Below are 57,671 nucleotides of genomic sequence, written 5' to 3'. Positions count from 1 at the left end.
CCGCCCGCTTGGCCTCCTCGTCCGCTTCGTCGTAACGGCCCGCCACCATGTGCACGTTGGTCAGCGAGGTGCGCGCCCGCGCTTCGGTACGGACGTCGCCGGTGGCACGGGCCGCGTCGCGCGCCGAGAGGGCCACGCTCTCGTACAGCTTGGAGTTGGCGCCGGACTCCGCCAGATCCTGTGCGGCCCACAGCAGATCCACGGCGAGGCGCAGCCGCTTACCGCTCGAGGCCTGCCGTGCGCTCGCGAGCAGGCAGTTCGCCTCCGCGTACAGCCAGTCCTGCGCGTCGTGTCCGTCCGTGAAGACCAGGCCCTCGTACTCCGTACGCGCCAGGTGGTCCACCAGCCGGTCGCCCGGACGCTCTATCGCGAACACCCGTGCGGCCGTCGACAGATAGAAGTCCAGCAGCCGGGTCAGCGCCGACTCCCGCTCCGCGGGCGTCTCTTCATCACGCTCGGCGCACGCACGCGCGTAGAGCCGTACGAGGTCGTGGTAGCGGTACCTGCCCGGCGCCGCCGACTCCAGCAGCGAGGTGTCGACAAGGGCCTCCAGCAGGTCTTCCGTCACCTGGGGCGGGAGATTCAGTACAGCCGCGGCCGCGGCGAGCGAGACGTCAGGGCCGTCGGCGAGGCCGAGGAGGCGGAAGGCGCGGGCCTGGGCCGGCTCCAGCTGGCCGTAGCCCAGTTCGAAGGTGGCCTTGACCGCGAGGTCGCCCGCCTGCAACTCGTCCAGGCGGCGGCGTTCGTCGGCGAGCTTCGCGGCCAGGACCGAGACTGTCCAGGTGCGGCGGGCCGCGAGGCGCGAGGCCGCGATACGGATCGCGAGCGGCAGGAACCCGCACGCCGCGACCACATCCAGCGCCGCCTCACGTTCGGAGGTGACCCGCTCCTCACCCACGATCTTGGTGAAGAGCTGCAGTGCCTCCTCCGGCGACATCACATCCAGGTCGACGAGGTGCGCCCCGGCCAGGTCCACCATCCGGACCCGGCTGGTGACCAGCGCCGCGCAGCCTGGCGTGCCGGGCAGCAGCGGGCGGATCTGGGCGGCGTCCCGCGCGTTGTCGAGGAGGACCAGGACGCGCAGGCCGTCCAGCGTCGAGCGGTAGAGCGCGGCCCGCTCGTCCAGCGAGTCCGGAATGGCGGAGTCCGCCGTGCCCAGGGCCCGCAGAAACGCGCCCAGGACCGTCTCCGGATCGGCGGAGCGGTTGCCCGCGCCCTGCAGGTCGACGTACAGCTGACCGTCCGGGAAGTGCGGCCGGGCCTCGTGGGCCACGTGGACGGCGAGGGTCGTTTTGCCGACCCCGCCTATGCCGGCGAGCGCCGAGACCGCCATGACGGAGCCCTCGGCGGTGGCCAGCTGGCCGCCCAGTTCGCGTACGAAGGAGGCGCGGCCGGTGAAGTCGGGCACCGTGGCGGGGAGTTGGGCGGGCCTGGTGATCTGCGGAGCCGGGGCAGGCTCCTCGCTCGGCCGGGCCAGTTCCACGTCGGCCTGCAGAATGCGCTGCTGGAGCCTGGAGAGCTCCGGGCGCGGGTCGACGCCCAGTTCCTCGGCGAGCAGCCGGCGCGTGTCGGCGTACACGGCCAGTGCCTCGGCCTGCCGTCCACTGCGGTACAGCGCCAGCATCAGCAGTTCGCGCAGCCGTTCCCGCAGCGGGTGCGCCGCGGTGAGCGCGGTCAGCTCCGAGACCGCCTCCGCATGGGCGCCGACCTCCAGGCAGAGGTCGAGCCGGGTCTCGAGCAGCTGGAGCCGCCACTCCTCCAGGCGGGCCCGCTGGTTCTCGGCGTACGGCCCGGGCACATTGGCCAGCGGCTCGCCGTCCCACAGCCCCAGCGACTTGTTCACCAGCGCGCGCGCCTGGGCGCGGTCCCCGGCGGCGCGCGCCTTCTCCGCCTCCACCGCCAGCTCCTGGGCCGCCGAGAGGTCGAGGGCATCGCGCCTCACCCGTATCGCATAGCCGCCCGACTCGCTGACCAGCGCGTCCGGGGACAGCACCTTGCGCAGTCGCGAGGCGTATGTCCGTACCGCCGCGAGCGCCTGTGAAGGAGGGTCCTCGCCCCAGATCGCGTCGATCAGCTCGGAAGCGGTCGCGGTGCGGCCGTCGCGCAGCAACAGCGCGGCCAGCAGGGCGCGCTGCTGCGGCGAGCCGGACGGCAGAGCCTCCCCGCCGCGCCAGGCACGCACCGGGCCGAGCACGCTGAAGCGCAGGTCAATGACGCCGCTCTGCTTCGGAGTCCGCTGCTCCGGTACGCGTGGCCCGCTGTCACGGTCCATAGCTGCTCCCTGCCCCCGTACTGCCGGAATCGCCCTCGACAGTCTGCCCTGTGCATGGTGGCCCCGTCAGCAGCGGGGCGTCTCCTCCTCGCCCTGCCCGCGTCGGCTTCTGCGCTAACCCCTCTTGCCGATCTACGTCTCTGTGATCTGTGCCGGTGCCTCCCGTCAGGGGCGGCCGCTGACCGGCCGCGTGCGTCATCGCACTATGCACAGCATGTATAGACGGGGTTCATGGCGAGTCAGGGGCCCGCGCCGGGGAGGCGTCCCGGGTCAGTAGCTGACGAGTCGTCAGATCGGCGCTACCGTGGGCCCATGGAGACCTTCCCCAAGATCATCTCGGTGGACGACCACACGGTTGAGCCCCCCAACGTCTGGCGGGACCGGCTCCCGTCGAAGTACCGGGAAATCGGCCCGCGCATCGTCCGGGCGCCGCTGAAGGAAATGACGTTCCTGGGTGGCAAGTTCGCCCCGGTGATGGGCGCGAAGGGCGATGACGGGCCTATCGGTGACTGGTGGGTCTATGAGGATCTGCACCGGCCGCTGACCCGTCTCGACACGGCGGTCGGATACGCCCGCGACGAGATCAGGCTCGAGGTCATCACCTACGAGCAGATGCGGCCGGGCTCCTTCGGGGTGCCGGAGCGCCTGGCCGACATGGACGTCAATCACGTCCAGTCGGCGCTCTGCTTCCCGACCTTCCCGCGCTTCTGCGGCCAGACCTTCACCGAGGCGAAGGACCGCGAACTGGGGCTGCTCGGCGTGCGCGCGTACAACGACTGGATGGTGGAGGAGTGGTGCGGCCCCGAGGCGCGCGGCCGCCTCATACCGCTGACCCTGATCCCGCTGTGGGACGCGGAGTTGGCGGCCAAGGAGGTCCGGCGCAATGCGGCGCGGGGTGTGCGGGCGGTGGCCTTCTCGGAGATTCCTCCGCACCTCGGGCTGCCGTCGGTGCACACGGACGAGTGGGATCCGTTCCTTCGGGCGTGCGACGAGACGGGGACGGTGATCGCGATGCACATCGGTTCGTCGTCGAGGATGCCGTCGACGTCCGCCGACGCGCCGCCCGCCGTCGGCTCGACGATCACCTTCGCCAACTGCTGCTTCTCGATGGTCGACTGGCTGATGAGCGGCAAGTTCGAGCGCTTCCCGGGTCTGAGGATCATGTACGCGGAGGGCCAGATCGGCTGGATCCCCTACATCCTGGAGCGCGCGAATGTGGTCTGGGAGGAGAACCGCGGCTGGGGCGGGGTGGCGGACAAGGTGCTGCGGCCGCCGTCGGAGCTGTTCGCGGAGCATGTGTACGGGTGCTTCTTCGACGACGCGTTCGGGCTGAAGAACCTGGACGCGATCGGAGTGGGGAACGTGCTGTACGAGACGGACTATCCGCACTCGGACTCGACATGGCCGAAGTCGAAGGAGGTCGGGGAGAGCCAGATGGGCCACTTGGCACCGGATGTGGTGGACCGGATCGTGCGCGGCAACGCGATTGAACTGCTGGGCCTGACTCCGGACGGGCTGTGGCCCGGCGCGTAACGCCTCCGGCGGGGGCGCGGGGTTTTGCCGCCCGGGCCTGGGGTCGTCCGGCCCTGTCCGATGCGGGTTGCCTCCGGCGGGCTGCGGGCTCTTGCCCGATGCGGGCTCCGGCGCCCCTCCGGGCTCGCTCCTCGGGGTCGGCGGCGTACGGGGTCCTGTCGCCTGACCCCGATTCGGCCGCCGATCCTTTCGGTTCGTCGGTGGAAGCTGCCCACCGACGGCCACTACCAACGCCCCCGGCCCGGCTTGACCGCGTGGCCGGGTGAGACTCGGTTCGTCGGTGGAAACCGCCCACCGACGGCCACCACCAACGCCCCCCGGCCCAGCCTGACCACGTGGCCGGACGACTGCGGGGCCGGGACACCCCCCACATGGCCGGACGACTGGCACCATCGAAGGATGACGCTCACCCCCGCCCAAGCCGACAAGATCCTCGCCGACAATTTCGCCCCCTGGGTGCTCGACCTCGGGCTCTCCGTCGTAGAGGCCGGCGAACGGCATGCGACTCTCCGACTCCCGTGGAGCGACCGCCTCGCCCGTGAGGGCGGCGCCCTGTCCGGGCAGGCGCTCATGGCCGCCGCCGACACCGCCACCGTCATCGCCGTCGCCTCCGCCCTCGGCGGCTTCGCGCCGATGACGACGGTCCAGCAGTCCAGTACGTTCCAGCGCGCGATCACCGGCACGGACGTCCTGATCGACGTCAGGATCACCAAGCTGGGCCGGCGTATGGCGTTCGCGGACATCACCATGACCGCCGATGGCTCGCAGGACGTCGCCGCACGGGCCTCCACCGTGTACGCCCTGCTCGGCTGAGGCGAAGCACCGCGGCCCGGCGCCCACTCCCCCCGGCACCCCGCACCCGCACCACCGCACCCCTTGTCTGATGAACCGTCAGGTACGACGATGACCCCGTCCGGACAGTTGACGTAGTGTCAGATCAGGCGAGGAGGCGGCGCGGTGCACGCACTGCCCCAGGGGCGGCTGTCGTACGGGATGCAGCTGCCGATCCAGTCCCAGAGCACCATCTACGCGGAGCCGTGGGAGGCCGGCGCGGGAGCCGAGGATCTCGCCGAGATCGCCAGGGCCGCCGACCGGGCCGGGTTCGCGTATCTCGCGAGCTGCGACCATGTCGCGATCCCGCGCCGGCTCGCCGGTGCCATGTCCACCGTCTGGTACGACCCCGTCGCCACGCTCTCCTACCTCGCGGGGATCACCGAGCGTGTGCTGCTGCTCAGCCATGTGGCCGTCGTCGGGCTGCGGCATCCGCTCCTGAGCGCCAAGCAGTACGCGACCCTGGACCACCTCTCCGGCGGACGGCTGATCCTCGGGGTCGGGGCCGGGCATGTGCGGGAGGAGTTCGAGGCGCTCGGCGTGGACTTCGCCGCGCGCGGGCCCGTACTCGACGAGTCGATCGACGCGCTCAGGGCCGCGCTCGGCCAGGAGGAGTACCCCGAGTTCGCCGGTGAGCGGTTCTCCTTCAGCGGGCTCGGGCAGCGGCCCAGGCCCGCTCAGCAGCGGATACCCGTCTGGGTGGGCGGCTCCTCGCCCGCCGCGGTACGCCGGGCCGCCGTGCGGGGTGACGGCTGGCTGCCCCAGGGCGACCCGCGCGACAGACTCCCGGCGCAGATCGCCACGTTGAGGGCGCTGCGCGAAAAGGCGGGCGTCACCGAACCCATCGAGATCGGGGCGATCACCGAGCCGCTGTATGTGGGGGAGGCGGACTGGGAGGTCGGACGCCGCACGCTGAGCGGCAAGCCCGACGCCCTCGCCGAGTCGCTGCGCGCCTACGCCGCGATGGGCGTGCACCAGATCCAGGTCCGGTTCCGCAGCCGGAGCCGCGCCGAACTCATCGATCAGATGGCGGCGTTCGCCGCCGACGTTGTTCCGCACCTGACCTGAGGAGAGTGGCATGGGAAAGCTCGACGGACGCGTCGTCCTCATCACCGGTGCGGCGCGCGGGCAGGGCGAGCAGGAGGCGCGGCTCCTCGCGGCGGAGGGCGCGAAGGTGGTGCTCGCGGATGTGCTGGACGACCAGGGCGAGGCCGTCGCCAAGGAGCTGGGTGAGGACACAGCCGCGTACGTCCATCTGGATGTGAGCCGGGAGGCCGACTGGATCGCCGCGGTCGCCGCGGCGAAGAACGCGTTCGGGAAGATCGACGGGCTGGTCAACAACGCGGGCATCCTGCGCTTCAACGAGTTGGTGTCCACGCCGCTGGAGGAGTTCCAGCAGATCATCCAGGTCAATCAGATCGGCTGCTTCCTGGGCATACGCAACGTCGCGCCCGAGATCGGGGCGGCGGGCGGCGGGACGATCGTCAACACCGCCTCGTACACGGCTCTGACGGGCATGGCGGGCGTGGGCGCGTACGCCGCGACCAAGCACGCGATTCTCGGCCTGACCCGGGTCGCCGCGCTGGAGCTGGCCGCCAGGAAGATCCGCGTCAACGCGGTCTGCCCGGGTGCGGTGGACACGCCGATGAGCAACCCGGGCGGCGTGGACCCGGCGGCGGTGGGCGAGCTGTACCGGAAGCTCGTACCGCTCGGCCGCGTCGGGGAGCCGGAGGAGGTGGCGAAGCTGGTGCTCTTCCTGAGCAGCGAGGACTCCTCGTACATCACCGGGCAGCCGTTCGTCATCGACGGCGGCTGGCTCGCCGGAGTGAGCCTCTTCTGACCGGACGTCGGCTATTGACGCCTCGCGAGCGCGGTGGAACAGTCGACCACATCGAAATCTGACGATGCGTCAGAAAGTAAAAGGGACGGTGAACCCCTTTGGAATTCGGGCTCTTTGTACAGGGATACGTCGGCAAGCGCGCCGAGACCGAACCGCTCGCGGAGCACAAGGCGCTGATGGAGGAGACCGAGTACGTCATCCAGGCGGACACGTCCGGCTTCAAGTACGCCTGGGCCTCCGAGCACCACTTCCTGGAGGAGTACTCGCATCTTTCGGCGAACGACGTGTACCTCGGGTACCTCGCACACGCGACGGACCGGATCCATCTGGGCTCGGGCATCTTCAACCCGCTGGCGCCCGTGAACCATCCTGTGAAGGTCGCGGAGAAGGTCGCCATGCTCGACCATCTCTCCGAAGGGCGCTTCGAGTTCGGGTCGGGCCGCGGCGCAGGCAGCCACGAGATCCTCGGCTTCATGCCAGGCATCACCGATATGAACCACACCAAGGAACTCTGGGAAGAGACCATCGCCGAGTTCCCCAAAATGTGGCTCCAGGAGGAGTACGCCGGCTTCCAGGGCAAGCACTGGTCGCTGCCGCCGCGGAAGATCCTGCCGAAGCCGTACGGGAAGTCCCACCCGGCGATGTGGTACGCGGCCGGCTCCCCGTCCTCGTACGCCATGGCGGGCCGGAAGGGCCTCGGCGTCCTGGGTTTCAGTGTGCAGAAGGTCTCCGACATGGAGTGGGTCGTCGAGTCCTACAAGACGGCCGTCAAGGAGGCGAAGGCGATCGGCGACTTCGTCAACGACAACGTGATGGTGACGTCGACGGCGATCTGCGCCCCGACGCACGAAAAGGCCGTCGAGATAGCCGTCGGTGGCGGACTGAACTATCTGCAGTCCCTGCTCTTCCGCTATCACGACACCTTCCCGAGGCCCGAGGGCATCCCCGAGTGGCCGGAGCTGCTGCCCGAGTACACCGCGGAGATCATCGAACTGCTCATCGCGGAGGAGCTGATGATCTGCGGCGACCCGGGTGAGGTGCTGCAGCAGTGCAAGCGCTGGGAGCAGGCGGGCGCGGACCAGCTGTCCTTCGGGCTCCCGATCGGGATCTCGTACGAGGACACCATCAACACGATCAAGCTGATCGGCGAGCATGTGATCCCGCAGATCGACACGGACCCGGTGCACCGGACGACCCGCTTCCGCCAGGCGGCCGGCTGAGGGTACGGGCCCAGCCCCCCGGACGGGCCGACATTTCTGCCCGGCCGGCGTTTGAGGCGCGGGGTCCGGGGCGGAGTCCCGGTCGAGCGAAGGGGCGGGCAGGGGAACCCCCGCCCCCACAGAACGGCGGCGGCCTCCCGGACCGCCGTCCCCGGGTTCCGGCCGGGTGCCCGTCGGCAGCGGCCTGCCGCACGTGCCCCCGGCCGGAACCATGAACTGATCAACATCGTGCTGAAGGGACCCGTCATGCTCGACCACCTCATTCGCTCGGCGACCGTCGTGGACGGGACCGGCGCGCCCGCATACCTCGCCGACGTCGGGATACGGGACGGGCGCATCGCCCTCATCGCCGCACCCGGGACCGTCGCCGAGGAGGCCAGGACGAGCGAGGACGCGTCCGGGCTCGTCCTCACCCCCGGCTTCGTCGACCCGCACACGCACTATGACGCCCAGCTCTTCTGGGACCCGTTCGCCACTCCCTCCATGAACCACGGAGTGACGACCGTCGCCGGCGGCAACTGCGGCTTCACCCTCGCCCCGCTCAACCCCGACCGTCCCGAGGACGCCGACTACACCCGCCGCATGATGTCCAAGGTGGAGGGCATGTCGCTGGTCGCGCTGGAAGAGGGCGCGCCGTGGAACTGGCACACCTTCGGCGAGTACCTGGACGCCCTGGAGGGCCGGATCGCCGTCAACGCGGGCTTCATGGTGGGCCATTGCGCACTGCGCCGATACGTCATGGGCCCGGACGCGGTCGGCGGCCGGCCCACGCCCGGGCAACTGGACGACATGCTGCGGCTCTTCCACGACGCGATGGACGCGGGCGCGTGGGGCCTGTCCACCACCCAGTCCTCCACGCACTCGGACGGGGACGGCCGGCCGGTCGCATCGCGGCACGCCGGGCCTGCCGAACTCCTCGCGCTGTCACGGGCCGTCGCCGAGCACGAAGGCACCCAGCTGGAGGCGATCGTCGCCGGCTGCCTGGACCAGTTCGCCGACCAGGAGATCGACCTGTTCGTCGATATGACAGCGGCCGCCGGACGGCCGCTGAACTGGAACGTCCTCACCATCGACGCGTCCGTCCCCGAGCGTGTGCCGCGCCAGCTCGAGGCGAGTGAGCGGGCGAGGAAGTCCGGTGGCCGCATCGTCGCCCTGACCATGCCGATACTCACGCCGATGAACATGTCGCTGGGCACCTTCTGCGCACTGAACCTCATCCCCGGCTGGGGTGAGGTCCTCTCCCTGCCCGTCCCCGAGCGGATCGCGAAACTCCGCGACGCGAACGTACGCGCCGAAATGCTGCGCCGCGCCGACTCCAAGGAAGCCGGAGTCTTCCGCCGGCTCGCGAACTTCGGCCGTTACGTCATCGGCGACACCTACTCCAAGGAGAACGAGGGCCTCAGCGGGCGGGTCGTGAAGGACATCGCCGCCGAGCGCGGCCAGGACGCCTTCCACTGCCTCGTCGAGGTCTGCGCCAACGACGCGCTGCGTACGGTCCTTTGGCCGATGCCCACCGACAACGACCCCGCCTCGTGGGAGCTGCGCCGGCAGACGTGGGAGCACGAGGACGTCCTGCTCGGCGGCTCCGACGCGGGGGCTCACCTGGACCGGATGTGCGGAGCGCCGTACACGACCCGCTTCCTCGGCGACTGTCTGCGCGGCCGGAAGCTCGTCGGTCTCGAGGAGGCCGTGAAGATGCTGACCGACGACCCGGCACAACTCTTCGGCCTGCGCGAACGCGGCCGTGTCCAGGAGGGCTGGCACGCCGACCTGGTGCTCTTCGATCCGGAACGGATCGAGGCGGGCCCGGCCACACTCGTCCACGACCTGCCCGGCGACAGTCCGCGCCTGGACGCGAAGGCCATCGGCATCGTGTCGGTGCGCGTCAACGGCGTCGAGACGATACGGGACGACGAGGTGACGGGTGCGGTCCCGGGCACGGTGCTCAGGTCCGGCCGTGACACAAGGACCGTGAGTACGAAGTGACGCAACGGCTGTTCATCGGCGGCGAGTGGGTCGATCCGGACGACGGTCACTACGAGGTCGTCAACCCGGCCACCGAGGAGACCGTCGGTCTCGCGCCCGAGGCGAGCCGCGAGCAGGTGAACGCCGCTGCCGCCGCTGCCCGCGAGGCCTTCACCACCTGGTCGCGTACGAAACCCGAGGAGCGTGCCCAGATCCTCGACGCGGCGGCCGATGTCATCCAGCGCGAGGCCGAGCCGTACGCCCGTCTCGCCCGGGCCGAGAGCGGCGCGACGACCGCGACGGCGCGCGGTATGCAGGTCGCCGTCGGCGCGGCCCGCTTCCGGCGGTACGCGAAGGGGGCGCTGGAGCCGGTCGAGCAGGGGCTGTCGCCGCAGGTCAACGCGGCGGGACCGATGGGGAAGGCGGGCGTGTTCGGTGCGCTCGCCGTACGCCGCCCGGTAGGCGTCGTCACCTGCATCACCTCGTACAACAACCCCTGGGCCAACCCGGCCGGCAAGGTCGCGCCCGCGCTCGCGATGGGCAACACGGTGGTCGTGAAGCCCGCCCCGCAGGACCCGCTCTCCGTCTACCGGATGGCCGAGGCACTGGCGGAGGCGGGAGCGCCGCCCGGCGTCGTGAACGTGGTGACCGGCTCCGCCCCGGCCGTCGGCGAGGCCGCCGTCGACTCCCCGGATGTCGACATGGTCAGCTTCACCGGCTCGACGGCTGTCGGGCAGCGCATCGCGGAAGTCTGCGGTCGCGGGATGAAGCGGCAACTCATGGAGCTGGGAGGCAAGGGCGCGGCGCTCGTCTTCGACGACGCGGACGTGGATTCCGCGGTACTGGGCATCGGCACCACGTTCTCCTTCTACAGCGGCCAGATCTGTACGGCGCCGACGCGCGTGATCGCGCAGCGCGGCGTCCACGACCTCCTGGTCGAGAAGCTGGCCGGATATCTGAGGTGTCTGAAGGTCGGCGATCCGGCGGAGCAGGGCACGGTGGTGGGCCCGGTGATCTCCGCGGCCCACCGGGACCGGGTCGAGTCGTACATCGAACTGGGGAGGAAGGAGGGCGCGCGCCTGGTCGCCGGCGGCGGGCGTCCCGCGTACGAGAAGGGCTTCTATGTCGCGCCCACGCTCTTCGCGGACTGCACGAACGATATGCGCGTCGTGCGCGAGGAAATCTTCGGCCCGGTGGTCGTGGTGGTGCCGTTCGACGACGAGGAGGAGGGCATCGCGCTGGCGAACGACAGCGACTACGGCCTCATCGACTACGTGTGGTCGGGGGATGTGGCGCGGGCGTTCCGGGTGGCGGGGGAGCTGCGGGCGGGCGGGGTCGGCGTGAACACGATCGGCAGGAACATGGAGGCGCCGTTCGGCGGCTTCAAGAAGAGCGGTGTGGGGCGGGACGTGGGCTCGTACGCGCTCCATGCGTACAGCGAGCTCCAGTCGGTGGTGTGGCCGGGCTGAGCCACGCCGAGCCGCCGAGCCCGGCAGAGGGAGCCCTCGGGTCGTTGGCCGGCCAGTGGCTGCCCGTAGCCCAGAACATGTGCAGCAGCCCGTCGGCGGCCGGCACGGCCGCCACAGCGGTGGCGGCACGCCGGTTCGTCTCCGTCGGGGACATCGGGACCTCCTGGGGTGAGCGAAAGCGTCACCCCAGAGAGCACCCGAACCGGCGATTCGATCCCACGGATCTGCGGCGGATGCGCGGCGGACCGGTGAGTGGATCCGCCGCACATCAGCCGGGTGTCAACTCCCGAGGAAAACCGGGTTGGTGAACGCCGCCAGGGGCCCCGGCAGCCCCGGGATCACCACCGCGTGCCGCACCTCCGCCCGTACATACGCCGCGTACGACGCCGTCGTGTGCCACTCCACCGTGCCCGCCCCCGTCGCCGGGAGCGCCGCCGTGTGCAGCACACCCTGGTCGGTGACGAAGCGGACCGAGCAGTTCGGGGCGCCGCCGACCTCCAGGCGTACCGTCACCGGGTCGTCGGCGTCGACGTGCAGCCGTTCACCGATGCCCGCGTGGCGGCCTCGGCCGCCCGCCGCCGAGAAGGACAGCGACACCGCATTCGACTCGGCGACGTACGACCGCCCCGCCCGGATGCCCTCCAGGATCGCCTCGCGCGTCAGGTCGTCGGCGAGGACCACGGTCTGCGGGGTGCCGACGGGGTCCGGGTCGCGGTGCGCGTCGCTGTTGCCCATGGCCGGGGTCCAGCGCCGTCCGCCGCGTACGGACGCGACCAGCGTGTTGTCCCAGGACTGCAGTGAGACCTCGTCGTCGGGCGTGTACGCGCCGTTCCACACCTCCACCGCGTCCGCCTCGCCGAAGCCGAACTTCCAGTTGCAGCCGATGCAGGTGGCGTGCGGATGGGCCGGTACGACCAGGCCGCCGGAGCGCCTGATCTCGCGCGCGTAGTGGCCGAAGCGATTGTCGCGGGCCCGGTAGCGCCAGTCGATGAAGGTGCCGGGATCGGTGCCGAGCGCGACCACATGGCCGTTGCGCGTGGTGACCTCCTCGCCGGTGAGGATCAGCAGGTCGTCACCCGCCTGGTCGGCCCAATGGGCGTGTGCGGCATGGGTGTTGTGCTCGGAGGTGTTGATGAAGTCGAGCCCGGCGCCGCGCGCGAGTGCGGCGATCTCGGCGGGAGTGCGCTTGCCGTCCGAGTACCAGGAGTGCAGATGGCAGTCTCCGCGGTACCAGGCACGGCCGCGGCCCTTGGCCCGCTCCGGTGGGTAGACCGGCCGGGGAGTCGTGCCGGGCGCGCCGTACCGGAGCGTGATGGTGACCTCGTACGCCAGTCCCTGTGGCGAGACGGTGTACGGGCCCAGCGCGATGTTCCAGGTGCCTGCGCGTACCGGGCCCGGGATGTAGCCCGGCGTCGCGTCGTCCGCGCGGATGAAGAACTCCGTGCGCGCCCCGCCCGACCAGCCGCGGAAACCCTTGCCGCCCAGCTCCGTGCCGCGCTCGTCGAAGATGCCGATGTCGAGGGCGTTGCCCTGGGTGCCGGGCGGCACGACGGGCCGCTCGTAGGTGTACGCCACGTGGATCTCGCGTACGCCCCGCGGGATCTCGACCGGCAGATAGACGAAGTCGGGGGCGCCCGGCGGAAGCGTCCCGCGCACGACCTGCGTGTGGTCGCCGTCGTTCGGGGCGGCGGCGCTCGGTGTGGCATTCCTGAAGCTCACGGTGCCCAACGTAAGCGCCGCGGCGGCGCCCGTCACGAGCAGTCCGCGTCTGTCCATCGCGTGTTCGTCGTTGCACATGCCGTCGGCTCCCCAGGGGTGGTGAGAGGGACAGGAGTGTCTTACTCGAACCCTGGTATTGAGCCGTGAACGGCCGTGCAAGGGAAGGGGGGTGCCGGGTTGCTCCTGGCTTTCGAGTGGGGTTCAGGCCACCGCTACGGCTCAGCCGTCACTCCGGTTGCGCCGCATCAGCAGCAGCACGATGATCACGAGCACCGCGATGCCGAGGATCAGACCGATGACCAGGCCGCCGGAGAGACCGCTCTTCTTCTTTTTCTTCTTCTTGTTCTTCTTGCGGTCCTTGGCGACGGTGCTCACGGTCGTCGACGCCCTGGTGACGGACGACCCGGCCTCGGGCGCGGCGGCGGTCTTCTGCACGGCGACGGCCGTGGTGGGTGTGTAGGCCGCCGACGCGGCGGGCGCGCCCGTAAGAAGTGCCCCGGACAGCACAAGTGCGGTGGTGGCGATGCGCAGACGCATCATGATGTGGTTCCTCCCCGTGGTTGCCGAGCTTTTGTTGCCGAGCCCTCGGCATGTGGCACCGTACGGCATACGTTTGGGCCGCCACCAGAGACGATGACGGAGGGTTCCGTATGCGGATCTCGACCACGATCTTTCTCACGGACGAGACGATCACGCCCGTGCGGCTCGCGCGCGAGCTGGAGGAGCGCGGATTCGGTGGGCTCTATCTGCCGGAACACACGCATATCCCGGTGGAGCGCACGACCCCGTACCCGGCGGGCGGCGAGCTGCCTCCGGAATACGGCCGCACCCTCGACCCGTTCGTCGCCCTCGGCCAGGCCGCGGCGGTCACGTCGCGGCTCGGTCTCGGCACGGGCATCACGCTCGTCGCCCAGCACGACCCGATCGACCTGGCCAAGCAGATCGCGACCCTCGACCATCTGTCGGGCGGGCGGTTCACCCTCGGCCTCGGCTACGGCTGGAACAAGGAGGAGGCCGCGGACCACGGTGTGGAGTGGACGACGCGGCGCGAACTCGGCCGGGACCGGATGGCGCTGATGCGGGCGCTGTGGGCGGCGGAACCGACGGCGTACCAGGGCGATTTCGGGGCCGTACGGGCGTCGCACGCCTACCCGAAGCCCGCCGGCGGCGCCCCGCGCACGCTCATCGGAGGCTCGGCGGGCCCGAAGCTCTTCTCCCACATCGCGGAGTACGCGGACGGCTGGCTCCCGATCGGCGGCCGCGGGCTTGCGGAGTCGGTTCCGGTCCTTCGCGAGGTGTGGGAGAAGTCGGGCCGCGACCCGCGTTCCTTGCAGGTGGTGCCGTACGCGGTCCAGCCGAGTGCGGGGAAGCTGGCGTACTACGCGGAGCTGGGCGTGGAGGAAGTGGTGCTGCAGCTGCCGCCGGCGGGTGAGTCGGAGGTGCTGAGGGTGCTGGACGAGTACGCGCAGTACCTGTAGCGGCGCGCTCGGAGGAGCCTCGGCCGGTCGGCGGCGGGAGTTCCGTGATCACGGTCGAAAAGGTTCAGGAAGCGACCTTGTCTGCTCCTCCCCCGCATCGGCGGCCAGTGGCCCTGGTGCCGGGTCCATATCCGGGAGGGAGCAAGTCTTCGATCTGGTCGCAACCCAGACCCAGGCCAGCCCCTCATCGATGTGGACGATTCGTCCGGGCCCAGCCAAGGGGACGAGTTCGTCCTGAGCGGGAATCTCTTCTACGGCGGCGCCGTGGTCGGCACATACGGCGAGACCTGCACGCTGACCCGAACCGCACCTGCTGATGAGTTCGACTTGCAGTGCGTGGCCGACTTTTCCCTTCCCACCTGGGGGCAGATCACCGCCCAGGGCCGTTTCACCGTCACCGCTGCCGGCCCCGGCGACATCGACTTCGCGATCACCGGCGGCACGGGGGTGTACCGCACTGCCCGGGGCACGATCCACGGCGTCAGGGTCAGCGACACGGAGACGCATCTCACCGTCCATCTCATCCGCTGACAAGAACGGAAGGGGCGCCCCCCGAGCGGCTCGGCCGTCTCGGGGGCACGTCCTCGGCGGCGTCGCAGAGACCTGCCTCGCGGTAGTCACGAGGGCGCTTGCTGGGGGCCCGCACGGTGGGCGTCCCGGCCCGCGGCCGTCCTCCGGGGAGGTGGCGGCGGAGGCAGACCGGGACGGGCCCCGCTCCGGGCGTCGGCTCAGCCGATGGGCCGCCGTACTTCGCCGCGCACCTTAAGAGCCTGTTGCGCGGTCGCGTTGAGGTCGACGGTGTCGGGGTCCTGCTTGGCGGAAGCCGGGGTGAGGAAGGCGACGTAGGCCGCCGTGTTGCCGTCGCCCCAGGCGCACACCGGGACGGTGGAGGTCCCGTCCTTGTCCGTGGAAAGCATGACCGTGCAGGTCATGTCGACGTCCGAGCCGGGCGGCGTGATGGTCTTCGGCGGGTTGGGTTCGTCCATCCCGTCGGCCTTTCTCATGCCGTCGAGCAGACTGTCGCGTGCCTGGGCCGGATCGTTGAACTGTCCGTAGATGCCGGTCAGTACGATGCCGCGAGGGGCGTCGGTGGCGGTACCGGTGTACGAGCCGATGACCGCCTTCACATTGCGGGCGTCCGGACCGGCCCCGTAACCCTTCTTCCGCGCCTCGGCGTCGGCGTCCGCCGACCCGTCCTTGATCAGCCTGTACTCATTGGCCAGGAGGGTCTTCGGGACCGTGAGCCGGTACTTGGCCTCGGGAAACGTCTTGGCGGGGCGCTCGGAGTCGCTGTCCAGGTTGCCGATGTAGGAAAGGGCGAGAACCAGGGCCATCACCCCAACGGTGATACCGACGATCAGCCAGGCGTGATTCTTGCGCGGCGGCGGCCCCGCCGGCGGGTGTCCCCACCCGCCCTGCCCCGGCTGCCCGGGGTATGCCTGTGGCCCTGGGTACCCCTGCTGCGGGTGCGGGTAGGGCTGCTGAGCGTAGGGGTTGGGCTGCGGCGGTCCGTACGGACCGGGGGACTGGTGGGGAGGTGGCATGGCCATGGCTACACGATATGTGACCTTCGGGAGCGGTCGTCCGAAGGCCTTGAGGGGGTCGTGTCGCAGCTCCCGCCGGCGGGGGAGCCGGAGGCGCTGCGGGTGCCGGACGAGTACGCGCAGCCCGTGTAGCCCCCGGGCGCCTGTACCGTCGGCGCCCCGGCCCGCGGCTGCCCGAAGACGGGAACGAGGGCTGCGGACAGGGCGGCTGTGGACAGGGCGGCGAGCAGGGTGATCCGTGCTGTCTTCATGGCACCCGAGCCTGTCGGGGGCCGGGGTCGTCACGGGAGAGACACGCGCGGGGTTAGTCCAGGGGGAGGACGCGGGCGTACGAGACGAAGGCGGCCCAGGTGACGGGGGTGAGGGCGAGCTGGGGGCCTTCGGCGGCCTTGGTCCTCGTTCACGATGACGGAGATGTTCGTCGCGGACGCGCGGTATTCGAGGAAGCCGCCTTTGTCGGTAACTTTCAGAGCTGGAGCACCCGGAACCCGTGAGAGCTCGTCCCGCAGTTCATCCCAGGCGAGGTACCGCGGGAAGTCGACCCGCATGCTCTTGCGCCACTTCTTTGTCATGGAACGGCCCGATGTCAGCCTGTGCAACTCGATGGAGCAGTTGGCCATGCCCCACTCCGGCTCAGGGTTGAAGGCGAACTCGAAGAAGCCGTAGTCCCGGCGCAGCGAGAGACCTTCTTCATCGACCACATCGACGAAGTCGGAGTGAATCGCCTGGTCAACCTCGCTCAGGGTGGAGCCGATCCCCATATTCGCGTCCGCGATTGAGCGCGAGCCGCTCCGCGCCAGGCGCTCGGTTTGACAGTCGACGGCGCGGCACTGCGCGATCGACCTCTGCCAAGAGAGCGGGAGGGCGGCCGACGCCGTTATCGGCCACGGTGAGGACACAGTCGGCCTGCTACTCCGCACGAGCGCTTCCCTGTCCGCGGCGGTGTCAGCCCGCCTCAGCGGCGTCGACGGCCAAGGGGGCGAGTTCGTACGGTAATTGCACGGGTGTACCACAGAAGCAGAGCAAGGCGCCGCCCGGTGCCTCCGGGGCGCCCAGGTCGATCGTCAGGATGGCGTGCAACTCTCTGATCACTGCGTGCGCTTGGGTGCCCCTGGCGACGAGAATAGTGACTTCGTCCGGATCCCAGACGGTGATCTCCGGCAGATCGTCGGCGACAGCAATGCGGATGCACACAGGTATCTCCCCAGGGATGCACGACGTAATGAAGTGATCCGCTCCGGGAGGTCAGCGGGTGACTGATGGTACAGCCTACTTATGCCATAGGGGTGTTCGGCATATTGAGTGGCGCTTGACGACCCTTGCTTCAAGGGGGGCCCTCGATTTCCGGGAAATCCCGTCAGCGTCAGGTCATCCGGCTGACCTGGAGCATCGCTTCGGCGTCCTGGATCAGCGCGCGCTGACGGGCCTCAGGAAGCTGCCGGTAGAGCATCAGCAGCTTGGCCTCCCGCTCGTCCCTGCTGGGACCGGGCACGGGTCGGCCGACGGCCTGGAAGAACTCCCGTGGTGTGGTCTTCAGACCCCAGCGACGGAACACGTCGACCATGGCCCGAAGCTTCTCCGGCTCGACACGGGAGGTTCCGCGGGTGCGGTTCATCCACGCGTTGAGTGTCGGGTACGAGATGCCGGCTTCCGAGGCCAAGTCCTTCTGGGTCTTCCCCGAGACCTTTGCCAGCAGGCGTTCGAGCAGAGCCGCCAGGTCCTCACCCTCGCGGACGCCGTCATCGCCGGGCCTGGGTTCAGCGGGGTGGTTCTGGTGGCTGGTCACACGTCAGAGGATCGGCCATCAGCATCTACATGCGCAAGTAGATTGCAGATCAAGGGCCTGTCTCCCGTTGCGGGGCAGAGTGCACCCCGGCGCGCGCGGTGCACCCGCACGCCCGGCCCCCTTGACGTAATCTACATCTACATGAAGAATGCAGATGACACCGCGAACGCAGACAACGGATGCCCTGCAGCGGCGAAATCTACATCTACATGAATATTGAATATGAGGGCGGTGACCGGACGAGCCCTCGTCCACCATCACCACTCCATGAGACCAAAGGAGTTCATGCCGTGCTCGAACATGCCAACTGCCCGATCGGCCCGCCGGGAGGCCCGGAACCCGCGTTAGTCACGCGGGCCCGCGCCGGTGATCGCGAGGCGTTCGCCGCTCTGTACCGCGAACACCACCGGCTCGTGTACCGCTATCTCTTCTTCCGCACACAGAATCGGCACCTGGCCGAGGACCTCGCCCAGGAAGTCTTCATCCGTGCGCTGCGCCGCATCGGCAGCTTCGCATGGCAGGGCTCGGCGTTCGCCGCCTGGCTGCTCACCATCGCCAGGAACCTGCACCTCGACGACGCACGACACAGTCGTTCCCGGCTGGAGACATTGGTCGCCGAATTCGAGGACGCGGGAGAAGGCGACCGGAGCGCCGAATCCACCGCCCTGCGGGAGCTGGAGGCGATCGAGGCCCACGAGACGGTCCGCACCGCCCTGCGCACACTCAACCCCTATCAGCGGCACTGTGTGGAGCTGCGTTTCATCTACGGACTGTCGACCGAGGAAACGGCCCATGAGATGGGCCGGACCGTCGATGCGGTCAAGACACTCACGTTCCGCGCCATGCAGAGGCTGCGCTCCACGGTTGTGACGGTGGCCGCGTGACCGGGAACTCGGCCCACGTCGTGGCCGCGACGGAGCTGGAGCGTCAAGCGCTTGCCTGGGACGCCGTGTGCCGGCGTGCCGGGCAGGTGGCCCTGGCCATCGAGCGGCGGATCGGACGTCACCCGGACTTCCAGGGCGTCCACGCCGAGGGGGACAGTGTGCGCATCGTGCTTCACGTCACGGATCCGGACCAGTGGGCGCGGTGGCGCGCGTACTTCCAGATCACGGACGACGGCCGGCACACCATGCCGTACGCCGTCACCGCGGAGGGTCGCCAGGGCGGGGCCCGGCTGTCGGTGGTGGCCTACGAGGTTCCCATCGCGCGACACGAGGCGGCGACCGAATCCGTGACGCGCCCGTTCCGGCTCGGCCGTAACGTGTACGACCTGGCATTGCCCCAGCGCGACGCCCACGGCGACATCTGGCACTTCCAGGGATACCGTGCGCACGACGGGATGCCGTTGATGTCGCTGGGCGCCCGACCGGAACGGTGCTCGCTCGCGAACGTCGCGACGCTCGTGGGCCCCCTGACTCCAGTCCGCAACGCGGCGCCGTCCGCGGATCCTCCCGCATCGACAAACGCCCGGATCGGCCGCGCCCCATGAGGCTGCCGAACGCGCCCGGATCACCGCGGTACGCGCCCCCCTCAAACGGCCCGGCCTCATCCGACGCACTGGACCTGACCACCAGGACATGGGAGCTGAGCGCCGCCTGCCGGGACGAGGACAGCGAACTGTGGTTCTCCCGCAGGACCCGGGTCAGGGCCATGGCGATCTGCACCGCCTGCCCGGTGCTGGACGACTGCCGGGCCGCCGTACTGCGACGCGAGGAAGGCCTGCCGAAGCGCGACCGTCGGGGCATCATCGCCGCCCTCACCGGCGCACAGCGACACGCCCTCGATCGCGAGCAGAAAAGGCAGCAGCAGCCCCCGCCCGACCTCAACGCGACAGATCGCGGGCCCGGCCGCCCGAGGGAGCTGGCGCCCTGCGGAACACGCGCCGCGTATCAGCGCCACGTGCGCAGGCAGGAGCCCATCGACGACGCATGCCGCGCAGCCAACAACAGTGGCGCCTGCCGCTACCGACACACCGGCACCACCGAAGGACACACAGCAGGTTCGTGACGCCCTCCGCCACGACACCATCCGCTCCGGCGCACCGCGCCCGGCAACACCGCCGGGCCGGGCCCGCTTGACTCCGGTAGGCAAGCTCGGGAGGCACGTCGGCCGGACAGCGCCCCCTGCCAGTCGACTCGGCAGGGGGCCCGTCCATGACACGGAACGTGCAGAACGAGGTCGGCACTGCCTGTGCTGGCCGCCCCACAAGGGCAATGGGAAGACGGGACGCATAAGCCGCTACCGTTGGCGTCCCCTCCGACGCCTGCTGAAGCGCTATCCAGTTACCTCGGCGACAACTGACTCGCGCTCATCCGTCCCGTGCAGACCGCAGCCGTCGCGGGGGAGTCGGGCACCTCAAGGTCGTCGATCACGAGACCGAAGCTACGGCCCATCGTGCGGCCCTGACATGCGTGGTTGTGCCCAACATGCCTGGGGGTAGGTACTCAGGACACTAACCCCCAGGCCCCTCCGCCCGAGGTCAGCTACTTCCCCTTCCCCCGCGCTCGTATGCTCGAGCCATGACGGATCACCAGCCCGTACGCCCCGGACGCCCCACCGAGAACGCCATGCGCCGCGCCCTCAAGCGAGCCAGGACCGGCGTCGCTCTCGACACCGCCGAGGCCGCCGTGCTGCTGCAGGCGCGTGGGGACGACCTCGACGACCTGTGTGCGTCCGCCGCGCGGGTGCGGGATGCCGGGCTCGAGGCCGCGGGCCGCGCCGGTGTCATCACGTACTCGAAGAGCGTCTTCATCCCGCTCACCCGGCTGTGCCGCGACAAGTGCCACTACTGCACCTTCGTCACCGTCCCCGGCAAGCTGCGGCGCGCGGGCCACGGGATGTTCATGTCGCCGGACGAGGTACTGGACATCGCCCGGCGCGGTGCCGAACTGGGCTGCAAGGAAGCGCTGATCACGCTCGGGGACAAGCCCGAGGACCGTTGGCCCGAGGCCCGCGAGTGGCTCGACGCGCATGGTTACGACGACACCATCGCGTACGTACGGGCCATGGCGATCCGCATCCTGGAGGAGACCGGGCTGCTGCCGCATCTCAACCCGGGCGTCATGACCTGGACGGACTTCCAGCGCCTGAAGCCCGTCGCGCCGAGCATGGGCATGATGCTGGAGACCACGGCGACCCGGCTGTGGAGCGAGCCGGGCGGGCCGCACCACGGGTCGCCGGACAAGGAGCCCGCCGTCCGGCTGCGGGTGCTGGAGGATGCCGGGCGCAGTTCGGTCCCGTTCACCAGCGGGCTGCTGATCGGGATCGGCGAGACGTACGAGGAGCGCGCCGATTCGCTGTTCGCGCTGCGGCGCATCGCGCGTGCGTACCACGGCATCCAGGAACTGATCATGCAGAACTTCCGCGCCAAGCCGGACACGGCCATGCGCGGCATGCCGGACGCGGAGCTGGACGAGCTGGTCGCCACCGTCGCCGTCGCCCGGCACATCATGGGGCCCTCCGCCTGCCTCCAGGCGCCGCCCAACCTCGTGGCGGGCGAGTACGCGCGGCTCATCGGCGCGGGCATCGACGACTGGGGCGGGGTTTCGCCGCTGACGCCCGACCATGTGAACCCCGAGCGTCCCTGGCCGCAGATCGACGAGCTGGCCGAGCGTTCGGCGGCGGCGGGTTTCCGGCTCGAGGAACGCCTCTGTGTGTACCCGGAGTTCGTCCAGCGCGGCGAGCCCTGGCTGGACCCGCGGCTGCTGCCGCACGTCCGCGCGCTCGCCGATCCGGAGACCGGGCTGGCCCGTGAGGACGTCACGCCGGCCGGGCTGCCCTGGCAGGAGCCCGACGAAGGGTTCACCGCGGCAGGCCGTACCGATCTGCACCGCACCATCGACACCACCGGCCGGACCTCCGACCGGCGCGACGACTTCGACGAGGTCTACGGCGACTGGGAGGCGCTGCGCGAGGCGGCCGTCCCCGGCATGGTGCCCTCCCGGATCGAGACCGACGTACGGCAAGCCCTCGAGCAAGCCGCGGACGACCCGACGAAGCTCACCGACGACGAGGCGCTCGCGCTGCTGCACGCGGACGGACCGGCGCTCGACGCGCTCACCCGTATCGCGGACGAGCTGCGCCGTGACGTGGTCGGCGACGACGTCACCTACATCGTCACCCGCAACATCAACTTCACCAACGTCTGTTACACCGGCTGCCGCTTCTGCGCCTTCGCCCAGCGTCGTACGGACGCCGACGCCTACACGCTCTCCCTCGACCAGGTCGCCGACCGCGCTGAGCAGGCGTGGGAGGTCGGCGCGGTCGAGGTGTGCATGCAGGGCGGAATCCACCCCGATCTGCCGGGCACGGCGTATTTTGACATCGCGCGCGCCGTGAAGGAGCGCGTCCCCGGCATCCATGTGCACGCCTTCTCTCCGATGGAGGTCGTCAACGGTGCGACGCGCACGGGTCTTTCCATCCGCGAATGGCTCACCGCCGCCAAGGAGGCGGGCCTCGACTCGATTCCCGGGACCGCCGCCGAGATCCTCGACGACGAGGTCCGCTGGATCCTGACCAAGGGCAAGCTGCCCGCCGCCACCTGGATCGAGGTCGTCAAGACGGCGCATGAGCTGGGCATCCGGTCGAGCTCGACCATGATGTACGGACATGTGGACCAGCCCCGGCACTGGCTCGGGCATCTCCGGACCCTCGCCCGGATCCAGCAGGAGACCGGCGGGTTCACGGAGTTCGTGACACTGCCCTTCATCCACACCAATGCGCCCGTCTATCTGGCGGGCATCGCCCGGCCGGGCCCGACCATCCGTGACAACCGCGCAGTCACCGCCATGGCCCGCCTCCTCCTCCACCCCCACATCACCAACATCCAGACCAGCTGGGTGAAGCTGGGGCAGGAGGGCGCGGCCGAGATGCTCCGCTCCGGCGCGAACGACCTCGGCGGCACACTGATGGAGGAGACCATCTCCCGGATGGCGGGCTCCAGTTACGGCTCGTACCGCTCCGTCAAGGACCTGGTCGCCATCGCGGAGGAGGCGGGCCGCCCGGCGAAGCCGCGTACGACGCTCTACGGAGAGGTGCCCGAAGAGCGCATGCGCGCCGCCACCGCATCCGACGGGCATCTGCCCGAGCTGCTTCCGGTACTGGGCGACTAAGGTCATCAGCCGGTGCGCCTCTGCCGCCCCGGCAAGGGGCGGTTCGGCGGTGAGGGCAGCTTCAACATCCCTGTCCGCGGCCGGCCGGAACGCCCGCTCGGACAGCTCCCGAAGCGTCTTCGGCTTCGTTACCGCAAGCGCCGCCTCGGTGTCGGTCTCACGAAAGGCCGAAGTACGTCTTGATCCCGCCCAGCATGAGCTGGATCCCGATCGTGGAGACGAAGAGACCGCCGAACCGCGTCAGGATGGCTGTGCCCTGTGCCGACAGGTTCACTCTGTTGGCCAGCCACAGGTGCCCCACCGGTATCAGCGCCACGGTGATACCCACGGCGATGAGCGCGGCGACCGGGCCGGACCAGCCGCCGCCGGCCGAGGCGATGGTGATGACCGAGGTGATGGCGCCCGGGCCCGCCATGAATGGAATGGCATAAGGCACCACGATCGAGTCCTCGGCAGACTTCGGCTCGGGCTCCTCATGTGCTCGGGCACCCCCCTGAGCGCGCGAGGGTTCACCGCCGAAGAGCATCTCGAATCCCATGAGGGCGAGCACCAGGCCACCCGCGAACCCGAACGCTCCCATATTGATGCCGACCAGATCGAGCAACTCCTTGCCCACCAGGGCCGCACCGCCCAGTGTGACCGCGATCGTCAGCATGATCCGGCCGACGTACTCGCGTCGCCGCTCAGGCTCGTTCTCGGTGAGCATGCGGAAGAAGATGCCGCGCATGAACGGATCGACCAGCAAGATCATTGAGATCGTCGCCTGAACCGTGAGCTCAATTGTGCTCATGACGTCTCCCGCATGATGCGGAGCAGCCGGTCTCGCCGCCTCCGCCGCCTGTGCGGTGCGTGCCTTCCTGCTCATCGTCCCCCAGGCGTAGTCCCCTCGCTACCTGGCCGGCGGCTGCGTGGTCCCGTACCCCCTCGTGAGGAGGCCCGGTCCAGCGCCGTCGCCCCAAGCGCTCCCCGCCGCCCAAGCGTTCCCGCCCCCCAAGCTCTCCCGCCCGCCCGGGGACTTCGCTCCGCAACCGGAGCGATGGACTGACAGACTGGTCCCGGACCTTGGAGGGGGACCGACCGGAGGGGGATCATGGGTTCGGCACGCCCGTCGATGCACGAGCTGATCAAGATCCGCAGGCGCGCGGGATTCGTGGGACGCCGCGGCGAAATCGCGCTGTTCCGGGAGAACTTCGACGTCTCGCCGCTGGACGTCCGGCACCGCTTCATCTTCCACATCCACGGCAACGCGGGCGTCGGCAAGTCCTCCCTCGTGCGCGAACTGGTGGAAACGGCGCGCGAGCGCCGCGCGCTCACCGCCACCATGGACGAGTCCGTGAACAGCGTGCCGGAGGCGCTGGCTGCCATCAGTGCCCAATTCGCCCAGCAGGGCCATGAGTTCAAGGCACTGGACCGGCTCCTCGCGACCTACCGTCAGCGGCGCTACGAGGCGGAGGCCCTGTCCACCGGGGTGCCGGACGGGCAGCCGCAGCCGCCCTCCGCGGGCAGCATGGCCGCGGCCCAGGCGGGCCTGGTCGCACTGGGCACGGTGCCGGGCGTCGGCGCGTTCGCCGGGGCCGTCGATCCCGCCCAACTTGCCCGGGGCGCTGATCACTTACGAGCCGCACTCAGCGCGCGCTTCGGCAAGCAGGAGGACGTACAGCTGGTCCTCGAACCGCTCAAGGCACTCACCCCCGTCCTGGTCACCGAGCTGAAACGGGTGGCGGCCGACGTCCCGTGGATCACGCTCTTCTTCGACACGTACGAACGCACCGGGCCGTTCCTCGACACCTGGCTGCGCGATCTGATGACCACCGACAGGTACGGCTCGCTGCCCGCCCAGGTCGTCTTCACGACAGCCGGGCAGCGGCCGCTCGACCCCAACTGCTGGGCCGACTGCGTCGACTTCGTGACGGAACTCCCGCTCGCACCCTTCACCGAGTCCGAGGCCCGACAGCTCCTCACCGCCAAGGGCGTCCAGGACGAGAAGGTCGTACGAGAGGTGCTGATGCTCTCCGGACGGCTACCGGTCCTGGTCTCGACGCTCGCTGCCGGCCTCGCCGAGCACGCCGGGAACCCCGGCCGTGTGGACGACCCCAGCGCCACCGCCGTGGAGCGTTTTCTGAAGTGGGAGAGCGATCCGGTCCGCAGGTCCGCGGCGCTGGCGGGTGCGCTGCCGCGCCGCCTGAACGAGGACGTCTTCCGGGCGGCCGTCGACGTCGCATCCGAAGAGGACGCGGCGGGACTCTTCGGCTGGCTGCGCGGGATGCCGTTCGTGAGCGACCGCGGCGGCCGGGCCCAGTACCACGACGTCGTACGGGAGCCGATGCTGCGTCTTCAGCGCAACAGCTCACCTCAGCGGTGGCGCACCGGCCACACCCGGCTGGCGCAGGCGTTCGCCGGATTGCGGGCGGCCGCCGGGGAGGGGCTGGAGCCGGACGAACGCTGGCGGCAGGACGCCTGGCGGGAACTGAAGCTGGAGGAGACGTACCACCTGCTGTGTGCGGAACCGCGGACGGCGCTGCCGGCGGTGCTGCGGGACGGGATCGACGCCTGCGACGCGGGGACGGTGGTGGCCCGCCGCTGGGCGCAGACCGTCGCGGACGCGGGCGGCGACGGCGACAGCGACGTACTGCGCACCTGGGGCAGGGACTGTCTCACGGCGCTCGAGGACGAACAGCACCTGAGCACGGCGGTGCTGGGGCTGCTGCTGGACCGGGGCGCACCGGACGACGAGGGGCGGGTGGCGGCCCTGGTGATCCGGGCACGGGACCACCGCAACACCGGCAGGTACGACGAGGCGCTGCGCGACTACCGGCAGGCGATCACCCTGGACGGGCAGTGCCGGCGGGCGTACTACGGGCGGGGCGAGACCTACCGCCTCATGGGGCGGTCCGAGGACGCCGTCGCCGAGTTCGACCGGGCGCTCGCCCTCGACCCCGATGACACCTGGTCGCTCTCCAGCCGGGCCCTGACCAGGCACGCGATGGGGTGCAAGGAGGAGGCGCTGGCGGATCTGGACCGGGCCCTCGGCATCAAGCCCGGTCATGTGTGGTCGCTGGTGCGGCGGGCGCAGGTGCGGCGGGCGCTCGCGGACACCGAAGGAGCGCTCGCCGACATCGACCGGGCCGGGGTACTCGATCCGGACAATCCGTGGATCGTCGGCGAGCGCGGCGAGATCCTGCGGCACGACGGGCGGTTCGAGGAGGCGGTCGCGGAGTTCGACCGGGCGTTCGCGCTCGACCCGGCCTACTCCTGGGCGCTGGGCAGCCGCGCCATGGCCAAACAGGCCCTGGGCAGGACCGAGGAGGCGCTGGCGGACCTGGGCCGTGCGGTGGAGCTGACTCCGGAGTATGTGTGGGCGCTGATCAGGCTGGCCGAGATCCACCGGGAACGCGGCGACAGCGCAGGGGAGTTCGCGGCGCTGGACCGGGCGGTCGCGAGCGCGCGGTTCAAGGAGTGGGCGCTGGCACAGCGGGGCTACGCGCACCAGCTGGCGGCGCGGTACGAGGAGGCGATCGCGGACTACGACCGGGCCCTCGCAATCGCCCCGGACTATGCCTACGCCCAAGTCGGTCGGGGCCGGGCCCACGAGCGGCTGCACCGCTACGAGAAGGCCCTGGCGGACCTGGACCGCGCGCTGGAGCTGGATTCCGACGAGACCTTCGCGCTGTCGGTACGCGCCGGGGTGCGGCGGGCGCTCGGAGATCTCGACGGTGAACTCGCCGACCTCGACAGGGCGGTTTTTCTCGCGCCGGACCACGCGGCCCATCTCACACTGCGCGGGGAGGCACACCGGCGCGCGGAGCGGTACGAGGAGGCGATCGCGGACTACGACCGCGCGGCCGTGCTGACTCCCGACGACGGCTGGGTCATCGGAAGCCGTGGCCAGGCACTGCGCGGGCTCGGCCGGTTCGACCAGGCGCTGGCGGACCTGGCGCGGGCGGCGGAACTCCAGCCGGACAAGGCATGGATCGCCGCCGAGCGCGGCGCGACCCTCCAGGACATGGAGCGGTTCGAGGAGGCGCGGACGGAGCTGGACCGGGCGATCGCGCTCGATCCCACGTACAGCTGGGCATACCCGCGCCGGGCGGCGGTGGAGTTGGTCACCGGACGGCCGCAGCAGGCCCTCGCCGATCTCGAGCGGTACCGGGAGCTGGGCGGGGACACCGCCGGGCTCGAGCCGCCGCTGCGCGGCCTCATCGAGACGCAGGATGCGGTGACATCCACCGACTGATGCGGTGACACCCGCCCTGATGCGGTGACATCCAGCGGTTGATGCGGTGACACCCACCGACCAAGGGGTCAAAACAGACCAGAAGCCCGTCTGTCCACATACCGTCTCGATCCCTATCGGGCGTCTGAAGCGATCGTTCCCGGTCGATTACAGTGCTGCGCCAGGCATACGTTCGAGGTTCGGGACTCCGGGGAGGGACGCGCGGTGAGCGCAGCAGCCACAGCCGTCTGGGGCCGTGCCGAGCAGCAGGATTTCCGTGCGCGGGTGCGCGGGGCCCTGCTCGGCGGCGCCATCGGCGACGCGCTCGGCGCGGCAGTCTCCGCGCTCACCATCGAGGAGATCCGCGAGGCCCACGGCCCGGAGGCCGTCAGCGACCTCGTGCCCGCCCACGGTCGCCGCGGAGCCGTCACCTCCGCCACCCAGCTGACTCTCTTCACCGTCGACGGGCTGATACGCGCCCAGGTGCGCCGCGACACCGGCGCCTGGCACCCGCCCACCGATGTGCACCGCGCGCATCTGAGATGGGCGGCCACCCAGCGCGACTGGGGCCCCGACGAGCGCCGCAAGGACAATGGCTGGCTCGCCCGCGAGGAGTGGCTCTACACCCGCCGCGAACCCGCGACGGCCTGTCTCACCGGGCTCGGCGACGAGAACATGGGCACCCTCGAGGCACCCAAGAACCCCTCCGCCCGCGACGCCGGCGCACTGGTGCGCTCCGCGCCGTTCGGGCTGCTCGTCGGCTGGGAGCCGCAGCTGGTGTGCCAGCTGGCGGTGGAGTGCGCGGCCCAGACCCACGGCCATCCGACCGCGTATCTCTCCGCCGGCGCGCTCGCCGTCATCGTGCACGGTCTGGCCCGCGGCGAGACCCTCGACGGCTCCGTGCAGCGCGCCCTGGCCCAGCTGGCCTCACGTCCCGGCCACCAGCCCGTCACGGACGGCCTCAAGCACGCGCTCGGCGCCGTACGTCAGGGCATACCGAGTCCGGCCAGGATCGCCTCCATCGGCGAGGGGCACAACGCCGAGGACGCCCTCGCCATCGCCGTCTACTGCGCGCTGGTCGGCGAGGACATCCGGCACGGCCTGCGCCTGGCCGTGAACCACGACGGCCCCTCGGAGACCACCGGCGCGCTGACCGGCTCACTGCTCGGCGCGCTGCACGGCGAGACCGCGCTGCCGCCCGCCTGGCTCTCCGAGCTGGAGGGCCGCTCCACCATCCTGGAGCTCGCCGACGACTTCGCGATGGAGATGACGCAGGGCCCGGCCCTGCACGGCCCCACGGTGACCGCACCCGGCTGGCTGGCCCGCTACCCGCGAACCTGATCCGCGCTACGCGGGTGGACCGGCTCACCCCTCATGGGAGCCGGGCCCACCTGCCTACCGGTGTACGTCAGCCGTCCGCGCCCTCGCGGCCCGGCACCTTCGCGTCGGCGGGCCCGGCGGGCGCCGGCACGGTCGCGGCGGCGAGCGCCGCGTCCGGACCGTCGTCGTCCGTGTTGATCCGGGCGATGACCGCGTCCCGCTCGGGGGTGTCCTCCGGCTTGAGGAAGCCGATCGCGATGTAGAGCACCAGCGAGATCGCGAGCGGTACGGAGACCTGGTACTGCAGGGCCACATCGGTCCTGGCCGTGCCGTCGATCTCGTAGTTGAGGAAGAAGAAGGCGATCAGGCCGGCCGCCCAGCTGGTGAGCGCCGCGGTCGGTCCGGACTTACGGAACGGACGCAGCAGACCCAGCATGAACGGAATCGCGATCGGGCCCATCAGCCCCGCCACCCACTTGATCACGATGGTGATGATGTCCTTGAACGTGGGCGAGTTGACCTGGGTCGCAATGGCCATCGACAGCGCCAGGAAGGAGATCGTCGACAGCCGCGCCGCGATCAGCCCGGCCCGCTCCGACCAGCTCCTGGCCTTCTTGGAGAGCACCGGTGCGATGTCCCGGGTGAAGACCGCGGAGATGGCGTTGGCGTCGGAGGAGCACATCGCCATGGTGTGGGAGAAGAAGCCGACGATGACCAGGCCCAGCAGGCCGTGTGGCAGCAGCTGCTCGGTCATGAGCGCGTACGAGTCGGAGGCGTCCGGCTTCTTCGCCTCGATGAGCAGCGGCGCGCACCACATCGGGAAGAAGAGGACCAGCGGCCAGACGAACCACAGGATGGCGGAGAGCCGCGCCGAGCGGGTGGCCTCGCGGGCGTTGGCGGTCGCCATGTAGCGCTGCGCCTGGTTCCACATGCCGCCGTTGTACTCGAAGGTCTTGATGAAGAGGAACGCCAGCAGGAACGTGACCGTGTACGGTCCGGCGGTCGCGTCGGCGTGCCCCTGCAGCTCGGGCTTGTCCCAGACGGTCCACAGTGTGCTGAAGCCGTCGAGCTTGCCCAGGACCGCGATGAGCATCGCGAGCCCGGCCAGCAACTGGATGATGAACTGCCCCAGCTCGGTCAGGGCGTCGGCCCACAGCCCGCCGATCGTGCAGTAGATGCCGGTGATGATGCCGGTGATCAGGATGCCCTGGTTGAGCGAGATGCCGGTGAAGACGGAGAGCAGGGTGGCGATGGCGGCCCACTTGGCGCCGACGTCCACGATCTTCAGCAGCAGCCCGGACCAGGCCAGGGCCTGCTGCGTCTTCAGGTTGTAACGGTTCTTCAGATATTCGAGCGGCGAGGCGACATGGAGCTTCGAACGCAGCCGGTTCAGGCGCGGTGCGAAGAGTTTGGCGCCGATGGAGATACCGATGGCGATCGGGAGGGACCAGGTCACGAAGGACGTGACACCGTACTTGTAGGCGATGCCCGCGTAGCCGGTGAACATCACCGCGCTGTAGCCGGACATGTGGTGCGAGATGCCCGAGAGCCACCACGGCATCTTGCCGCCGGCGGTGAAGAAGTCGCTGACATTGCCGACGCGCTTGTGCGACCAGAGTCCGATCGCGACCATCACACCGAAGTAGCCGATGAGCACGGTCCAGTCGAGACTGTTCATGTGCCCCCTCCTGGGGTCCGCCTTGTGAACGCCGTTCATGGTCTGTCCATGACTGCGCCCACGACAACGGCCAGATAAGTCAAGGGCAAGTAAAATTGTTCGAGTTAATGACTTCTGTTCATATCCATGACCCACGGAAGGGTGCAAAAAGGCCGCACGGCGGTGATCTGTCCGTGCGGCCGGTCGAAGGGCCCCGGGGGGAAGGGGGTTGAGCGCCGTCAGCCGCTGTCGCGCCGTCAGCGCATCAGCTCACCCGCGTTGACCAGAAGCGACTGGCCCGTGATCGCCCTGGCCCGGTCCGAGGCGAGGAAGGCCGCGGCCTCCGCCACGTCCCCGTCCGTGGCCAGTTCGGGCAGCGCCATCCGCTCGGTGAGCCGCCCGAGCACCTCGGGTTCCGGCACCCCTTCGGTGGCTGCCGTGAACCGGACGTACGCCTGCACCGGCGGCCCCCACATCCAGCCCGGCAGCACCGTGTTCACGCGGATCCGGTCCGGGCCCAGCTCGCGCGCCATCGAGTACATCGCCGAAGTGAGAGCGCCCTTGGACGCCGCGTACGCCGCTTGCCACACCTGTGTGGGCGCGGCCACCGACGACTGCGTACCGATGATGACGACCGAGCCGCCGCGCTCCTTCAGCGCCGGCAGGCATGCGCGGGTCATCCGCAGTGTGCCCAGCAGGTTCACGTCGATGACTCCGTGCCAGGTCTCGAAGTCCGCGTCCGCCAGGCCGCCGAAGCAGCTGTCCCAGGCGGCGACATGGACGACAGCGTCGATTCGCCCGAAGCGCTCGACGGCGAGGGCCGCGAGCGCGTCGCACTGCGCCTCGTCGGTGATGTCGGTGGCGCGGTACGCGGTGTGCGTGCCGCCGGGATCGATCTCCTCGGCCGACTTCACGAGGTTCGCCCCGGTGCGTGCGCCGAGGACCGCATTGCCTCCGTCCCGTACGACTGTCGCGGCGATCTGATGGCCGAGACCGGAGCCGACCCCGGAGACGATGACGGTCTTCCCCTTGAGCAACATCAACGGCCTCCCGGCTATGGCAGTTCTTCTGACGGGGCGTCAGAGTAGGTCCCTGCGTCGGCGGAAGGAAGGGGAGCGGGCATGGTGAGCGAAGACAGGCGGGGCGAAATCACACGCGGCGAAATCACGCGCGACGACATCACACGCGGCGAAATCACGCGCGACGACATCACGCGCGACGAAGGAACGCGCAGCGAGGTGTACGCGGAACTGGCGGGCGTCGGCCCTTACGGGGTACGTCCCGGCCACGCCCTGATCACCATGGTCGAACCGCATCCCGGCCATGAGTACGCGTACAACCGCTGGTACGAGGACGACCACTACTACGCGGGCGCGATGGCGATGCCCTGGATGTACGCCGGCCGGCGCTGGGTCGCCACCAGGGAGCTCCAGCGGCTGCGCTACCCGGAGAAATCGGCGGTGGCCCAGCCGGTCACCGCGGGCTGCTACATCTCCACGTACTGGATCACCGACGGCCGCTACGCGGACCATATGAAGTGGACCGTGGGCATCAACAAGCGGCTGAACCGCGACGGGCGGGTCTATCAGGACCGTACACATGTCTTCACGGCCTTCCAGGACCATGAGGCGACCGTCTACCGGGACGGGGCGGCGGGGCCGCGCGACTATCACGCGCTGGACCACCCGTACGCCGGACTGGTGGTCGAGGTGATCGACGCGGACGGGCCCGAGCAGCGGGTTGAGCTGCTGGAGTGGCTGCGTGCCAGGCATCTGCCGAAGCGGCTGGCGGGCTCTGCGGCGGCGATGGTGACCGTCTTCCGGCCGACGCCGCTGCCGGGTGACCGGATGACCTATGTGAAGCAGGTGGAGGGCGTGGACACCCGGCTGACGCTGCTGTGGTTCCTCGAGAAGGATCCGAGGGAGTGCTGGGAGTCGGCGTTCGCCGGTCTCGACGCGGCGGTCGCCGAATCGGAACTGGGGCGTGTGGAGTTGGTGGCCCCGTTCATACCGACGGTCCCGGGTACCGACCGCTACGTCGATCAACTGCGCTGAGGCGACTGCGCTGAGGCAGCCGGGCTGAGGCAATCGAGCGGTGGGGCGATCGCGCGGCGGGCAGTCGCGCGCGGTGGGGCATGGCCGAGCCCCCTCGGCCGGGACGGCGGACCAGTCGAGAGGGCTCATGTCTGTAGTGCTCTGTGGTGCGTTGTCCTGCTCGGCGTGCGCCTCGGCGCGGCTATCGGCCGAGATTGAACGCGCCCTGGCCCACTTCGTTCACGAATGCGTTCCAGGATTCGGGGACGAAGGTGATCGTCGGGCCGGCGGGCACCTTGGAGTCCCGCACGGCAATCGCCTGCACAATGGGGGACTTGACCTCTACGCATGCGCCGTTTCCCGTGGAGTACGAGGACTTCGTCCAGGTCTCCGTGGCGCCCTGAGTGATTCCCATGTTTGCTCCGCTTCAGCAAGTGGTGTGATTCGCGCCAACGTTCTTGCTGGCGTGATCGACGCTACTCGCCACGGTGGGCGTGCGAGGCAGCCATTCACTCGACCGGATGGCATATCCCATGGGACTCTTCCGCCGCGAGGTGGCGGGGTGTACCGTACGGTCCCCCTCGCCGCCGAAGCGCCTCGCGGAGCCGTTCCAGGAAGCTCAGCGGGCGTAGTCCTTGGCGATGTCCGCGATGAACTGCCGGGTCTGATCCACATTCAGGGCCTGTGCGCGCAGATGCTCGTACATGACGCTGTACTTCTGTACGTCGTTGGCCTTCTCCAGGTACAAGTCACTGGTCACGCCCTCGATATAGACGACGCTCGAGTCCGAGGCGTCGGGGAACTCGAGGATCGCGTACTGGCCGTTGATGCCGGGATGGGCGCCCATCTCGAAGGGCAGCACCTGCACGGTGACATGCGGCAGCTGGGACAGCTCCACCAGATACTCGAGCTGCTCGCGCATCAGCTGCCTGTCGCCGACGAGACGGCGCAGCGCGGCCTCGTCGACCACCACCCACAGACGCAGCGGATGCTCGGCCTCGTTGATCCTCTCCTGGCGGCGCAGCCGGACGCTGACCCGCTTCTCGATATCGGCGGTCCCGCTCTCGGGCAGGGCTCCGGCGATCAGCGCCTCGGCGTACTGCCGGGTCTGCAGAAGTCCCGGGACGACCTGGGGCTCGTAGACCCGCAGGCTCGCCGCGTCGGTCTCCAGGCCGATGTAGACGCTGTACGGGATGTCGCCGAAGGCGTGCCACCAGCCCTGCTGGCGGGAGTCCTTGGCCATCTGCATCAGCGAGTCGACGATCCGGTGGTCCTCGACCTCGTACACGCCGCACAGATCGCGGACATCGCGCTGGCTGATCGAACGGCGGCCGTTCTCCAGGCGGCTGATCTTCGACTGGGAGACGAGCAGGCGCTCCGCCACCTCTTCAGCCGTCATGCCCTTGAGTTCCCGGAGCCGGCGCAGCTCCTGTCCCAAACGGCGTCGCCTGACGGTGGGGTTGACGTTGGACGCCACGGAAACTGCACCTCCGGCTGCGTAGCTGTGCGTATCTACCGCTCAGCAGATTGCCACCAATGGTCGCGGCTGCGCTGGCAAATGGCTACACGCGCGAACGCGCGGGGCAGCGTTTTCGCTGCCCCGCGCGTCTTGTGCGGCTCCCGGACCGGGTCTTGGGGACGTCGATGCGGCGGCTGTGCCTGTGTTCGGTGCGGCTGGTGGTGCGGTTAGTGCGCGGCGACGCGGTCCATGCTCCCGCGGCGCGGTTGCATCGACACGGCCGCCGGCTGGCGACTGCCGCCCGGGGCGGCGGGGTTACGGCGAGGCTGAGCGGCCACACCGTTCTGGACGTCCATCACGGCGTGCGCCACGAGTCCGCCCATGGGGTCGTGCCTGATGAGATCCCGCAGACGGGACCTCGAGGAACGCCCTTCGTTCCCGGGGTACAGGTGCTTGCCGAGTCCGACCGCGTGGGCCAGCGCAGCGAGCGCCGCGGTCCGCGGGTCCGGCGGTACACCGGTGCGGATCGCACTGTCCAGCCGGGCCCTGATGTCCCGGCTGATCGCCGTCTCCGTCGCCTGGTAGCGAGTCGTCGGCAGCACTCCGCACATCTGGCCCGCCACGGCATGCACCATGCCGCACCGCTCCAGATGCGAGAGGTAAATCTGGCGGAGCCCCAGTCGGGGTCCGCCAATCCAGTGGACCGCCCGTACCGGACTGCCGCGTCGGCGCAGCAACTCCAGTGCGGAGTCCAAAGTCGGATCTCCTGTCGGCCGTGGCATCACCACGGCGATACGATCCCCGTCTGGGGCTATCCGTCCTGCTAGAGCCAGCTCTACTAGCTGGGCTCCGGCCAGGCCGAGGTCGAGCGACTGCGGCTGCGCTGTGGTACCCGTGGTCGGGTCCAGAGCGAGCAGCAGAAGCTCTTCCGGAAGTGTTCTGCGGCTCCTGCCCATCCATGCCTCCCCGCGTGGATGAATGACAGGGTGACCCCTCTCACATTGGTCTGTCGAGAGCGCCTGGGTACTTCGTACGGGAACCGGCAGGTATGTCGTTCTCGTCTTTGCGCGGGGGCTGTCCTCTCAGACAGGACACTGGTAGATGGTTCGGACAACACGGGCTGTCGCCTCACGGCGCCCGACACGACGTACGCATGGCGCATGACGCATGACTCATGGAGGCACGGTGGCGGGCGAGTCCCCCGACAAGTCGGAGCAGAGGAAGTCGTCGGGGGAGACGACTTCGGGTGAACGTGACCCGCGGCTTACCGTGTTCCGCCAGGCCTCCCCGGGGGCTGCGGCTTCCGGGGTGGACCAGCCGACGGCGATCTTCAGGACGCCGGCCGAGCCGTCCGCGCCGGCGAGCGCGGAGCCGGGCACGGAGTCGGGCTCGGTGGAGAACGACGCGAGGCTGCGTGCCGCGGTGGCGGCGTGGGTGGCGAGCGCGGACGACGAGGGTGCGCCGGCGGCCACGGAAGCCCCCTCTGAGGCCGCGGAGGCGGAGGTTCCGGCTCGGGGGCCGGGCGGTGCGTCTGAGGGGCTCTCAGGCGACCAGGCGGGTTCCGGCGTTTCTGCGGAGCGGGAGTCCGCGGCCGCCGGCGAGGCCGGGTCTCCGGAGGAGGACGAGGCCGACGTCTCGGGGTCGTCGGGTCAGGACGACGAGGAGGCTCCGGGCGACGAGGCGGGTCCGGGCGCGTCCGCCGAGACGGAGCCCGCGGTCGCCGAAGGCCCGGCCTCCGAGGCCGACGGTGGAGCCGCGGAGCCGGAGTCTCGGGACGGGGACACGTCCGAGTCGCGGGACGGGGACACGTCCGAGTTCGCGGAACCGGGGTCCGCGCCTGAGTCCGAGCCTGCCCACGAGGCTGCGGCGTCGGTGTCGTCGGATCAGGACGCCGTGCAGACCCCGGACGGCGAATCGGATTCGGGCACGTCCACGGAACCGGAGTCCGCAGGCGCCGGGGGCTCGGCCTCCGAGGACGCGAAGCCGACATCGCAACCCGCGTCGTCCGACGAGGCTGCCGCTTCGGCGCCGTCGGGCCGGGACGACGAGGCGAACTCCGGCGACGAGCCCCGTTCGGACGCGACGGCGGAGCCGGACGCTGCGGACGCCGAAGGCCCGGGCTCAGAGGCCGCGAAGCCGGCGGCCGTTCCCGCACCCGTCGGCGAAGCCGAGGCCCCGGCGGGGCAGGACGCCGACGAGGACGGTTCGAGCGAGTCCGCCGCCGCGTCCGCCGAGTCGACTCCGTCGGGCACCGGCACCGGCACCGGCACCCGTACCCGTACCGACGACGCCGCCCGGACAGCACCCCCCAAGGGCCAGGAATCTGCGGATGCAAAGGGCGCCGCAACCGCGGAAGAGGCCGCCCCCAAGCGCGCGGTCGATCAGCCCACCGCCGTTTTCAAGGCGCCCCGGCGGCCCCGCGTCGATCAGCCCACCACCGCGCTCAAGGTGCCCCCGGCGCCCAGGTCCAAGCCCGAGGCCGAGCCCAAGCCCGAGCCCTCCAAGCCCGGGCCCAAAGCCGATGTCCCGCGCTCCAGTACCTTCGTGCCCCTGCGGGCCGACGGCGTACGGAGTCCCGCCGGGGCCAAGTCCCAGGCAGCCGCGCCGCCGGCAGTCACCCCGCCGGCAGTCACCCCGCCTGCAGTCACTCCGGCCGCGGCCACCCCGTCCGCACCCGCCTCGCTCACCGAGGCCGAGCGGACCAAGCAGCAGCCCATGCCGCCGCTGCCGCCGCTCGATCTGCTCGCCGAGCTGACGAACACCCCGCCCCCGCCGCAGACCCCGGTCCGTACGGTCTTCCGGCGGATCAAGATCTGGACGCCGCTGGTTCTGCTGCTCCTGGTCGTCTTTGCGGTCGTACAGGCTGTACGACCGCTCCCGGATCCGTCACTCGCGCTCTCCGCCGAGCCCATGTTCACCTTCAAGGGCGGCCCGCTCAGCCTGCCGTGGCCGGATGAGGGCCAGGGCGCCGTGGAGGTCGAGGGCGTCGGCAGCATCGGTACGTACGGCGCACAGCAGCCGGCTCCGATCGCGAGCGTCGCGAAGACGATGACCGCGTACGTGATCCTCAGGGACCACCCGATCTCCGGCAAGGAGGTCGGCCAGAAGATCACCGTCGATCAGCAGGCGGAGGACGAGTCGAAGAACGACGACGAGTCGACCGCGCAGATCTCGATGGGGCAGCAGTTCACCGAGAAGCAGATGCTTCAGCTGCTCATGATCCCGTCCGGCAACAACGCCGCGCGCCTGCTGGCCCGCTGGGACTCGAAGACCGAGGCCGAGTTCGTCAAGAAGATGAACGACGCCGCCAAGGACCTCGGCATGACCAACAGCACCTACACGGACCCCAGCGGACTGAAGGCCACCACCGTGTCCACTCCGCGGGACCAGCTCAAGCTGGCCAAGGCGGTCATGCAGAACGATGTGTTCCGGGACATCGTCAATACGACGATGACCACGATCCCCGGCATCGACGGGAACATCAGGAACAACAACGACAAGGCTCTGCTGCTGGACGGCGTGGGCGGCATCAAGACCGGTTCGTCCACCCCGGCCGGCGGGAATCTCCTCTGGTCCGCCAATGTCGAGGTCGAGGGCAAGGTGCGTCGCATCGTCGGCATCACGATGGGCGCCCAGAAGGCCACCATCCTCAACGACAAGCTCGACCTCGCGATCGACTACAGCATCAAGGTGATTCAGGCTGCCCAGGCCGGCGTCACCTCCGCCACCGTCGTCAAGAAGGGCGACGTCGTCGGTTACGTCGACAACGGCCTCGGCGGCCGGACGGCCGTCATCGCCACCAAGGACCTCAAGGCGGTCGGCTGGGGCGGCCTCAAGGTCGAGATCGCGCTCAGCGACAGTGGCAAGACGCTCCCGCACTCGGCGAAGGCGGGCGCGGTCGTCGGTCAGGTCTCGGTCGGCAGCGGCACCGGCAAGGTCACCGCACCGGTCGCGCTCCAGCAGGACCTGGTGGAGCCTGGTTTGGGCGACAAGCTGACGCGCCTCGGCTAGCGCTGTGCCGGCCGCGCGGGCGTCCCGGGTCACCGGGGCGCCCGCGTGCTAGCGTCCCGGGGCAACTTCGGGGCGCCGGGACAGCGTCCTTGAGCATGGAACCTCAGTACGGACGCCGGCCCGGAAGCCGGGACGGGCGTCAGCGCGGACGTCAGCACTGAACGTCAGCATGGAGCGCGTCGGAGGTTGGCAGGCCGGGGTACAACGGCACAGCCGGGGAAGACGGGGAGAGCCGCAGTGACCACCGCTGAGCCGACACAGGCGGACGGCAGCAGCCCCGGCACGGGGCTGCGAATACGCCCGCCGCTGCCCGGTCACGCCGATTCCGGATCCGGCCTCGGTCCACAATCCGCTGCCGACCCCGGCCCCATGGCCGATCTCCGCGACCGGCTCACGCGTCACCCGGTGCTCCTCGCGACGGCGCTCGCCGCGCTCGCCCATCTGCTCTGGTTCTTCTTCCTGGCGAACAGCGGCGGCGACATCGCGGCCCAGGACGCCTGGGCCGAGTTCGTCGGCCGGCACCCGGATTCCGCGTACAACCTCGCCTGGTACGGCGGAATGCATCCGGTCTCGTACAGCGTCGTCTCGCCGTATCTGATGTCGCTGGTCGGTGTCCGCTCGACGATGATGATCGCCGGTACCGTCTCGGCCGCCCTGACCGCGCTGATCCTGGTCCGCGTCCGCGCAGTGCGCAATCCAGTGGCCTGCTCGCTCGCCGGGGTCTTCGCGTTTCTCTGCAACGCGCTCTCGGGACGGGTGACCTTCGGTCTCGGCATGACGTTCGCGCTCGGCGCGGTCGCCGCGGTCTTCTGCTGGCCGCACCGCTGGCGTCACAAACGCTGGGCGAAGGCGGCGGTCGCAGCCCCGCTCGCCGGGCTTGCCACCGCGTCGAGCCCGGTCGCCGGGCTCTTCCTGGGCGTCGTCGCGGCGGCGCTCTTCCTGAACAAGCGCCGCCCCGGTGCGTACGCCCTCGGCCTCGCCCCGGTCGTGGTCGTCGCGCTCTCCGCCTGGCTGTTCCCCTTCTCCGGTACACAGCCGATGTCGTTCTGGTCGACGTCGTTGCCGTTCCTCTTCGGAGTCCTCGTCCTCGTCCTCGTACCGAAGGAGTGGCGCACGGTCCGTACCGGCGCGGCCGTCTACAGCCTCGGTACCCTGCTGACCTGGGTGATCGATTCTCAGATCGGGTCGAACGTGTCCCGGCTCCCGATGCTCTTCGCGGGCGTGGTGCTGCTCGCCGCGCTGCCGTACAACGTGCCGAGCTCCCGCAAGTGGTACGCGCTGGTGATCGCCTTTTTGGGCCTGAACTTCTGGATCGGCTTCAAGGGCGTCGACGACATGGTGCGTACGGCCCCGACGGCGTCCTGGAACCGTGAGCTCGCGCCGCTGGTCAACCGGCTCCAGGGGCTCAGCGCGGAGCGTGGCCGGGTCGAGGTCGTGCCGGCCAGCAGCCACCGGGAGGCGTCCGCTCTCGCTCCGTACGTCAATCTGGCCCGCGGCTGGAACCGGCAGGCGGACATGAAGCGCAATCCGCTCTTCTACGACGACGACAAGACGCTGACCTCGGCCGGCTACCGGGCCTGGCTGGACCGCTGGGCGGTCCACTATGTGGTGCTGCCGAAGGGGTCGCCGGACTCCAGCGGTGCGAAGCAGGAGGCTGAGCTGGTGCGTGCGGGCCAGTCGTATCTGACACGGCTCTGGGGCGACGAGAACTGGCAGCTGTTCGCGGTGAAGAACCCGATGCCGCTGGCCGACCCGCCGGCCACCGTGCAACACGCGGGCGCGGGTGAGCTCACGATCCAGGTGAGGACGGCGGGCCGGGTGCTGATCCGGGTCCCGTACTCGCCGTGGCTGAGCGTCGTCGACGAGCAGGGCAAGAAGGTGGAGGGCCCGCAGGAGACGGAAGAGTCGAAGGCGCGTGCCGACGGGCCAAAGACTTTCGTCAATCCCAACGGCTGTCTGCTGAAGGCGGGGAAGGACGTGGACGGCGACGAGTGGACCGAACTCCTGGCGCCGGCGCCCGGTTTGTACCGCCTGGCGGCTCCGTACCAACTGCCGCGAGGTACCGCCTGTCCCGACGAACTCCGCTGACCCCTTACCGCCGTTAACACCTATCTCGCCCCGGTCCGCTGATGCATAGTGGACACCCTTGACATACCGCGCGGTTGGCCTAGTGGGTCAGGTGTGACATGGGTTGCGAACGATGCGGCGGCGACAACAGAGGTTCGCTGCGCGGGACGAGATGCCCCGAGTGCGCAGGAGGCGGAGTGGCTGGTTCGAGAGGCCAGGCCCCGAGTGGGACGTTTGTGGCGCGCGAGACGCTGGCAGGACGTTTCTCCCTCCTCTCCCGAACCGGAAGGATCCTGCTGGTCGGCGCAGCTGTGCTGACGGCGTTCGCCCTGGTGGTCGCGGCGGTCTCGCTGTACGGGGCCGACTCGGAACCGGCCGGGGCGGCGGACGTGCCCGGCGGTGACTCCGACTTCGGCCGCGACGGCCTCGGCGGCGCCCCGCAGCGCATCGTCCCCACGGCGCTGCCCGGCACTCCCTCCGAGTCGCCGACGGGTTCGCCGTCGCCGAGCCCCGGCGGTTCCCGCGGCGAGAAGAAGCCGAAGCCCCCGCAGAACGTCCAGCGCCCTCCGTACTCCGCCTGGGCGGGGCCCGGTTGCACCGGCGGCGGCAGCTATCAGGAGCGCGGCCGCTTCAGCGACGGCGACGACGGCTGGTACACGGTATTCACCGGCGGCCACAAGGGCGACGGTTGCGACGGCAGCTTCACCGCAGTCCCCATGTCGGGCAGTTCGACCAAGGACAGCGGGGGCACGGCGACCTGGTCCTGGTACGTGGGCAGTGGATACACGACCTGCTCGGTGTCCGTCCTCATCCCCGAGAGCGAGCGCGACCGCGATGTGGCGGGCGATCCCACGACGTACACGGTGCTGGCCGATCCTGCCGACCGGGACAGCGCGATCAAGTCCTTCGAGATCGACCAGACGTCACTGAGGGGCAGCGGCCTGATCGTGGAGAAGATCCCGGTCCGCAACCAGCAGCTCACGGTGCAGCTCGTGGACCGCGGCAAGGACTGGGGCAGCGGCGAACTCGAGGGCGCGCACCATGCGGCGGCCCAGATGAGAGCGGACTGCAGGGCCTGACGGACGAGTCGGGCCCGCAGTCGGCACTCGTCGGTATCAGCCGTGCGCGGCTGCCCGCACGGCTTCGTCGCAGATGCCGCATTTCAGCCGATCCCATCTGGGTGCGTGCCAGACGGTGGGATCGGGAGCCGTGTGCACGGCCTTCTCCATGCCGACCGCGGGCCGGCCGCACATCGTCGTGGCCTCTTCCCAGCCGGTGCCGCCCGGATCGGGCCAGTGCACGGCGTGCACGCGGATGGGCTGACGTATGTCGTGACCGCTCGGGCCGAAGTGGTTCTGTTCCTGTGCTGCGTCCTGAATCGCTGTGGCGTACTGACTCATGCGGCCGACCCTAGGCCTGAACCGGGGCCGGGGAGCCCTGAACGCGGTACCTCGTAGGTCCACTCCCCAGACGCCGGCCGTGCGGCCGCGGACACCGGCCGCGGACACCGGTCGCCGACTCGGCGCACTCGCGGACGGGAGTGTGGTGCGCTCGTGGCCTCGGGGGAAGGGGCGGTGCACCCGTCCGGGGCCATTCTGTGATCATGAGGAAGCGGAGAGTGGTGGGCGGAGCTACGGTGACGTCGACCGTTGTTGTGATCACCGGGCCGCTCCGGGCTGTTCCCGGCCGAGGGGCGGGCTGGCATGGCCGAAAAGGGTATGCCCATGCACTTCGCTTTCAGCCGCACTCGCCTCGGCCGGGCCGTCGCAGTGACGTGCGGGGTGTCGGCGCTGCTCGCTCCGTCCGCGACGGCCGGCTCCGGTGCCGCTGCGGTCGAGCCGCCCTCCCGAGGGAGCGTCACATCCCGCGGGGGCGCGGTCGTCACCGTGACCACCGCCAAGGTCGGCGCTCCCGGTAACCGTTCGGTGGGAATCATTCCGTTCAAGGACGCCGTGTACCGGTCCTGCGCCGACGCCCCCGCGACCTCGGCCGGGTGTCTGATGGTCGGCGGTGTCAGCTATCCCTACGAGATCGGACAGCTCGAAGTCACTGTCGAACAGTGGGTGGCGTTCCTGAACACGGTCGATCCCGGTGGGCGCAATCGCCTTGGTCTCTATGAGGACACCGAGAGCTCGTCGGCGTGGCCGAAGTACGGCCAGATCAACCTCACCGCCGGCGCCGCCGACGGCAGGCACTACTCGGTGGCCTATCCGGAGTGGGCGCACAAGCCGTACGGCTTCGCGAACTTCCTGGAGGCGGCACGCTTCGTCAACTCGCTCGGCAACGGTCGACTGATCTCCAAGCGGTCCGGCAGCAACGGCGGCTTCAGCTACGTCACTTACCAGGTCGAACTGTCGGCCAGGACCGAGCGAGGGATGTACGACCTTGCCCGGCCGGATGCGACCCGAACCCGTGATGCCGGCTTCGTCGTGCCGAGCCAGAACGAGTGGATCAAGGCGGCCTACTACGATCCGGGCGGCGGCACCTACTCCTACTGGAAGTACCCGACCAACGCGGGAGTCTTCGGCGACGGCGACGACAGCGCCCCCAGCCCCACCGTCCTCAACCCCACCACCGGCGATGTCACCAACGCGGCGACCCAGCCACTGGCCTCGTACCACGACACCGGACTGCCCGCACCGAGCTGGTGCCCGGCGCCGGTACTGCCCGAATCCTGTTCCACCGTCAACCCCATCGGCCTGGACCCCATCACCTACCCCGAGATCTACCAGGGCAGCCTCAGCACGGTCGGTCAGGCGAGGACCACCTCACCGTGGGGCACTCTCGACCAGGGCGGCAACGCGGTCGAGTGGACCGACACGATCACAGATGCCCCGTCCGGACGGGACTCCGGGCGGGTCTGGCGGCGATTGCACGGCGGGATCTCCAACGCGGAGGCCTTCCAGCTGTGGCTCTCTGCGGTCGGACTGCAGCCGCAGGACAACGTGTTCTACAACCACACCTATCCGTGGTTGGGCTTCCGGATCGGAGTGATCGGCGACCTCGCGTCCGGCACGTCCTGAGCGAGGTTCACGTGCGGCCGGGGCTGCCGGCAGCCACGGGAGTCCGGTCCGGGTACAGATTGTGGTGGACGGCCTTCGCCACGCCCTCGATCGTAGCCATTCCGTAGTCCCACCCCACATCCGGTGACTCGCTTTCAGGGACCCGGTTGTTCTCGGTGAGGACCACGAGGCCGTAGTCATAGGCATGGTTGGTGAACGCACTCATGCTGTTGACTTTCCAGTCTCCGCGGTCCCAGGGGTTCTTCAGACCGCTCTCGGAACGCTGAAGCCATCCGTTCTTGACCTGGACGGCAGCGTCCGGCGGGGCCCCGGCGGGCGTTCCCCACCGCTGATCCTTCTGTACGTCATGCATAAGGTCCAGGATGTAGCCGCGCTCATCGGCGTCAAGGACCGAGTTGTCATCACCGGTGAGCAGCTCGAGCAGTTTGGCCTGGTCCCTCGCCGTGACCTGAGTCAGGCCCATGAACCCTGTTTCGTCAAGGGTGGTGTTCTTCATTCCGGACCTGTCCAGGAATTTCTGGATCTTTTCGGGCCCCAGGCGGTCCCACAGGGTGTACGTCGCGTCGTTGTCCGAGTGCACGATCATCTCCCTGGCCAGGTCCCGCTCATCCTCGGACAAGTGGGTGCGTCTGGCCAGGAGCAGAGCCCCCAGTATTATCGGCTTTACTATGCTCGCGGAGTCGTAGTGCTTGTCCGCCCTGTACGTACAGGAGGTACGGGTGGTTCGGTCGTACAGCACCATCGCGGCTCGACTGTCGCGATTCTTCAGCGACTTCGCTATGTCTCGAGTCAGGGAACTTGCCAGTTCAGGGTTTTCGGACGCGCATTCAATCGGCCCGCCCTTGATCTCGATCAATCTGCCCTTGAGCCGCTGAGGCGTGTTTCCTGTTTTCCGGGCCTCATGGGGTATCAGTATCTCATTGTGTATGGCTGCTGAGGGGGCTGCCGCCGGGGCCGGGGCCGGGGCGGGGGTAAAGGGCGAGGCGGATATCGCGACGGCAGCGGAGACCGTGACGGAAACCGTTCCTGACGTCACCTTTGAAGTCATCTTGCTGAACCGCAACTCTTTCCCTTTCTGTTTTCCGGTCCGCCGGCGTGGACACCGCAGTGTGTCCGGACCCGATTTCACCCACAGCAGGGTCTGCTGAGTATCTGTTCGGCGATTCGGTGCAGCGCTTGTGGCGTGACATTACAAGCCTGGGATGAGCCTGGCCCGTCGGGGCAGCCGATAGGACTAGGCAGGCTTTTCCATGGGAGCCGATAAGGTGAAACAGGTCCTCCGAATGGGCCCTCTTCACCGGATTGTGCGATCGGCCGGGCGTCCCTTGTTCACCGAGCGGACCGGCCTGCCCCTCCCCGGCCGGCACTACGTGCCGGACTCGCCGCCCGCGTGGGCACGAGTGGTTGTCATCGGGTCGGCTCCCGCTGCTCGGTGAGCCCTCAGGACGGCTCGGGCGGCCGACTTGGGATGGTGGCTTCCGTATCAGGCGCTGGCGGATGCGCGCCGGATCGCGTCGAGCGCGCGCGCCACGTCGTCGTCGGTCGTCGACCAGTTGCTCACCGAGATCCGCATGACGCGACGGCCGTGCCAGGTGGAGCCGCTGATCCACGTCGTTCCGTCGTCGAGCAGCCGGGCGAGTACCCGCTCCGTGCGTTCGTCGTTGCCGAACTCGGCGCAGACCTGGGTGAATACCACTTCGTTGAGGACTGTCGCGCCGTCGATCCCGTCGATCCCGGCGGCGAACGCGGAGGCGTGTCGGCACAGCCGATCGACGAGGTCGGCCACACCTGACCGGCCGAGGGACCTGAGCGCGGCCCACACGGTGAAGGCCCTGCCGCGCCGGGAGAGCTCGGGGACCTTGTCGACGGGGTCGCCGTGTTCGGCCTGGATGAGGTAGTCGCCGCGCAGGCCCATCGCCGCCCGGACCGCGAACGGGTCGCGCACGATGGCGAGGCCGCAGTCGTAGGGAACGTTCAGGGTCTTGTGGGCATCCGTCGCCCAGGAGTCGGCGTATGTGTAACCCGCCGTCAGGTGCGCGTAATTCGGGGAGGCGGCCGCCCACAGTCCGAAGGCGCCGTCGATGTGCACCCATGCATCTGCCTCGCGAGCGGCACGGATCGTCTCGACGAAGGGATCGAAGGCGCCGGAGTGGATGTCTCCGGCCTGGAGGACCACGATCGTGGGACTCTGCCCGCCGGCCGCCAGGGTGTGCCGCAGCGCCTCGGGCTCGATGCGTCCCTGATCGTCCGCCTTCACCAGTTCGGGTCTGCCGAGCCCCAGATAACGCAACGCGAGGTCAATGGCCATGTGGCGGTCCTCGCCGACGATGACGTGTACAGCGGGCCCAGCTGCGAGTCCGTCGCGGGCGACGTTCCAGCCGACGCGCCGCAGCACCGCGTCGCGCCCGGCGGCGAGGCAGGTGAAGTTCGCCATCGTGGCGCCTGTGGTGAAGCCGACGGCGCTGTCGCCCGGCAGGCCGAACAGATCGAGCAACCACGCGCCGGCGATGTCTTCCGCCGCCGTGTAGGCGGGCGAGACCGCGCGCATCACGCAGTTCTGGTCCCAGGCGCTGACCAGCCAGTCTGCGGCCAGCGCGGCCGGTTCAGTGCCCCCGACGACAAACCCGTAGAAGCGGCCGCTGGGAAACGCGGTGAGGCCCGGCTCACAGGCCGTGACCAGCAGGTCGATGACGTCGGCGGGCGCGCTCGGACCGTCGGGCAGTTCGACGCCGAGCGCGCTCACGATCTCGTCGACCGAAGCGCGGGCGGGAACCGGCCGATCGGACAGGCTCGCCAGCCAGCGGACGGCATGGGCGTATGCCTGTCGGAGCGCCGTCTCGCGCGCGTCCATACCTCGGACTATGAGACAGCCGCCCCCGCCGCGCAAGCCACGACTCGCGCGGTCGCTCCCACGCCCTTGGCCACCGTGCAGCAGAAGGAATGAAGCGCGACGATGGAAGCAGGCTGATACCCGGAGGTAACGATGGCAGTCAGCAAACCCCGCTACGACTGTGACGTGACCGTCCTCGGCGGCGCTTCGCCATGACTGGCGCATCCAGCGTTCCAGGCCCCCACCACCCGCCCGGCCTCGCCGACCAGACTGTCGTGGTGATCGGCGGCAGTGCGGGTATCGGACTGGAGACCGCCCGCCAGGTACGCGCAGGCGGCGGCCGGCTGGTCCTCGTCGGCCGCAACCCCGACCGGCTGCAGCAAGCTGCCCAGGAACTCGATCCTGTGGGCACAGCGGCGTTCGACGCCACCGACACCGTACGCCTCAAGCAGTTCTTCCAGGATCTGCCCGGGCCGGTCGACCACGTGATGGTCACAGCCGGCGGCCCCGCCTACATGCCCCTGGAGGACATGGATCTCGCCGTCGCCCGCGGCCACTTCGGCGAGCGCCTTGCCATGACACTCGCGGTCGCCCTCTACAGCCGTGACAAGGTCCGAGCCGGCGGCACGCTGCTGTTCATAGGCGGAACCGGCGGTCGGCGCCCCGGTGTCGGCCTGTCCGTCGTGTCCGCCCTCACCGCGGCTCTGCCCGCCCTCACCGCCAACCTGGCGCTCGAACTGGCGCCGATCCGGGTGAACCTCATCGCCGCAGGATTCGTCGACACGCCCCTGTCGGCCTCGCTCCTGGGCGATCAACTCGATGCCCGGCGCGAGGAGCTGCGCGCCACCCTTCCCATCCGACGCGTCGTCGGCCCGGCTGACGTTGCCGCTCTGGCCGTGCACATCATGTGCAACGACGCGCTCACCGGCGGAACGTACGACATTGACGGTGGCCAGCAGCTCATCTCCCACTGAGTAGGAGGGAGCAGATCCTGCCTGGACGTGCTTGCTGAGGTGCTTGCTGACGTCGTCGGCGAGCACGGCGTGCAGATGCCGTCGGCGGCCGCGTTTCAGTTCCTCTTCGGTCTTCCCGCTTCAGTCTCCCCGCCGCGCCGCCGCCTCCTGCAGATACGCGGAGATCATGGCGACGTCGTCGGCAATGTCCAGTACGCCGTTGACGTCGGTCGTCGGGGTGGAGGCGCCGTTGACGCCGGCGTAGAAGACGTCGAAGCGCCCGTTGCCCTTGTCCAGGTATCCGGCGATCGTGATGGCGCCGACGCCCAGGCGGTTGTTGAGTGCGTCCAGCCCGACGGCGGCACCGGTCTTGGCGAACACCTTTCCGCGCGCGGGGCAGTCGCGGCAGTTGTCGGCCAGCAGGCCGTCGACGCCGAGGATGGGAAGCGAATCCCGGAATCGCTGCGCCTCGGGGGTGCGCAGCCAGTACGTCAGCATCTGCACCAGGGCCTTCGGCGTGGCCCGGTCGACGGGATTGCCGCCCCGGCCGTCCGCGAGCTGCACCTGCTTGCGGTCGACGCCCGCGTTGTCCAGGAAGTCGGCCAGGACCGGGAAGCCGTCCATGCAGTTCCGGCTGCCTGTCGTGACGGCCATCAGGCACATGCCGAGGTTGGCGCCAAGGTTGTGGCTGACCTTGAGGATGAGCTTGGCGTACTGGGCGTAGGGCGGGGATGTGTACGTGCCCACGCGTGGCCGGCCCTCGTATGAGGCGGGGAGCCGGCCGACCGGGTTGGGTCCCGTCGGGTTGGCGGTGACCTCCACCCCGGCTCGTTCGAGCGCCTCGATCAGCGCGGTGCGTCCGAAGGCCGCCGGGTCGGAGATGTCGGACACCTTCAGCGCCGGTTCGGCATCGGCCGCGATGGTGCCGGACAGCTGGATCCGGGTGCCGTTGTCGGAGGTTGTCACCTCGACGTCGGTGGGCTCCCCCGCTGCGACGGTCTTCACTGTCGACGTGACGCGGTACGGGGCGACTTTCGGCCGCCAGTCCAGCTGCGCGGGCGCGCCGGGGCGGTCGCCGGGAGTGGTGAGCAGGTCGATGAGATTGTCGTTGATGATCAGCGGGCTCGGGGTGGGGTCGAAGAGGGGCTCGGGCATGAAGAGCCGGTCGTCGACGATCACATTCCCGTCGACACGGGTGATGCCGGAGCGCCGCACCTGTTGCGCGATCAGGTCGATCCCGGCGAGTGGGTTCTCCGGGGTGAGCGTGGCGCCGGGGAAGCTGTTGGCGTACGTGTGGTCGAGGTCGGTATAGGCGACCGTGCCGTCGGGGCGGGTTCTGCCGCCCATGGTGAGGTCGCCCTGGGCGACCAGGTCGAGATTGCCCTCCAGGGTGCTCCCGCGCCGCTCGCCGACCGCGTAGACCGGCGTCCTGAAGCGGTGGTCGCCGCCGAGGGTCTTCCATGTCCCGGACACGCTGAACAGCTTGGCCGTCGACCCGGGTATGAAGAACTGCTCGGCGAACCGGCTGTGGACCACGCGCCCGCTGTCCGGATCGCGCTGGAGCAGGCCCCACTGGGCGTTGGGGTAGTCCGGCTTCCGCATGATCTCCGTAATCCGCGGGTCGAGCGGGTCGGAACCGCCGTCACCGGGTGTCGGCGCCGCCTGGGCTCCCGTACTCGAAGCCAGGGCTCCGAGCAGCAGGGCGCAGCATCCGGCGACAACGCGACGCCGAAAGGACCGTGGATTCTCTCCTCGCACCACAGCACGCCCCGTTCGTCAGGGGGTCTCCACCCCATCGGGTCAGGTATGCACCGCATGGGGCGCCGGATGTGCGCGGCGCGGACGGCCATTGCCCGATCGGCGCGGCACATTCGTCCGAAAGCCGTGTGCCGCCCAGTCGTGACAGCCGTCCCGGACTCTGGCCCGATCCTTCGTACAGACCTGCGGCCCCGGCGGTCTCGTTGCCATAGCCCCGGAGTCCACATTCTCCCCCGAAGGTCCACGCGGTGCCATATGACCGGTTTACGCCGTAGTAGGGCTGGTCCTTCTCGTCTGGCTGCTGAAAGGACTTGAACCGAGCCCAGAGGATTCGGCGGCCTACGTGAAGCCCTGCCACTCTTGCCGGTTCAGCGTTCACGGTCGCTCAAGGCCACCTGGGTAGTCCGTCGTTGATGCCAGGCCCGTGACTGTCCGCCGCTGTGCGTCGGAGTTGTCACGCAGTTGGACACTCACCGGCAGTTGGACACTCACCGATCGCTGCAACTCGGGGTGCTAGCTGTATTACCCATGCCCACAGCCTCGGCCGCGCTGGTGGCCTTCTCCTGAGGGATCGCGCCTGCTTGCGGTGCCTGTCGCACGGCCCGGTTCATCGTGGTGAGGACGGCCAGGCGAGCAGCCATGCTCCGCAGAGCCAGACCATGGGCTTGGCGCCCAACGTAGTGATCAGCACGCCGCCCGCGAGCGTGCCGATCGACAAGGCTCCCGTGGTGAGTGTCGAGACCGCGCTCGTCGCGCGCCCCCGCAGCTCATCGGGTGTGATGGCCGGCTGGTGAGTGGTCATGGCCACGGTGTAAACCGGCGCGACCAGCGACTCGGCAGCCCGTTCCACAGGGTCGTAATGCCGGAAGTAGTTGTAGTTGAGGCCGGTTTCGGGGTCCGCGTAATGGCCGGGGGAAAACCGCCCGCTCCGAAGAACTAAACTTCTCCCAACACACCGTATCCCCGAATGACTACGTGGAGAAGATGCGCTCCGGGGAGTGGGTTTGGCGACGCCCCCGGAACAGCGCTGAAGGTCATGGAAGTGGACGGCCAACTGGTGTCATACGGCAACCGAAGTCAGAAGGCGCATGAATTCCGTGCGGAACAGAAATGAACTAGGCGAGCCAGTCCCCCCGACGGGCTCCAGGAGAGGCCGCAGCACGTGCGCAACGGAAAATACAAAAAGAAATGACCGCGATCGAACGCCTATGGGAAGACTTTGAGCTCCCCATCAGAGATGCACTACACTCCGCCGACGGGCACTCCTATGATGTCGCCCTCGATCCCGACGCGCCGAGTGGTTTTGCGGTGCTCGCCCCCTTCGGCCTGGATGAGATGCTGGAAAGCGATCCGTCTTGGACATCTTCGGTTGATGGGCTTGCCGTAGTAGACCTGGGGAGGAAGGGGCTGCTGTGGGGCGGCGAGGGTTCGTACGGGTCAGAGGGGTTCATCGCACGTTTGACTGCTGATCGTGCGCTGATTTGGGCGATTTTCTTCATGGAATCCAATCCATTTGATCGGATCCAGCTGTCCAACAATGTCGCCACCTTTAGCTCAACCTCCGGGGTCGAGATTACAGTTGACATCGAAGATCCACGCACTCCAATCTCTGGACCTGTGTCGAACCGAATGGCATAGGGATCATTTCCTCCGGTAGTAGGTCAGCGCAGCGGGAGCACAAGAGGGTTGCACAGGGTGACACCGTTTCCGGCACCGACAGGCGTGCGGAAACGGTCCCCGAAGTGGAGCCCGAACCCGCCGAGGCGGAGCCCATGCTTGATCCACTCACGCCAGGCATCCGGCGCCGGCCGGGGATCCCGCGAGCCGTGATGAGTCCTGCGGCGTCCGTCGGTCGTACTGTCGAACCCGTTACCGAGGAGGACTTCTGATGCGCAGAGTGACCTATTCGATGGGCGTCTCACTTGACGGCTACATCGTCGGGCCGGACGGCGCCTTCGACTGGACGGCGCCCGACGAGGAGGTCTTTCGCTTCTGGATCGACGAGATTCGAGGGGTCGGCGTCCACCTGTTGGGACGACGGCTGTACGAGACGATGCTGTACTGGGAGACCGCCGACCAGGATCCATCGCTCGACGACTCAATGCTCGAGTGGGCCGCGCTCTGGAAGCCGCTCCCGAAGGTGGTGTTCTCGACCACGCTGTCGGCGGTGCAGGGCAATGCCCGCCTGGCCTCCGGCGGCCTGGCGGAGGAGATCGAGCGGTTGCGAGTCGAGCCGGGGGAGGGAGACATCGCGATCGGCGGCGCGACTCTCGCCGCCGAGGCGGCCGCGTCGGGTCTGATCGACGAGTACCGGGTCGTGGTCTACCCGGTGCTGGTTGGCGGTGGCATTCCGTTCTTTCCCCGGCGCGAGCGCCGGGTGGATCTCGAACTCGTCGAGACCCGCACCTTCAGCTCGAGTGTCGTCTACCTCCGCTATCGCGTGGCTCGCTAGTGGCACGTGCGTGGCACGGTCGCGATCATGCGAAAGGGCCAGTTCGAGAGGATCAAGCCGCACCCATCAGGGTGTCGGGGCCCTTGGCCTTGTGCGCGGCCACGCGGTTCGAGGACCAGCCGGGCTTCGACGGCCCGGCCCTGGGCGAGCAGCAGCATCCCGATGTTGTGCCGTAGCTCCACGGCTTCCTCGCCCACGTCGCTGTCGACGGCCCGCACGACGTTCAGCACGCCCTGGAGCGCGGCCGGCGCGTCGGTGACCTGGCCGAGTTCGGCGCGGCACCGGGCTGCCTGGGCGCGGCAGGCGCGGGCCTGCTCGCCGGTGGGTCCGGCGATGCGGGCGTACGCGTCGGCGAGGGCGTCGAACTCGGGGAGAGCGGCCCGGTAGTCGCCGCCGAGGAGGCGGATCGCTGCTCGCCGGCGGCGCAGCCTCAGGACCTGCTTGTTCTCGGAGCCGAGGGCGAGGGCCGCGGGTTCGATGACCTCGCCGAACACCTCGGCCGCCGAAGGTGTAGGGGGTTCCCTCATGCTTCGGCCGGTCCGACACGGAACGCTGATCCGGGCAACCGGCTGCCGTGGAACCGAACAGAAGGACACCTATGAGACGTCTCTCCGTAATCCGCAACGCAGGGCGCGCAGTGCTCGCGTCGGGAATCGTCGCGGCGCTGTTGTCGGGCGGCGTCGCGCATGCCACGGATGCCGAACCGGGGCCAGCAGGCACGGCACCGATCAGCAACTCCGCCAGCGGGCCGTCGATCTCCGCCGACGGCCGCTTCGTGGCTTTCACTTCGCTGGCAAGGGATCTGGTGGCTGGCGACACCAACCGAGCGGACGACGTGTTCGTCCGCGACCGGCAGACCGGCGTCATCACCAGGGTCAGCGTCGACTCCGCGGGCAACCAGGCCAACAACGTGAGCCGGAATCCGTCGATCTCCGCCGACGGCCGCTACGTCGCGTTCGAGTCCTTCGCGACGAACCTGGTGGCCGGTGACACCAACCGCTACCGCGACATTTTCGTGCACGACCTGCAGGCCGGTGAGACGACCAGGGTCAGCGTCGGCAGGCACGGCGAGCAGAGCGACAGTGAGAGTTTCCATCCGTCGATCTCCGCCGACGGCCGGTTCGTCGCGTTCGACTCTCCCGCGTCGAACCTGGTGTTCGGCGACACCAACGACATCCACGACGTCTTCGTGCGCGACCGGCAGACCGGTGAGACCACCAGGGTCAGCGTCGATTCGAACGGTCGCCAGGGCGACGACGTCAGCCAACTGCCGTCGATCTCGGCAGACGGGCGCTACGTCGCCTTCTCCTCCGGGGCGAAGACACTGTCCCTGTTCCCCGACAACAACCACGCGGACGACGTGTTCGTACACGATCAGCTGACCGGGTACACCGACCGGATCAGCGTCGGTACCGACGGCAACGAAGGCAATTCCGCCAGTCGCACGGCGACCATCTCGGCCGATGGCCGCTACGTCGCGTTCGAATCCACGGCGTCGAATCTGGTGACGGGCGACACCGGCGGTCCGATCGACACCGACATCTTCCTGTACGACCGGGTTACCCGGACGACGACGCAGGTGAACCTTGGCCCCAATGGCCTGAGCGACAGCGGAACCCCCGGCCAGGAGCGGACGACGCTATCGGCCGACGGCCGCTACATCGCGTTCGTGTCCGGCGAGGACAAGCTGGTGACCGGCGACACCAACTCACGCTGGGACGTGTTCGTGCGAGACCGGGTGACCGCCACCACGACCAGGGTCAGCGTCGCCAATGACGGCTCGCAGAGCGATGGGTACAGCTACAGCCCCTCGATTTCGGCCGACGGCCACCACGTCGCTTTCACGACCAGCGCGACGAACCTGGGCGGTGACGGCACCAGCCGGAAGTTCAACCTGTACGTACGCGACCTCGGCAACTGAGTCGTTGGCCGCCGTGGCGTCCTCAATCACGCGCCGCGGCGGCCCACACGCCGGCCAGAGCAGCACGACCGGAGACGCCGACCTTCGCGTAGACCCGGCCCAGGTGGACTTCGACGGTCTTGGGACTCAAATGCAGCCGGAGGCCGATGTCCCGGTTGGTCAGGCCGTCCGAGACCAGGTTGACGATCTCGACCTCACGGGTGGTCAAGTCGAACCGCTCGGCACCGCTTTCGGGCCGGGGGCCGCGCGCGTTCAGGCGCCGCTCCTCGCGTGCGACCTGCGGCAGGAACAGTTGCGCGTCACACCGGGTGAACAACGCGCGAGCGGACACGAGGTGCGCACGGGCCTGGTCGATCGCCCCGCTGCCGCCGAACGCCGTCGCGGCGAGCAAGTGCGCCCGCCCGGCCTCCACGGCCGCCCCGATCCGGCCGAACGTGCCGGCAGCGGCGACAGCGAGCGGTGCGGCTGCCGCCGGATCCGTTGGCAGCGTGGCGATCACGCGGGCCTGCTGTGCCATGGCGGTGCGCAGCGGAAGCTCGAGCCGACCGGCCGCGTCCTCCGCTCGGTCGGCCCATGCCGCGGCCGCGGGAACCCGGCCGGCCGCGACCTCCGCCTCCGTGAGCATCAGGTACACCAATGGCCTGGTGCGGAGGCCCACCGAGGGCAGATCGGCCCCACCGCCACTGGTGAGCAGCAGCTCGATGCAAGCGTGCGGATCACCCGAGTGCAACATCGCCTGCGCCAGCATCGCCTCGGCCTGGCCACTGCGCCAGGAACTCATGGCCGTCGCCTGGTCGTCGACGACGATGGCCTCCTTACCCAGGCGGATCGCCTCGGCCAGGTCGCCGCGCCAGGTGGTGATCCAGCACCCGAAGGTCAACGCCATGACGCGCAGCTCCTCGCTGCCGGTCAGTTCCGCCGACTCCAGGCTGTCGTCGAAGCAGCTCGTCGCCGCCGCCAGCTCGCCGAGGTAGGCATGCACCATGCCGCGGATCGCGGTCAGCAGCGCGATCTTGTGGGACTGCCTGCTCGCGCGAGCCAGTTGCAGGCCACGGCTCATGTGCCGGCTCGCCGCCGTGAGCCGGTCGGCGGAGACTTCCGACCAGCTCAGCCAGAACGCCGCATCGATGTCGCGGACCAGGTCGCTGTCGGGCAGCGCGTCCAGGAGTGCGGCCGCCTCGTCCAGCCGGTCCGCCCGCCGGTCGATGAGCGTTGCGGCCGACAACGCCGTCGCCAGCAGCATCGGATCCCCGACTTCCCGCGCGGCGGCGATCGCCTCGGCCACCCGGTCCTGTCCGTGCTCGCGCTCGACACTTTCACCGGCAATGAGCGCGACGAGCAAGACGGCCGCCGAGTGGGCGTCAACACCTTCGACGCGTTTCCACTCGCTGTGCAGCATCGCTCTGGCCTCGGTGTAGCGCCCGAGAATCTGCTCCACCGTCGCACAGGCCCGCGCTGTCTGTGCCCGGATCTGGGTGAGTTCGGCAGGCAGGAGCCGAAGCACCTCGTGCAGGGTTTCCCTGGCCTGCCGCAGGTCGCCCGTGGCGCCGAATGTGTGTGCCAGTCGGCCGAGCAGGATCAGGCGCTGCGGCGTGGCCGACTCCGAGTCGGGGAGCAACCGGATGGCCGCCCGCAGGAAGTGCCCGGCGGTCGTCGGCGTGGTGTGCATCGTCGCCTCGGCCGCCTCGGTGAGCGCCGCGACCGCCTCGAGGTCACCGCGGGCGGCGGATCGCTCCACGTGCCGGGCGAACTCGGCCGGCGGCGTGCCCCGGCTCCGGAGTGCCGACGCGGCCCGGCCGTGTGCCTGAAGCCGCCAGCCAGGACCGGCGTCCTGGTAGGCGACGCTGCGCACCAGCGGATGCCGGTACCGGAACCGGCCGGTCGCTCCGTCCAGCCGCACCAGGTCACGCTCGGCGAGCCGGTCGAGCGCGGCGAGCACGGACCCGGCGTCCATTGCCGCTGTTTCAGCGAGCGAATCAGTCTCGAAGTCGTCACCCACGACCGCGGCGGCGTGCGCGACGACCCGCTCTTGCGGGGTCAACGCGGCCAACTCGGCGGCGAGCACCGCGTGGACCGCCACCGGGATCGCCCCGTCGGGGTGGAGCGCCGCATCACCGACGGCGATACCCCGCTCACCGGCCCGCACCAGGGCTTCCAGGTAGAACGGGTTTCCGCCACTGGCCTGGTAAAGCTCTTCCCGTCGGGAACGGCCCAGCCTTTCCGGCATGAGGTGGCCGGCATCGGCTTGGCTCAGCGGCGCGAGTTCCAGCAGCTCGGCCACCCCGTCGGTCGCGGCGCGGGACAGTGTGTGCCACAGCCGCAGCGACGTCTGCCGGGGCCTGCCCGCCAATGCCAAGACCAGCCGCGCCTGGGGCGGGTGGCGCAAAAGGTGGTCGAGCAGCTCGACCGAACCCTCGTCCGCCCAGTGCAGATCGTCGAAGACGAGCACCAGCCCGGACGGCTCGGCGACCAGCTCCAGCAACGCCCGAACCGCCCGGTGCAGCCGGTACCGCTCCGCGTCGACCAGGTCGGCGGGACCGGCAGCGGGAATCGCCGGGAACACGGTCGTGAGAAGTGCGAGCTGCTGTTGCCCGAGGGCGGCGAGACGCTCCGGGCCCAGCTCGGCGAGCTGGTCGTCGAGCGCGTTGACGAACACACCGAACGGGATGTGGGACTCGAACTCCGCCGCGCGTGCGCTGCGGACCGTCCATCCTGCTGTGTCCGCGAGCTTCCCCAGCTCCGTCAGCAGCCGGCTCTTGCCGATCCCCGGTTCGCCGGTGACCGCGACGCACCAGGTGCCACCTTCGCCCGCCAGCACTGCGCGCAGGATCGCGACTTCTCGCGCCCGGCCGGGTAATCCGCCGACGGGCTCCCCTCTCGCTTCGTCAGTCATGCTGGCGTCGACTCACTTTCCGTCTGCGACCAGGCGATGGTATCGACGCTCACGCGACCTCGGCAGGCGGCCCAGCCGATCACCTCAGTCCACATCGGACAGATGACGTGCTGACCGAAGTCCGTGAATGCCACATTGACGGCGCCTATCTCCCTCAATTTGGCATTCACGACCAAAGTCGGGCGGGCATGAGCGCATTCGCGCGACGTCCGATTGCGGAGCGGGTGCGGTGAACCGAGGGCGAGACCCTGGTCCACGGCGAGCGGTGGGAGCCCGGCCCCGATCCGCGGCGTGAGCCGGCCTGGTACGACGACGGGGATCCACACGACGAGAACGATGAGCTGGTGAACGAGGAGCACGAGCAGAGCTGAGGGCCAACGCGGGCCTGGTCACAGGCGGTGGCGATATCCGGGCAGGCGATGCGCACCTCGTCGAGCTGGTCTTGTTCCACGGCTGAGCCCGTCGCGCGGCCTCATGATCCATTTCGTGCGCCTCGCGAACGGTCGGGCCGGGTGGTCGATGTCCGGGCCGCCGATCGTGTCGATGAGGCGGCGGAGGCGTTCGCGGCGACGGAGCTGGCCTGCCGCGCGGTGGATTGGGAGTTCGTTCCGGGCCGGGTCCCGGATGCGGTGCTGATGGCGAACTTGCGGTGGCTGTCGCGCTACCGCAGACGGCGGTACCTGCGCCAGGAGGTCGCCGATCGGCTGGTGGAGGTCTTCAGCGAGCCGCGGCCGTTGCGGCGAAGACCTTCGGCAGGCTGAGCATCTCAGTCGGGGCCGGGTCGAGAGGGGGCCGATGCGGGGTTGTACGCAGTGGGCCTGGACCAGGGTGCGTCGACGTCGCCGGATTCCGGCCGTAGCCCGAGCTCGCGGAGCTGGTTGACCGCCATCATGGCGGTGAACACCGGATTGGGGTTGGCGCCCCCGACTCCCAGATCCGCGATGGCTTCCGTGTAGCGGGTGAGGAACGCGCTTGGCTGAACCTGTTTGCTCTCCTCCGTCAGCCTGAGTGCGGACGCCTGCATGGCGGCGGCCTGCTCCAGCAGTCCGTCCAGGTAGGCCACCACCTCAGCGCCACGGCGCACGGCGAAGGTGTGCCCGTCGGTGAGGAGCGTGGCTTCCTTTTCCTCGAAGAGGACGGACACGGCGCCGAGCACGGTCTGGATCTTGAGCTGATCGGCGTCTGCCATCGCACCGCAGGCCCCGTTGCCCTCGTCGGACAGGTGCAGGACGCTGCAGTCGCTCAGGTGCACGATCACATGCCCGGCGCAGTGGCCATGGCTTCGCAGCACGCGGACCGCTCCGTCGGCGAAGGTCCAGCCGGTGAATCGAAGCGGGCCGATCCGGATCCGCTCCAGCGGTCGCTCCTCGTAGGTCCGGGTCGTCGCACCGAACGGCCGCATGGGCTGGCAGATCGACACCACCTTGTCGGCGAGAGCGGACGACGCGGGCAGCGACGCGAACCCGGAGATGCGGTCGAAGGATCGCACCCAGTACGACGCCGGGTCTCGCATCTGGTCCAGGTCGGGGGCGGGGACGTAGTGCTCGGCCGGTACACCCAGCTCGTCAGCCAGGTCGTTGTTGCCGACGTGGTCGGGATGCCCGTGCGTGGTCAGCACCAGTGCCCGAGACCAGGGTCCGACCCGGTCGGTCGCCGCCCGCAGTGCCGCGCGGAAGGCCGTCGTGACGCCGGTGTCGACAATCACCAGGGTGTCGCCGGCCCGGTGCACGAGGGCGTTGGCGACGTCCGGCTGATCGCGCTCGAATTGCAGTTCCTGCCCGAGGACCAGCACGGTCCGGTCGTCGATCTTGATCAGGTCACCGAGTGCGGTCATGGGTCCTCCCGCGGGCTCGTCCGGGACAGTGGTCACTGCACGCCGAACCCATCCTCGGGGTCAGCGCTTGAAGGAGTCCTTGGTCCTCTCTTTCTCGCCCCGCATCTTGCCCCGTGCTTCGAGGGCGGCGCCCTTTGCTGCGAGGGTCTCCTTGTGCACCGCGTGGGCCGCCTTCCGCACGGTCTTTCCGACGACCTGTTCGGCCTTCGCCTTGGCTTTCTCTCCGGCACTCATCTCAGTACCTCCGCGCACTCTCACTGGGCGAGTGCCCTTGAGAAGCAGGACAAAACCACCTTGCGGGGCGCCCCGATCCGGGATGCACGAGGTCCCGTGGGTCTGGGGGACACGACGGGGCCGGAACCGTGGCGGCCGGCCGCCACGGCGCGGGTGCGCCGAACGCCTTCGCCGGTTGAATGGGGTCTAGCTGCGTGTAACCCAGCCACCGGTGGTATGGGTCTCTGCTGTCTCCCTTTACCCAG

46 protein-coding genes and 2 pseudogenes (1 of these 48 running past the window's edge) are annotated in these 57,671 nt (G+C 69.4%); 25 read left to right on the top strand and 23 right to left on the bottom strand.

The window, feature by feature from the left end; all coding sequences use genetic code 11:
• Positions 1 to 2,272: the 5' portion of a BTAD domain-containing putative transcriptional regulator gene (locus ACWDZ6_RS28475; protein WP_451505116.1), read on the bottom strand. It extends 674 nt beyond the left edge of the window; the window shows 2,272 of its 2,946 coding nt (coding positions 1-2,272); its start codon is at positions 2,270 to 2,272; the stop codon falls past the left edge of the window.
• Positions 2,273 to 2,584: 312 nt separating this feature from the next.
• Between ACWDZ6_RS28475 and ACWDZ6_RS28470 the strand changes: the two genes are divergently transcribed.
• From ACWDZ6_RS28470 to ACWDZ6_RS28440, 7 genes are all read left to right on the top strand, one after another.
• Complete coding sequence (locus ACWDZ6_RS28470) at positions 2,585 to 3,805, top strand: amidohydrolase family protein (RefSeq protein WP_451505115.1); 1,221 nt, start codon at positions 2,585 to 2,587, stop codon at positions 3,803 to 3,805.
• A 399-nt stretch (positions 3,806 to 4,204) separates the two neighbouring features.
• A complete protein-coding gene (locus tag ACWDZ6_RS28465; RefSeq protein WP_351446494.1) occupies positions 4,205 to 4,618 on the top strand; it encodes a PaaI family thioesterase in 414 nt (137 codons plus the stop codon).
• A gap of 180 nt (positions 4,619 to 4,798) precedes the next feature.
• The gene (locus ACWDZ6_RS28460; protein ID WP_451505125.1) at positions 4,799 to 5,704 is read left to right on the top strand and encodes an LLM class F420-dependent oxidoreductase; all 906 of its coding nucleotides are present in this window, start codon (positions 4,799 to 4,801) and stop codon (positions 5,702 to 5,704) included.
• 10 nt (positions 5,705 to 5,714) lie between these two features.
• Positions 5,715 to 6,476, top strand: a complete 762-nt coding sequence (locus tag ACWDZ6_RS28455; RefSeq protein ID WP_366730952.1) for an SDR family NAD(P)-dependent oxidoreductase — start codon at positions 5,715 to 5,717, stop codon at positions 6,474 to 6,476.
• A gap of 98 nt (positions 6,477 to 6,574) precedes the next feature.
• Positions 6,575 to 7,696, top strand: coding sequence for an LLM class flavin-dependent oxidoreductase (locus tag ACWDZ6_RS28450; protein WP_451505114.1), 1,122 nt, complete (start codon positions 6,575 to 6,577; stop codon positions 7,694 to 7,696).
• Between the two features lie 246 nt (positions 7,697 to 7,942).
• The gene (locus tag ACWDZ6_RS28445) at positions 7,943 to 9,682 is read left to right on the top strand and encodes an N-acyl-D-amino-acid deacylase family protein (protein WP_451505113.1); all 1,740 of its coding nucleotides are present in this window, start codon (positions 7,943 to 7,945) and stop codon (positions 9,680 to 9,682) included.
• Complete coding sequence (locus tag ACWDZ6_RS28440) at positions 9,679 to 11,130, top strand: aldehyde dehydrogenase family protein (protein ID WP_451505112.1); 1,452 nt, start codon at positions 9,679 to 9,681, stop codon at positions 11,128 to 11,130. Before ACWDZ6_RS28445 ends, ACWDZ6_RS28440 begins: the two co-directional genes overlap by 4 nt.
• Before the next feature lie 279 nt (positions 11,131 to 11,409).
• Here ACWDZ6_RS28440 and ACWDZ6_RS28435 read toward each other — a convergent pair whose 3' ends face one another.
• Together ACWDZ6_RS28435 and ACWDZ6_RS28430 are read right to left on the bottom strand one after the other, a co-directional pair.
• Positions 11,410 to 12,927, bottom strand: a complete 1,518-nt coding sequence (locus tag ACWDZ6_RS28435; RefSeq protein WP_451505111.1) for a CehA/McbA family metallohydrolase — start codon at positions 12,925 to 12,927, stop codon at positions 11,410 to 11,412.
• Between the two features lie 141 nt (positions 12,928 to 13,068).
• Positions 13,069 to 13,389 carry a hypothetical protein gene (locus ACWDZ6_RS28430; protein WP_451505110.1) on the bottom strand — a complete coding sequence of 107 codons (321 nt, stop codon included), beginning with the start codon at positions 13,387 to 13,389 and terminating at the stop codon, positions 13,069 to 13,071.
• A gap of 110 nt (positions 13,390 to 13,499) precedes the next feature.
• Between ACWDZ6_RS28430 and ACWDZ6_RS28425 the strand changes: the two genes are divergently transcribed.
• Both ACWDZ6_RS28425 and ACWDZ6_RS28420 read left to right on the top strand, forming a co-directional pair.
• Positions 13,500 to 14,327, top strand: coding sequence for an LLM class F420-dependent oxidoreductase (locus tag ACWDZ6_RS28425; RefSeq protein WP_366730963.1), 828 nt, complete (start codon positions 13,500 to 13,502; stop codon positions 14,325 to 14,327).
• 82 nt (positions 14,328 to 14,409) lie between these two features.
• A pseudogene (locus tag ACWDZ6_RS28420) lies at positions 14,410 to 14,858 on the top strand (allene oxide cyclase barrel-like domain-containing protein); the annotation flags it as partial.
• A 197-nt stretch (positions 14,859 to 15,055) separates the two neighbouring features.
• Here the strand turns inward: ACWDZ6_RS28420 and ACWDZ6_RS28415 are convergent.
• The 5 genes from ACWDZ6_RS28415 to ACWDZ6_RS28395 form a co-directional block, all read right to left on the bottom strand.
• Positions 15,056 to 15,877 carry a hypothetical protein gene (locus ACWDZ6_RS28415; RefSeq protein WP_451505109.1) on the bottom strand — a complete coding sequence of 274 codons (822 nt, stop codon included), beginning with the start codon at positions 15,875 to 15,877 and terminating at the stop codon, positions 15,056 to 15,058.
• Between the two features lie 2 nt (positions 15,878 to 15,879).
• Positions 15,880 to 16,122, bottom strand: a complete 243-nt coding sequence (locus ACWDZ6_RS28410; protein ID WP_451505108.1) for a hypothetical protein — start codon at positions 16,120 to 16,122, stop codon at positions 15,880 to 15,882.
• Between the two features lie 30 nt (positions 16,123 to 16,152).
• Positions 16,153 to 16,632, bottom strand: coding sequence for a hypothetical protein (locus tag ACWDZ6_RS28405; protein ID WP_451505107.1), 480 nt, complete (start codon positions 16,630 to 16,632; stop codon positions 16,153 to 16,155).
• Positions 16,633 to 16,816: 184 nt separating this feature from the next.
• Positions 16,817 to 17,065, bottom strand: a complete 249-nt coding sequence (locus ACWDZ6_RS28400) for a hypothetical protein (RefSeq protein ID WP_451505106.1) — start codon at positions 17,063 to 17,065, stop codon at positions 16,817 to 16,819.
• Between the two features lie 169 nt (positions 17,066 to 17,234).
• The gene (locus ACWDZ6_RS28395; protein WP_451505105.1) at positions 17,235 to 17,657 is read right to left on the bottom strand and encodes a helix-turn-helix domain-containing protein; all 423 of its coding nucleotides are present in this window, start codon (positions 17,655 to 17,657) and stop codon (positions 17,235 to 17,237) included.
• A gap of 290 nt (positions 17,658 to 17,947) precedes the next feature.
• Between ACWDZ6_RS28395 and ACWDZ6_RS28390 the strand changes: the two genes are divergently transcribed.
• From ACWDZ6_RS28390 to ACWDZ6_RS28375, 4 genes are all read left to right on the top strand, one after another.
• Positions 17,948 to 18,541, top strand: coding sequence for a sigma-70 family RNA polymerase sigma factor (locus ACWDZ6_RS28390; RefSeq protein ID WP_451505104.1), 594 nt, complete (start codon positions 17,948 to 17,950; stop codon positions 18,539 to 18,541).
• Positions 18,538 to 19,146, top strand: coding sequence for a BN159_2729 family protein (locus ACWDZ6_RS28385; protein WP_451505103.1), 609 nt, complete (start codon positions 18,538 to 18,540; stop codon positions 19,144 to 19,146). Before ACWDZ6_RS28390 ends, ACWDZ6_RS28385 begins: the two co-directional genes overlap by 4 nt.
• On the top strand, positions 19,143 to 19,664 hold the full coding sequence (locus ACWDZ6_RS28380) for a WhiB family transcriptional regulator (protein WP_451505102.1): 522 nt from the start codon (positions 19,143 to 19,145) through the stop codon (positions 19,662 to 19,664). Before ACWDZ6_RS28385 ends, ACWDZ6_RS28380 begins: the two co-directional genes overlap by 4 nt.
• Positions 19,665 to 20,176: 512 nt before the next feature.
• A complete protein-coding gene (locus ACWDZ6_RS28375; RefSeq protein ID WP_451505101.1) occupies positions 20,177 to 22,768 on the top strand; it encodes a bifunctional FO biosynthesis protein CofGH in 2,592 nt (863 codons plus the stop codon).
• A gap of 157 nt (positions 22,769 to 22,925) precedes the next feature.
• Here ACWDZ6_RS28375 and ACWDZ6_RS28370 read toward each other — a convergent pair whose 3' ends face one another.
• Positions 22,926 to 23,558, bottom strand: a complete 633-nt coding sequence (locus ACWDZ6_RS28370; RefSeq protein WP_451505100.1) for a MarC family protein — start codon at positions 23,556 to 23,558, stop codon at positions 22,926 to 22,928.
• Positions 23,559 to 23,858: 300 nt separating this feature from the next.
• Here ACWDZ6_RS28370 and ACWDZ6_RS28365 point away from each other — a divergent pair, with 300 nt between their 5' ends.
• Positions 23,859 to 27,002 (top strand): tetratricopeptide repeat protein, encoded by a 3,144-nt coding sequence (locus tag ACWDZ6_RS28365; protein ID WP_451505099.1) that lies wholly within the window; start codon positions 23,859 to 23,861, stop codon positions 27,000 to 27,002.
• 204 nt (positions 27,003 to 27,206) lie between these two features.
• Positions 27,207 to 28,322, top strand: coding sequence for an ADP-ribosylglycohydrolase family protein (locus tag ACWDZ6_RS28360; RefSeq protein ID WP_451505098.1), 1,116 nt, complete (start codon positions 27,207 to 27,209; stop codon positions 28,320 to 28,322).
• Between the two features lie 67 nt (positions 28,323 to 28,389).
• Here ACWDZ6_RS28360 and ACWDZ6_RS28355 read toward each other — a convergent pair whose 3' ends face one another.
• Both ACWDZ6_RS28355 and ACWDZ6_RS28350 read right to left on the bottom strand, forming a co-directional pair.
• A complete protein-coding gene (locus ACWDZ6_RS28355; RefSeq protein ID WP_451505097.1) occupies positions 28,390 to 29,979 on the bottom strand; it encodes a sodium:solute symporter family protein in 1,590 nt (529 codons plus the stop codon).
• Between the two features lie 236 nt (positions 29,980 to 30,215).
• Complete coding sequence (locus ACWDZ6_RS28350) at positions 30,216 to 30,998, bottom strand: SDR family oxidoreductase (RefSeq protein WP_451505096.1); 783 nt, start codon at positions 30,996 to 30,998, stop codon at positions 30,216 to 30,218.
• A 153-nt stretch (positions 30,999 to 31,151) separates the two neighbouring features.
• Between ACWDZ6_RS28350 and ACWDZ6_RS28345 the strand changes: the two genes are divergently transcribed.
• The gene (locus ACWDZ6_RS28345) at positions 31,152 to 32,012 is read left to right on the top strand and encodes a hypothetical protein (protein ID WP_451505124.1); all 861 of its coding nucleotides are present in this window, start codon (positions 31,152 to 31,154) and stop codon (positions 32,010 to 32,012) included.
• A gap of 181 nt (positions 32,013 to 32,193) precedes the next feature.
• Here the strand turns inward: ACWDZ6_RS28345 and ACWDZ6_RS28340 are convergent, their stop codons facing one another.
• From ACWDZ6_RS28340 to ACWDZ6_RS28330, 3 genes are all read right to left on the bottom strand, one after another.
• Entirely contained in the window at positions 32,194 to 32,406 is a 213-nt protein-coding gene (locus tag ACWDZ6_RS28340) for a DUF397 domain-containing protein (protein WP_366731647.1), read from the bottom strand.
• 204 nt (positions 32,407 to 32,610) lie between these two features.
• Complete coding sequence (locus tag ACWDZ6_RS28335; protein WP_366731646.1) at positions 32,611 to 33,468, bottom strand: helix-turn-helix domain-containing protein; 858 nt, start codon at positions 33,466 to 33,468, stop codon at positions 32,611 to 32,613.
• Positions 33,469 to 33,677: 209 nt separating this feature from the next.
• Entirely contained in the window at positions 33,678 to 34,406 is a 729-nt protein-coding gene (locus ACWDZ6_RS28330) for a GOLPH3/VPS74 family protein (RefSeq protein ID WP_366731645.1), read from the bottom strand.
• A 352-nt stretch (positions 34,407 to 34,758) separates the two neighbouring features.
• On the opposite strand from ACWDZ6_RS28330, the gene ACWDZ6_RS28325 reads away from it, so the two are divergent.
• From ACWDZ6_RS28325 to ACWDZ6_RS28315, 3 genes are all read left to right on the top strand, one after another.
• Positions 34,759 to 37,461 (top strand): serine hydrolase, encoded by a 2,703-nt coding sequence (locus tag ACWDZ6_RS28325; RefSeq protein WP_451505095.1) that lies wholly within the window; start codon positions 34,759 to 34,761, stop codon positions 37,459 to 37,461.
• A gap of 369 nt (positions 37,462 to 37,830) precedes the next feature.
• Complete coding sequence (locus tag ACWDZ6_RS28320) at positions 37,831 to 39,549, top strand: MFS transporter (protein WP_451505123.1); 1,719 nt, start codon at positions 37,831 to 37,833, stop codon at positions 39,547 to 39,549.
• A gap of 176 nt (positions 39,550 to 39,725) precedes the next feature.
• Complete coding sequence (locus ACWDZ6_RS28315; RefSeq protein WP_451505094.1) at positions 39,726 to 40,607, top strand: adhesin; 882 nt, start codon at positions 39,726 to 39,728, stop codon at positions 40,605 to 40,607.
• A 36-nt stretch (positions 40,608 to 40,643) separates the two neighbouring features.
• Here the strand turns inward: ACWDZ6_RS28315 and ACWDZ6_RS28310 are convergent, their stop codons facing one another.
• The gene (locus ACWDZ6_RS28310) at positions 40,644 to 40,928 is read right to left on the bottom strand and encodes a hypothetical protein (protein ID WP_451505093.1); all 285 of its coding nucleotides are present in this window, start codon (positions 40,926 to 40,928) and stop codon (positions 40,644 to 40,646) included.
• Positions 40,929 to 41,252: 324 nt separating this feature from the next.
• Between ACWDZ6_RS28310 and ACWDZ6_RS28305 the strand changes: the two genes are divergently transcribed.
• Positions 41,253 to 42,551 (top strand): hypothetical protein, encoded by a 1,299-nt coding sequence (locus ACWDZ6_RS28305; RefSeq protein WP_451505092.1) that lies wholly within the window; start codon positions 41,253 to 41,255, stop codon positions 42,549 to 42,551.
• Positions 42,552 to 42,558: 7 nt separating this feature from the next.
• On the opposite strand, the gene ACWDZ6_RS28300 is transcribed toward ACWDZ6_RS28305, so the two are convergent.
• Together ACWDZ6_RS28300 and ACWDZ6_RS28295 are read right to left on the bottom strand one after the other, a co-directional pair.
• Positions 42,559 to 43,614, bottom strand: a complete 1,056-nt coding sequence (locus tag ACWDZ6_RS28300) for a serine hydrolase (RefSeq protein ID WP_451505091.1) — start codon at positions 43,612 to 43,614, stop codon at positions 42,559 to 42,561.
• A 420-nt stretch (positions 43,615 to 44,034) separates the two neighbouring features.
• Positions 44,035 to 45,402 (bottom strand): pyridoxal phosphate-dependent decarboxylase family protein, encoded by a 1,368-nt coding sequence (locus ACWDZ6_RS28295; protein WP_451505090.1) that lies wholly within the window; start codon positions 45,400 to 45,402, stop codon positions 44,035 to 44,037.
• A 191-nt stretch (positions 45,403 to 45,593) separates the two neighbouring features.
• On the opposite strand from ACWDZ6_RS28295, the gene ACWDZ6_RS28290 reads away from it, so the two are divergent.
• Positions 45,594 to 46,355: an SDR family oxidoreductase gene (locus tag ACWDZ6_RS28290; protein ID WP_451505089.1), complete on the top strand. Its 762-nt coding sequence runs from the start codon at positions 45,594 to 45,596 to the stop codon at positions 46,353 to 46,355.
• A gap of 120 nt (positions 46,356 to 46,475) precedes the next feature.
• On the opposite strand, the gene dacB is transcribed toward ACWDZ6_RS28290, so the two are convergent.
• Complete coding sequence (gene dacB, locus ACWDZ6_RS28285) at positions 46,476 to 48,092, bottom strand: D-alanyl-D-alanine carboxypeptidase/D-alanyl-D-alanine endopeptidase (RefSeq protein WP_451505122.1); 1,617 nt, start codon at positions 48,090 to 48,092, stop codon at positions 46,476 to 46,478.
• A gap of 607 nt (positions 48,093 to 48,699) precedes the next feature.
• The gene (locus ACWDZ6_RS28280) at positions 48,700 to 48,894 is read right to left on the bottom strand and encodes a hypothetical protein (RefSeq protein WP_451505088.1); all 195 of its coding nucleotides are present in this window, start codon (positions 48,892 to 48,894) and stop codon (positions 48,700 to 48,702) included.
• Between the two features lie 386 nt (positions 48,895 to 49,280).
• Between ACWDZ6_RS28280 and ACWDZ6_RS28275 the strand changes: the two genes are divergently transcribed.
• Together ACWDZ6_RS28275 and ACWDZ6_RS28270 are read left to right on the top strand one after the other, a co-directional pair.
• Positions 49,281 to 49,730 carry a hypothetical protein gene (locus ACWDZ6_RS28275; RefSeq protein WP_451505087.1) on the top strand — a complete coding sequence of 150 codons (450 nt, stop codon included), beginning with the start codon at positions 49,281 to 49,283 and terminating at the stop codon, positions 49,728 to 49,730.
• A gap of 250 nt (positions 49,731 to 49,980) precedes the next feature.
• Positions 49,981 to 50,544 carry a dihydrofolate reductase family protein gene (locus ACWDZ6_RS28270; protein WP_451505086.1) on the top strand — a complete coding sequence of 188 codons (564 nt, stop codon included), beginning with the start codon at positions 49,981 to 49,983 and terminating at the stop codon, positions 50,542 to 50,544.
• A gap of 104 nt (positions 50,545 to 50,648) precedes the next feature.
• Here the strand turns inward: ACWDZ6_RS28270 and ACWDZ6_RS28265 are convergent.
• Positions 50,649 to 51,050 (bottom strand): annotated as a pseudogene (locus ACWDZ6_RS28265) (serine/threonine protein kinase); the annotation flags it as partial.
• A 131-nt stretch (positions 51,051 to 51,181) separates the two neighbouring features.
• On the opposite strand from ACWDZ6_RS28265, the gene ACWDZ6_RS28260 reads away from it, so the two are divergent.
• On the top strand, positions 51,182 to 52,465 hold the full coding sequence (locus ACWDZ6_RS28260) for a TolB family protein (protein WP_451505085.1): 1,284 nt from the start codon (positions 51,182 to 51,184) through the stop codon (positions 52,463 to 52,465).
• 22 nt (positions 52,466 to 52,487) lie between these two features.
• Here ACWDZ6_RS28260 and ACWDZ6_RS28255 read toward each other — a convergent pair whose 3' ends face one another.
• Complete coding sequence (locus tag ACWDZ6_RS28255; RefSeq protein ID WP_451505084.1) at positions 52,488 to 55,358, bottom strand: AAA family ATPase; 2,871 nt, start codon at positions 55,356 to 55,358, stop codon at positions 52,488 to 52,490.
• Positions 55,359 to 55,870: 512 nt separating this feature from the next.
• On the opposite strand from ACWDZ6_RS28255, the gene ACWDZ6_RS28250 reads away from it, so the two are divergent.
• Complete coding sequence (locus ACWDZ6_RS28250) at positions 55,871 to 56,119, top strand: hypothetical protein (RefSeq protein ID WP_451505083.1); 249 nt, start codon at positions 55,871 to 55,873, stop codon at positions 56,117 to 56,119.
• Between the two features lie 5 nt (positions 56,120 to 56,124).
• Here ACWDZ6_RS28250 and ACWDZ6_RS28245 read toward each other — a convergent pair whose 3' ends face one another.
• Both ACWDZ6_RS28245 and ACWDZ6_RS28240 read right to left on the bottom strand, forming a co-directional pair.
• The gene (locus ACWDZ6_RS28245) at positions 56,125 to 57,192 is read right to left on the bottom strand and encodes an MBL fold metallo-hydrolase (protein ID WP_451505082.1); all 1,068 of its coding nucleotides are present in this window, start codon (positions 57,190 to 57,192) and stop codon (positions 56,125 to 56,127) included.
• A 60-nt stretch (positions 57,193 to 57,252) separates the two neighbouring features.
• Positions 57,253 to 57,426, bottom strand: coding sequence for a hypothetical protein (locus ACWDZ6_RS28240; RefSeq protein WP_326650971.1), 174 nt, complete (start codon positions 57,424 to 57,426; stop codon positions 57,253 to 57,255).
• Between the last annotated feature and the right edge of the window lie 245 nt (positions 57,427 to 57,671).

This window comes from Streptomyces sp. NPDC002926 (genome assembly GCF_053591755.1).
Note: the sequence above shows the minus strand (reverse complement) of the source record. Positions and strands in the feature narration are given on the sequence as shown.

Coding starts and splice junctions, on each gene's coding strand:
- ACWDZ6_RS28350 (WP_451505096.1), bottom strand. CDS start 30,998: ATGTTGCTCAAGGGGAAGACCGTCATCGTCTCCGGGGTCGGCTCCGGT.
- ACWDZ6_RS28435 (WP_451505111.1), bottom strand. CDS start 12,927: ATGTGCAACGACGAACACGCGATGGACAGACGCGGACTGCTCGTGACG.
- ACWDZ6_RS28340 (WP_366731647.1), bottom strand. CDS start 32,406: ATGGGAATCACTCAGGGCGCCACGGAGACCTGGACGAAGTCCTCGTAC.
- ACWDZ6_RS28280 (WP_451505088.1), bottom strand. CDS start 48,894: ATGACCACTCACCAGCCGGCCATCACACCCGATGAGCTGCGGGGGCGC.
- ACWDZ6_RS28465 (WP_351446494.1), top strand. CDS start 4,205: ATGACGCTCACCCCCGCCCAAGCCGACAAGATCCTCGCCGACAATTTC.
- ACWDZ6_RS28270 (WP_451505086.1), top strand. CDS start 49,981: ATGCGCAGAGTGACCTATTCGATGGGCGTCTCACTTGACGGCTACATC.
- ACWDZ6_RS28460 (WP_451505125.1), top strand. CDS start 4,799: ATGCAGCTGCCGATCCAGTCCCAGAGCACCATCTACGCGGAGCCGTGG.
- ACWDZ6_RS28310 (WP_451505093.1), bottom strand. CDS start 40,928: ATGAGTCAGTACGCCACAGCGATTCAGGACGCAGCACAGGAACAGAAC.
- ACWDZ6_RS28405 (WP_451505107.1), bottom strand. CDS start 16,632: ATGGGGATCGGCTCCACCCTGAGCGAGGTTGACCAGGCGATTCACTCC.
- ACWDZ6_RS28245 (WP_451505082.1), bottom strand. CDS start 57,192: ATGACCGCACTCGGTGACCTGATCAAGATCGACGACCGGACCGTGCTG.
- ACWDZ6_RS28255 (WP_451505084.1), bottom strand. CDS start 55,358: ATGACTGACGAAGCGAGAGGGGAGCCCGTCGGCGGATTACCCGGCCGG.
- ACWDZ6_RS28275 (WP_451505087.1), top strand. CDS start 49,281: ATGACCGCGATCGAACGCCTATGGGAAGACTTTGAGCTCCCCATCAGA.
- ACWDZ6_RS28430 (WP_451505110.1), bottom strand. CDS start 13,389: ATGATGCGTCTGCGCATCGCCACCACCGCACTTGTGCTGTCCGGGGCA.
- ACWDZ6_RS28365 (WP_451505099.1), top strand. CDS start 23,859: ATGGGTTCGGCACGCCCGTCGATGCACGAGCTGATCAAGATCCGCAGG.
- ACWDZ6_RS28240 (WP_326650971.1), bottom strand. CDS start 57,426: ATGAGTGCCGGAGAGAAAGCCAAGGCGAAGGCCGAACAGGTCGTCGGA.
- ACWDZ6_RS28370 (WP_451505100.1), bottom strand. CDS start 23,558: ATGAGCACAATTGAGCTCACGGTTCAGGCGACGATCTCAATGATCTTG.
- ACWDZ6_RS28290 (WP_451505089.1), top strand. CDS start 45,594: ATGACTGGCGCATCCAGCGTTCCAGGCCCCCACCACCCGCCCGGCCTC.
- ACWDZ6_RS28320 (WP_451505123.1), top strand. CDS start 37,831: ATGGCCGATCTCCGCGACCGGCTCACGCGTCACCCGGTGCTCCTCGCG.
- ACWDZ6_RS28375 (WP_451505101.1), top strand. CDS start 20,177: ATGACGGATCACCAGCCCGTACGCCCCGGACGCCCCACCGAGAACGCC.
- ACWDZ6_RS28470 (WP_451505115.1), top strand. CDS start 2,585: ATGGAGACCTTCCCCAAGATCATCTCGGTGGACGACCACACGGTTGAG.
- ACWDZ6_RS28455 (WP_366730952.1), top strand. CDS start 5,715: ATGGGAAAGCTCGACGGACGCGTCGTCCTCATCACCGGTGCGGCGCGC.
- ACWDZ6_RS28330 (WP_366731645.1), bottom strand. CDS start 34,406: ATGGGCAGGAGCCGCAGAACACTTCCGGAAGAGCTTCTGCTGCTCGCT.
- ACWDZ6_RS28295 (WP_451505090.1), bottom strand. CDS start 45,402: ATGGACGCGCGCGAGACGGCGCTCCGACAGGCATACGCCCATGCCGTC.
- ACWDZ6_RS28305 (WP_451505092.1), top strand. CDS start 41,253: ATGCACTTCGCTTTCAGCCGCACTCGCCTCGGCCGGGCCGTCGCAGTG.
- ACWDZ6_RS28355 (WP_451505097.1), bottom strand. CDS start 29,979: ATGAACAGTCTCGACTGGACCGTGCTCATCGGCTACTTCGGTGTGATG.
- ACWDZ6_RS28445 (WP_451505113.1), top strand. CDS start 7,943: ATGCTCGACCACCTCATTCGCTCGGCGACCGTCGTGGACGGGACCGGC.
- ACWDZ6_RS28380 (WP_451505102.1), top strand. CDS start 19,143: ATGAGGCTGCCGAACGCGCCCGGATCACCGCGGTACGCGCCCCCCTCA.
- ACWDZ6_RS28425 (WP_366730963.1), top strand. CDS start 13,500: ATGCGGATCTCGACCACGATCTTTCTCACGGACGAGACGATCACGCCC.
- ACWDZ6_RS28415 (WP_451505109.1), bottom strand. CDS start 15,877: ATGGCCATGCCACCTCCCCACCAGTCCCCCGGTCCGTACGGACCGCCG.
- ACWDZ6_RS28410 (WP_451505108.1), bottom strand. CDS start 16,122: ATGAAGACAGCACGGATCACCCTGCTCGCCGCCCTGTCCACAGCCGCC.